Source organism: Candidatus Poriferisodalis multihospitum (assembly GCF_028283155.1).
Taxonomy (GTDB): Bacteria; Actinomycetota; Acidimicrobiia; order Acidimicrobiales; family Poriferisodalaceae; genus Poriferisodalis; species Poriferisodalis multihospitum.
In genome coordinates, this window is record NZ_JAPYOK010000030.1 from 1 (window position 1) to 56,638 (window position 56,638).

The 56,638-nt window shown below is 67.5% G+C and carries 55 protein-coding genes, 2 tRNA genes and 1 pseudogene (1 of these 58 cut by a window edge); 44 read left to right on the forward strand and 14 right to left on the reverse strand.

Going from position 1 to position 56,638, the window contains the following annotated elements:
• Nucleotides 1–227 precede the first annotated feature (227 nt).
• The 3 genes from VI480_RS01765 to VI480_RS01775 all read left to right on the forward strand — a co-directional run bounded on the left by VI480_RS01765 (nt 228) and on the right by VI480_RS01775 (nt 2,061).
• A tRNA-Ala gene (locus VI480_RS01765) sits at nt 228–300 on the forward strand.
• A 337-nt stretch (nt 301–637) separates the two neighbouring features.
• The gene (locus tag VI480_RS01770) at nt 638–1,207 is read left to right on the forward strand and encodes an SCO family protein (protein ID WP_323671093.1); all 570 of its coding nucleotides are present in this window, start codon (nt 638–640) and stop codon (nt 1,205–1,207) included.
• A gap of 2 nt (nt 1,208–1,209) precedes the next feature.
• Nucleotides 1,210–2,061, forward strand: a complete 852-nt coding sequence (locus VI480_RS01775; RefSeq protein ID WP_323671094.1) for a cytochrome c oxidase assembly protein — start codon at nt 1,210–1,212, stop codon at nt 2,059–2,061.
• Between the two features lie 149 nt (nt 2,062–2,210).
• On the opposite strand, the gene VI480_RS01780 is transcribed toward VI480_RS01775, so the two are convergent.
• On the reverse strand, nt 2,211–4,841 hold the full coding sequence (locus tag VI480_RS01780; RefSeq protein WP_323671095.1) for a M1 family metallopeptidase: 2,631 nt from the start codon (nt 4,839–4,841) through the stop codon (nt 2,211–2,213).
• 189 nt (nt 4,842–5,030) lie between these two features.
• Here VI480_RS01780 and VI480_RS01785 point away from each other — a divergent pair, with 189 nt between their 5' ends.
• Nucleotides 5,031–6,041, forward strand: coding sequence for an adenosine kinase (locus VI480_RS01785; RefSeq protein WP_323671096.1), 1,011 nt, complete (start codon nt 5,031–5,033; stop codon nt 6,039–6,041).
• Here VI480_RS01785 and VI480_RS01790 read toward each other — a convergent pair.
• Complete coding sequence (locus tag VI480_RS01790; RefSeq protein ID WP_323671097.1) at nt 6,038–7,807, reverse strand: phospho-sugar mutase; 1,770 nt, start codon at nt 7,805–7,807, stop codon at nt 6,038–6,040. The genes VI480_RS01785 and VI480_RS01790 overlap by 4 nt on opposite strands.
• A gap of 77 nt (nt 7,808–7,884) precedes the next feature.
• On the opposite strand from VI480_RS01790, the gene VI480_RS01795 reads away from it, so the two are divergent.
• Complete coding sequence (locus tag VI480_RS01795) at nt 7,885–9,270, forward strand: MBOAT family protein (RefSeq protein WP_323671098.1); 1,386 nt, start codon at nt 7,885–7,887, stop codon at nt 9,268–9,270.
• Nucleotides 9,271–9,273: 3 nt separating this feature from the next.
• Nucleotides 9,274–10,395 carry a DUF459 domain-containing protein gene (locus tag VI480_RS01800; protein WP_323671099.1) on the forward strand — a complete coding sequence of 374 codons (1,122 nt, stop codon included), beginning with the start codon at nt 9,274–9,276 and terminating at the stop codon, nt 10,393–10,395.
• A gap of 55 nt (nt 10,396–10,450) precedes the next feature.
• On the opposite strand, the gene VI480_RS01805 is transcribed toward VI480_RS01800, so the two are convergent.
• The 3 genes from VI480_RS01805 to VI480_RS01810 all read right to left on the reverse strand — a co-directional run bounded on the left by VI480_RS01805 (nt 10,451) and on the right by VI480_RS01810 (nt 13,608).
• Entirely contained in the window at nt 10,451–12,049 is a 1,599-nt protein-coding gene (locus tag VI480_RS01805) for a polysaccharide deacetylase family protein (RefSeq protein ID WP_323671100.1), read from the reverse strand.
• A gap of 220 nt (nt 12,050–12,269) precedes the next feature.
• Nucleotides 12,270–12,356, reverse strand: a complete 87-nt coding sequence (locus tag VI480_RS15505) for a 50S ribosomal protein bL37 (protein WP_416246623.1) — start codon at nt 12,354–12,356, stop codon at nt 12,270–12,272.
• Between the two features lie 112 nt (nt 12,357–12,468).
• Nucleotides 12,469–13,608, reverse strand: a complete 1,140-nt coding sequence (locus VI480_RS01810; protein ID WP_323671101.1) for a CaiB/BaiF CoA-transferase family protein — start codon at nt 13,606–13,608, stop codon at nt 12,469–12,471.
• A 126-nt stretch (nt 13,609–13,734) separates the two neighbouring features.
• Between VI480_RS01810 and VI480_RS15510 the strand changes: the two are divergent.
• The 8 genes and pseudogenes from VI480_RS15510 to VI480_RS01855 all read left to right on the forward strand — a co-directional run bounded on the left by VI480_RS15510 (nt 13,735) and on the right by VI480_RS01855 (nt 21,533).
• Nucleotides 13,735–14,756, forward strand: a pseudogene (locus tag VI480_RS15510) (redox-regulated ATPase YchF).
• Between the two features lie 32 nt (nt 14,757–14,788).
• Entirely contained in the window at nt 14,789–15,094 is a 306-nt protein-coding gene (locus tag VI480_RS01825) for a DUF192 domain-containing protein (RefSeq protein WP_323671104.1), read from the forward strand.
• Nucleotides 15,091–15,948: a 16S rRNA (cytidine(1402)-2'-O)-methyltransferase gene (gene rsmI, locus VI480_RS01830; RefSeq protein ID WP_323671105.1), complete on the forward strand. Its 858-nt coding sequence runs from the start codon at nt 15,091–15,093 to the stop codon at nt 15,946–15,948. Before VI480_RS01825 ends, rsmI begins: the two co-directional genes overlap by 4 nt.
• A gap of 59 nt (nt 15,949–16,007) precedes the next feature.
• Nucleotides 16,008–17,507, forward strand: a complete 1,500-nt coding sequence (gene metG, locus VI480_RS01835; RefSeq protein WP_323671106.1) for a methionine--tRNA ligase — start codon at nt 16,008–16,010, stop codon at nt 17,505–17,507.
• 24 nt (nt 17,508–17,531) lie between these two features.
• Entirely contained in the window at nt 17,532–18,470 is a 939-nt protein-coding gene (locus VI480_RS01840; protein ID WP_323671107.1) for a TatD family hydrolase, read from the forward strand.
• Nucleotides 18,467–19,429, forward strand: coding sequence for an rRNA adenine dimethyltransferase family protein (locus VI480_RS01845; RefSeq protein WP_323671108.1), 963 nt, complete (start codon nt 18,467–18,469; stop codon nt 19,427–19,429). The genes VI480_RS01840 and VI480_RS01845 overlap by 4 nt, the downstream gene beginning before the upstream one ends.
• A gap of 137 nt (nt 19,430–19,566) precedes the next feature.
• On the forward strand, nt 19,567–20,292 hold the full coding sequence (locus VI480_RS01850) for a hypothetical protein (protein ID WP_323671109.1): 726 nt from the start codon (nt 19,567–19,569) through the stop codon (nt 20,290–20,292).
• Nucleotides 20,293–20,375: 83 nt separating this feature from the next.
• Entirely contained in the window at nt 20,376–21,533 is a 1,158-nt protein-coding gene (locus VI480_RS01855; RefSeq protein WP_323671110.1) for an ATP-binding protein, read from the forward strand.
• Here the strand turns inward: VI480_RS01855 and VI480_RS01860 are convergent.
• Entirely contained in the window at nt 21,461–21,982 is a 522-nt protein-coding gene (locus VI480_RS01860; RefSeq protein ID WP_323671111.1) for a hypothetical protein, read from the reverse strand. The two genes, VI480_RS01855 and VI480_RS01860, sit on opposite strands and share 73 nt — an antisense overlap.
• 49 nt (nt 21,983–22,031) lie before the next feature.
• Nucleotides 22,032–22,127, reverse strand: coding sequence for a 30S ribosomal protein bS22 (locus VI480_RS01865; RefSeq protein WP_323671112.1), 96 nt, complete (start codon nt 22,125–22,127; stop codon nt 22,032–22,034).
• 118 nt (nt 22,128–22,245) lie between these two features.
• On the opposite strand from VI480_RS01865, the gene VI480_RS01870 reads away from it, so the two are divergent.
• From VI480_RS01870 to VI480_RS01920, 11 genes are all read left to right on the forward strand, one after another.
• Nucleotides 22,246–22,317 (forward strand) — tRNA-Gln (locus tag VI480_RS01870).
• A 29-nt stretch (nt 22,318–22,346) separates the two neighbouring features.
• A complete protein-coding gene (locus tag VI480_RS01875; RefSeq protein ID WP_323671113.1) occupies nt 22,347–23,138 on the forward strand; it encodes an NTP transferase domain-containing protein in 792 nt (263 codons plus the stop codon).
• Nucleotides 23,139–23,336: 198 nt separating this feature from the next.
• Entirely contained in the window at nt 23,337–24,320 is a 984-nt protein-coding gene (locus tag VI480_RS01880; protein WP_323671114.1) for a ribose-phosphate diphosphokinase, read from the forward strand.
• 87 nt (nt 24,321–24,407) lie between these two features.
• Complete coding sequence (locus VI480_RS01885) at nt 24,408–25,049, forward strand: 50S ribosomal protein L25 (RefSeq protein WP_323671115.1); 642 nt, start codon at nt 24,408–24,410, stop codon at nt 25,047–25,049.
• Between the two features lie 8 nt (nt 25,050–25,057).
• Complete coding sequence (pth, locus tag VI480_RS01890; protein ID WP_323671116.1) at nt 25,058–25,699, forward strand: aminoacyl-tRNA hydrolase; 642 nt, start codon at nt 25,058–25,060, stop codon at nt 25,697–25,699.
• Nucleotides 25,700–25,713: 14 nt separating this feature from the next.
• The gene (locus tag VI480_RS01895) at nt 25,714–26,199 is read left to right on the forward strand and encodes a hypothetical protein (protein WP_323671117.1); all 486 of its coding nucleotides are present in this window, start codon (nt 25,714–25,716) and stop codon (nt 26,197–26,199) included.
• Nucleotides 26,177–29,134: a transcription-repair coupling factor gene (gene mfd / locus VI480_RS01900; protein ID WP_323671118.1), complete on the forward strand. Its 2,958-nt coding sequence runs from the start codon at nt 26,177–26,179 to the stop codon at nt 29,132–29,134. Before VI480_RS01895 ends, mfd begins: the two co-directional genes overlap by 23 nt.
• Nucleotides 29,135–29,192: 58 nt before the next feature.
• Nucleotides 29,193–30,242 (forward strand): hypothetical protein, encoded by a 1,050-nt coding sequence (locus VI480_RS01905; RefSeq protein WP_323671119.1) that lies wholly within the window; start codon nt 29,193–29,195, stop codon nt 30,240–30,242.
• A 24-nt stretch (nt 30,243–30,266) separates the two neighbouring features.
• The gene (locus VI480_RS01910) at nt 30,267–30,761 is read left to right on the forward strand and encodes a MazG nucleotide pyrophosphohydrolase domain-containing protein (protein WP_323671120.1); all 495 of its coding nucleotides are present in this window, start codon (nt 30,267–30,269) and stop codon (nt 30,759–30,761) included.
• A gap of 52 nt (nt 30,762–30,813) precedes the next feature.
• Nucleotides 30,814–32,109, forward strand: a complete 1,296-nt coding sequence (eno, locus tag VI480_RS01915) for a phosphopyruvate hydratase (protein ID WP_416246621.1) — start codon at nt 30,814–30,816, stop codon at nt 32,107–32,109.
• Nucleotides 32,110–32,153: 44 nt separating this feature from the next.
• Nucleotides 32,154–32,555, forward strand: a complete 402-nt coding sequence (locus tag VI480_RS01920; protein ID WP_323671121.1) for a septum formation initiator family protein — start codon at nt 32,154–32,156, stop codon at nt 32,553–32,555.
• A gap of 67 nt (nt 32,556–32,622) precedes the next feature.
• On the opposite strand, the gene VI480_RS01925 is transcribed toward VI480_RS01920, so the two are convergent.
• The gene (locus VI480_RS01925) at nt 32,623–33,150 is read right to left on the reverse strand and encodes a helix-turn-helix domain-containing protein (RefSeq protein ID WP_323671122.1); all 528 of its coding nucleotides are present in this window, start codon (nt 33,148–33,150) and stop codon (nt 32,623–32,625) included.
• Nucleotides 33,151–33,375: 225 nt separating this feature from the next.
• Here VI480_RS01925 and VI480_RS01930 point away from each other — a divergent pair, with 225 nt between their 5' ends.
• Nucleotides 33,376–33,846, forward strand: a complete 471-nt coding sequence (locus VI480_RS01930) for a (2Fe-2S)-binding protein (protein ID WP_323671123.1) — start codon at nt 33,376–33,378, stop codon at nt 33,844–33,846.
• A gap of 13 nt (nt 33,847–33,859) precedes the next feature.
• Nucleotides 33,860–34,687: a xanthine dehydrogenase family protein subunit M gene (locus tag VI480_RS01935; protein WP_323671124.1), complete on the forward strand. Its 828-nt coding sequence runs from the start codon at nt 33,860–33,862 to the stop codon at nt 34,685–34,687.
• A gap of 59 nt (nt 34,688–34,746) precedes the next feature.
• On the opposite strand, the gene VI480_RS01940 is transcribed toward VI480_RS01935, so the two are convergent.
• Entirely contained in the window at nt 34,747–35,490 is a 744-nt protein-coding gene (locus VI480_RS01940; RefSeq protein ID WP_323671125.1) for an SDR family oxidoreductase, read from the reverse strand.
• 135 nt (nt 35,491–35,625) lie between these two features.
• Between VI480_RS01940 and VI480_RS01945 the strand changes: the two genes are divergently transcribed.
• The 14 genes from VI480_RS01945 to VI480_RS02010 all read left to right on the forward strand — a co-directional run bounded on the left by VI480_RS01945 (nt 35,626) and on the right by VI480_RS02010 (nt 48,561).
• Nucleotides 35,626–36,642 carry a fatty acid desaturase gene (locus tag VI480_RS01945; protein WP_323671126.1) on the forward strand — a complete coding sequence of 339 codons (1,017 nt, stop codon included), beginning with the start codon at nt 35,626–35,628 and terminating at the stop codon, nt 36,640–36,642.
• Nucleotides 36,643–36,699: 57 nt separating this feature from the next.
• Nucleotides 36,700–37,737, forward strand: coding sequence for an aldo/keto reductase (locus tag VI480_RS01950; protein WP_323671127.1), 1,038 nt, complete (start codon nt 36,700–36,702; stop codon nt 37,735–37,737).
• Nucleotides 37,738–37,812: 75 nt separating this feature from the next.
• Entirely contained in the window at nt 37,813–38,640 is an 828-nt protein-coding gene (locus VI480_RS01955) for an EamA family transporter (protein ID WP_323671128.1), read from the forward strand.
• A gap of 134 nt (nt 38,641–38,774) precedes the next feature.
• Nucleotides 38,775–40,442 (forward strand): tetratricopeptide repeat protein, encoded by a 1,668-nt coding sequence (locus VI480_RS01960; protein ID WP_323671129.1) that lies wholly within the window; start codon nt 38,775–38,777, stop codon nt 40,440–40,442.
• A gap of 31 nt (nt 40,443–40,473) precedes the next feature.
• Entirely contained in the window at nt 40,474–41,379 is a 906-nt protein-coding gene (locus VI480_RS01965; protein WP_323671130.1) for a MoxR family ATPase, read from the forward strand.
• A gap of 78 nt (nt 41,380–41,457) precedes the next feature.
• Nucleotides 41,458–42,630 carry a vWA domain-containing protein gene (locus VI480_RS01970; RefSeq protein WP_323671131.1) on the forward strand — a complete coding sequence of 391 codons (1,173 nt, stop codon included), beginning with the start codon at nt 41,458–41,460 and terminating at the stop codon, nt 42,628–42,630.
• Nucleotides 42,631–42,705: 75 nt separating this feature from the next.
• Nucleotides 42,706–43,023 carry an XdhC family protein gene (locus VI480_RS01975; protein WP_323671132.1) on the forward strand — a complete coding sequence of 106 codons (318 nt, stop codon included), beginning with the start codon at nt 42,706–42,708 and terminating at the stop codon, nt 43,021–43,023.
• Nucleotides 43,020–43,811 (forward strand): XdhC/CoxI family protein, encoded by a 792-nt coding sequence (locus VI480_RS01980; RefSeq protein WP_323671133.1) that lies wholly within the window; start codon nt 43,020–43,022, stop codon nt 43,809–43,811. Before VI480_RS01975 ends, VI480_RS01980 begins: the two co-directional genes overlap by 4 nt.
• Before the next feature lie 33 nt (nt 43,812–43,844).
• The gene (locus tag VI480_RS01985) at nt 43,845–45,011 is read left to right on the forward strand and encodes an acyl-CoA dehydrogenase family protein (protein ID WP_323671134.1); all 1,167 of its coding nucleotides are present in this window, start codon (nt 43,845–43,847) and stop codon (nt 45,009–45,011) included.
• A 22-nt stretch (nt 45,012–45,033) separates the two neighbouring features.
• Nucleotides 45,034–45,600 (forward strand): nucleotidyltransferase family protein, encoded by a 567-nt coding sequence (locus VI480_RS01990; RefSeq protein WP_323671135.1) that lies wholly within the window; start codon nt 45,034–45,036, stop codon nt 45,598–45,600.
• On the forward strand, nt 45,591–46,280 hold the full coding sequence (locus tag VI480_RS01995; RefSeq protein WP_323671136.1) for an SRPBCC family protein: 690 nt from the start codon (nt 45,591–45,593) through the stop codon (nt 46,278–46,280). Before VI480_RS01990 ends, VI480_RS01995 begins: the two co-directional genes overlap by 10 nt.
• Before the next feature lie 86 nt (nt 46,281–46,366).
• On the forward strand, nt 46,367–46,867 hold the full coding sequence (locus tag VI480_RS02000) for a DUF501 domain-containing protein (RefSeq protein WP_323671137.1): 501 nt from the start codon (nt 46,367–46,369) through the stop codon (nt 46,865–46,867).
• Nucleotides 46,857–47,903 (forward strand): Ppx/GppA phosphatase family protein, encoded by a 1,047-nt coding sequence (locus tag VI480_RS02005; protein ID WP_323671138.1) that lies wholly within the window; start codon nt 46,857–46,859, stop codon nt 47,901–47,903. Before VI480_RS02000 ends, VI480_RS02005 begins: the two co-directional genes overlap by 11 nt.
• A 31-nt stretch (nt 47,904–47,934) precedes the next feature.
• Complete coding sequence (locus VI480_RS02010) at nt 47,935–48,561, forward strand: GNAT family protein (protein ID WP_323671139.1); 627 nt, start codon at nt 47,935–47,937, stop codon at nt 48,559–48,561.
• Between the two features lie 47 nt (nt 48,562–48,608).
• Here VI480_RS02010 and VI480_RS02015 read toward each other — a convergent pair whose 3' ends face one another.
• Complete coding sequence (locus VI480_RS02015; protein ID WP_323671140.1) at nt 48,609–49,568, reverse strand: PD-(D/E)XK nuclease family protein; 960 nt, start codon at nt 49,566–49,568, stop codon at nt 48,609–48,611.
• Between the two features lie 69 nt (nt 49,569–49,637).
• Nucleotides 49,638–51,143 (reverse strand): AAA family ATPase, encoded by a 1,506-nt coding sequence (locus VI480_RS02020; RefSeq protein ID WP_323671141.1) that lies wholly within the window; start codon nt 51,141–51,143, stop codon nt 49,638–49,640.
• 148 nt (nt 51,144–51,291) lie between these two features.
• Here VI480_RS02020 and VI480_RS02025 point away from each other — a divergent pair, with 148 nt between their 5' ends.
• Both VI480_RS02025 and VI480_RS02030 read left to right on the forward strand, forming a co-directional pair.
• Nucleotides 51,292–51,606, forward strand: a complete 315-nt coding sequence (locus VI480_RS02025) for an AbrB/MazE/SpoVT family DNA-binding domain-containing protein (RefSeq protein ID WP_323671142.1) — start codon at nt 51,292–51,294, stop codon at nt 51,604–51,606.
• A gap of 38 nt (nt 51,607–51,644) precedes the next feature.
• Nucleotides 51,645–51,938 carry a hypothetical protein gene (locus VI480_RS02030; RefSeq protein WP_323671143.1) on the forward strand — a complete coding sequence of 98 codons (294 nt, stop codon included), beginning with the start codon at nt 51,645–51,647 and terminating at the stop codon, nt 51,936–51,938.
• A gap of 173 nt (nt 51,939–52,111) precedes the next feature.
• On the opposite strand, the gene VI480_RS02035 is transcribed toward VI480_RS02030, so the two are convergent.
• The 3 genes from VI480_RS02035 to VI480_RS02045 form a co-directional block, all read right to left on the reverse strand.
• Nucleotides 52,112–52,696: a DUF3226 domain-containing protein gene (locus VI480_RS02035; RefSeq protein WP_323671144.1), complete on the reverse strand. Its 585-nt coding sequence runs from the start codon at nt 52,694–52,696 to the stop codon at nt 52,112–52,114.
• Between the two features lie 47 nt (nt 52,697–52,743).
• Nucleotides 52,744–53,877 (reverse strand): AAA family ATPase, encoded by a 1,134-nt coding sequence (locus tag VI480_RS02040; RefSeq protein ID WP_323671145.1) that lies wholly within the window; start codon nt 53,875–53,877, stop codon nt 52,744–52,746.
• 95 nt (nt 53,878–53,972) lie between these two features.
• Nucleotides 53,973–56,081 (reverse strand): class I SAM-dependent DNA methyltransferase, encoded by a 2,109-nt coding sequence (locus tag VI480_RS02045; protein ID WP_323671146.1) that lies wholly within the window; start codon nt 56,079–56,081, stop codon nt 53,973–53,975.
• Nucleotides 56,082–56,409: 328 nt separating this feature from the next.
• On the opposite strand from VI480_RS02045, the gene VI480_RS02050 reads away from it, so the two are divergent.
• Nucleotides 56,410–56,638 carry the 5' portion of a type II toxin-antitoxin system HicA family toxin gene (locus VI480_RS02050; protein WP_323671147.1) on the forward strand. 35 nt of this gene lie beyond the right edge of the window, so the window shows 229 of its 264 coding nt (coding positions 1–229); it begins with the start codon at nt 56,410–56,412; its stop codon lies off the right edge, out of view.

The following is a 56,638-nucleotide window of genomic DNA, read 5'->3' on the forward strand; positions in this document are numbered from 1 at the left end:
GTGCGCCGCCGCCGTGCAGCGCCGACCGCCGAGGTGCACTACCTGCCGCTGCGAGATCCCGCCGCCGCTTCGACGGTCACGATGATTCGCCGTCAGGCGAACCAATAGGCACGGCGCCGTCAGGCGAACCAATAGGCACGGCGCCGTCAGGCGAACCAATAGGCACGCTGCGCTCAGGCCAACGGGTAAGCACAGCACCACAGGTATATTCGGCGTTCGCCCAGCTCGGGGGTGTAGCTCAGTTGGTAGAGCGCTTCGGTCGCATCGAAGAGGCCAGGGGTTCGATTCCCCTCACCTCCACTAGCTCAACGACACACGCGACATGAGGTTTCGCATGGATCTGATCGACGCTGGACTGAGGGCGTGCTGATCTATGCATCGCCGGCGCGCTGAGCCCGTAGCCCATCGCATGCACCACCGCTCGGGGGCGAACCGATCGACCGCTGCAGGTTGTCCACAGGCCTTGCACCAGCCTGTGGAAAAGCGGCGGCCGGCGAGGGCATCGTTCCTTCGTCGGCATGTCACGGCAGCAGCGGTTGTTGTGCTGGCGGCGGTCGCGTGCGGCAGCGGCGGTGAGGGTGAGTCGAGATACGAGGGTTTGGCTGTGCCGGCATCCCAGCTGCGACAGGTGCCCGACATGGCTTTTGCCGACACCAACGGCAACGAGGTCCATCTGGGGGCAGATACCCAAGGGCAGGTCCGACTCGTCTACCAGATGTTCACCAACTGCCCCGACATCTGCGGAGTGCAGCTTGCGCAGCTTGCGAGTGTGCTCAATCGTCCCGGTGCCCCGACGAACGTGGCTGTCCTGGCCGTGACCGTCGACCCGGATCGGGACTCGCCAGAGGTGCTGCGCGTCTACCTCGACCAGTTCAGCGAGGACTTCGTGGGCCTCATCCCCCACAGCGAGCAGCAGCTCACCGACCTGCAGAACGAGCTGGGTGCGCTGGCCTCGATCAAGATCTTCGACACCACCACCACCACCGGCACTCACGACATGACCAGCATGGATCACGATGACATGACCGCCATGGGTCATGGCGAGGTCGACTACGACATCGCTCACGATGCCCGGGTGTTCGCCTACGCCCCGAACGGATACGGCTACGCCCAGTACCCGCATCCCACACGCCAGACCCAGTTCAATCACGACCTGCCGATTCTCGCCGGTATCGAACCGAACGCTCCAGCTGAGGCAGGCTTGTAGCGATGCGTTTCTGGTGCTCGGCGATCGAAGAGCCGTGGAGTTGGTCGTGGCGGGCCTATCCGGGCGTCTGGGCGGCATCGCTCGCGATCGCAGTCCCGTACTTGGCAGCGCGGCGGCGGGCCCGCACTATGCGCCCCCAGGCGCTGGATGCTGCCGAGACAGCGGCGCACCGCCGGCAGATGTGGTTCTTCTTGGCCGGAGTGGTGGTGTTCTGGGTGGCATCGGATTGGCCGCTCGGCATCCTCGGCGCCGGCTACTTGGCGTCGGCCCACATGGCGCAGTTCATGCTGTACACGCTGGTTGCGGCGCCGCTGCTGGTGCTCGGCATTCCCGAGCCGATGGCTCGGCGGATCCTGGCGAGGCTGCGGCTCTACCGGTTCATGACCCGGCTCACCAAGCCAGTCGTCGCTGGGTTGGTGTTCAACGGCTGCCTGGTCGCAACGCACTCGCCGTGGGCGGTGGACACGCTGCGGGCGAACCAGCTCGGCTCGTTCGTGATGGACGCGGTGTGGTTGGCATCGGGTGTGCTCGTATGGCTGCCGATCTGCTCGCCGCTCAGCGAGCACCGGCTGCGCGCCTACCCCGGCAAGATGGTGTACCTGTTCCTGGCCCTGGGGGTCGTGCCGGCGGTGCCTGCGGGCTTCTTGACGTTCGCAGGTTTCCCCCTCTACGCCACCTACGAGCTGGCGCCGCGCTTCTATGGCCTCGATGCTGCAACCGACCAGCAGATGGCGGGGCTCATCATGAAACTGGGCGGCATACCCATCGTATGGGGAACCATCATCGCCATGATGATGCGATGGGCCGACGAGTCCAAAAGGGCCAGTCCGGCTCAGCCTCTCAGTCCACGATGACCAGCGCCCAGTAGACCACCACGGCGATCAGAGTCGCCGCTGCGGTGAGTGCGCGCAATGACAGCCACACCTCGTCGCCCGGCCGCATCGGCCGTCGAGGCGGGCGGCCGAACATCAGCCGCCGCCCGGACCTGCGGCGGGGGCGGGGCTCATGACGCCGGCGCTGCGGGGTCCTGGCCGATGCGGGCGCCCTCCCGCTCGCGCAGCCGCACGTTCACCCACATCTTCTCGATGTGCTGGGCCAACGTAAGCGCCCCCTGCGGCACCTCATGCTCGGCGAAGAAGGCGTCCACCTCGCCAGCCAGCTCGCGGGTGTGCAGCCCGCGTATCCCGCCCGCCATCCGGGAGATCGAGTTCTGGGGGAACCGGTCGGTCAGCTCGTCCCAACGGTCGCGGATGAAGGCCCACGCCGCGGGGCCGTGGTCGAGATGCGTCATCGCGGCGCCGAGCAGGTACGGAGCGTTCTGAGTGCGCACCTCGGCCGCGAACAACTCAAGCGTGCGCTTGAACAGAGCGGCGTCTTCGAACAGCAGCAGCGATTGCAGGTAGCGCAGCTCGCTCTGCGGTGTGTCAGCCGACCGGTACAGCTCGAGCATGCGCCCGTAGTCGGTTTCGTCGCCGGCCGCTGCCACCACCTGCACCGCCGCCGCGGCCAAGTTCGGCTCGACAGCGTCGCTGCTGTCGGTGGCGTTCTCGAAGATCGCCCGTGCGCGGGCTCGCACCAGCTCGTCGCGCCCGCGCCCGCCGGCGGCCTCGAATAGCACGCCGCGCAGCTCGCGGTCGAGATCGGGCTCGCCGGGCTGGGGCTCGAAGCCGAGCACGCCGAGCGCCGTGGTCGCCAGATCGCGGATAAGCACAGACAGGGCTTCTCGCCCGTCGGGTTCAGCGATCGCGTGCAGTCCCTTGAGTCCCCCGATCGTGCGCTGCCACACGTGCAGGTCGGTTTCTGACCCCAGATCAGTGACGAGCCCGATGAACTCCGCCGCGCTGGCGTCGCCGGCCACGACCGCCGCGTAGGTGTCGTCGACCAGTCCATACCGCTCGATGGGTTCAAGCACCTCGAGGGCTTGGCGCGCTACCGCAGCGAGCAGACCGGCGCTGTAGCGCACCCGGTAGTAGCCGTGCCCGCCTGCGTTCACCACCGCCCACTCCACGGTGCCGCCCAGGTCGACGTTCGCGGCGGCATCAGACAGGAGCAGCCGCTCCGTGACGGTGCGACCGTCCGCTAGCCGGGCACGCACCATCACGGGCACGCTCCACACGGCCGAACCCTGCCCGCCGGCACCCGGTCCACCCGGTCCTGCCGCGTCGGCACCACTCCGCGCGGTGCCGTACACGAAGCGGTGCTGCGACAGCGTGAGCCCAGACGGATGCGGCTCGACGGACACGATCGGGTAGCCGCCGGTGAAGATCCAGCCATCCATGACCGTCCGCACCGGTTCGCCGCTGGAGGTCTCCAGGGCGTCCCACAGGTCGGTCGTGGTGGTGTTGGCGTGGCTGTGGCGTTCGAGGTAGTTGTGCACACCCGCCGCGAACCGGTCAGGGCCGAGGTACTGCTCGAGCATGCGCACGACCGCCGCGCCCTTCTCGTAAGTCAGCACGTCGTACATGCCCTCGGCGTCGGCGGGGGAGACCACCTCGTACTCGACGGGCCGGGTAGTGCTCAGAGCGTCCACATCGAACGCCGCCCCCCGCTCGATCGAGAATTCGTCCCAGCGCTTCCACTCGGGCCGGAAGGCATCGGTAGTGGCTACCTGCATGAAGGTGGCGAAGGCTTCCTTCAGCCAGATGCCGTTCCACCAGTCCATCGTCACGAGATTGCCGAACCACATGTGCGCCAACTCGTGCGCCACAACGTCGACGATGCGCAGCAACTCCGCAGTGGTGGCCTTCTGCGGGTCGGCCAGCAGCAGCGTTTCCCGAAAGGTGATGGCACCCATGTTCTCCATCGCGCCGAACGCGAAGTCCGGAACGGCAATGAGATCCACCTTGGTGCCCGGGTAGCCAATGCCGTAGTAGTCCACCAGCCACGCCAGCGCGAATGCTCCGGCTTCCAGGCCGAACCCGGTCAGCGCCGATTTCCCGCGCACGTGAACGATCCGCAGCGGCACGCCGCCGACATCGATCGGCTCGGTGGCTTCGAGGTCGCCGACAATGAACGCCATCAGATAGGTCGACATTTGCATGGTGTCGGCAAATGTGTCGCGGCGGCGGCCGTCGGCCAGGATCTCCGACGACACCACCTCGCCGCAGCTGACGGCCATGAGGTCGGCGGGCACGATCATCGTGACGCCGAAGACGGCCTTGAAGTCGGGCTCGTCGAAGCACGGGAACGCCCGCCGGGCGTTCGTCGATTCGAACTGGGTTGTCGCAATGGTGTGCGCCTCGCCAGCCTCGTCGACGAACGTGGAACGGTAGAAGCCGCGGAGCTGATCGTTCAGCTCACCGGCGAACGTGCAGCTGATCCGGAGGTTGCCGGGTTCGAGCCGGCGGCCGTCGGCGGGCCGCAGCGTCATCCGCTCGGTCTCGGGGTCGAAGGAGATCTCGGCGCCTGACGTCGTGCCGCCCTGGCTGAGCATGACGTCCGAGCATTCGAGTTCGGCGGCGTTCAGGGTGACGCTGTCGATCGGGGCGTGCACGGTTGCTTCGATGTGGACCTCGCCCACGAATCGTGCAGCGTCGAGGTCGGGTTCAATGACGATGTCATACCGATCGGGCCGTACATCTCTCGGCAGCCGGTACGGGTTGGCGTTGGGCGAGCCGTCAGTCAGGAGCGTCACGGCGCGCACACTACCGACGGCCTGCGAAGTGCTGCAGACGGGTGCGCCCGCTGCGGAGGCGGCAGGGCCCTCCGCGACCAGCGATCCAGCAGGTCGCAACGTCGCAGAGTTCCCTGCCGCCTCCACAGCTGTGGCATCTGGCCTTTCCTGGCGTGCGAGCGGTCGAGCGCAGGTGCTAAGCCCGCGGGCGTGAGCTTGGGGGAGCCGCTTGATGTGGTGGGCATCGGGAATGCGATGGTGGATGTGCTGCTGCGCGCCGACGACGCCGTCGTGGATGGCTTGGGCATTGTCAAGGGGGCAATGACCCTGGTGGACACCCAGCGGGCGACTGAGCTTGCCGCAATGGTGGAACTGCTCGGCGGCGCCGATGAGATGACTCCCGGCGGCTCGGTCGCCAACACCATGCTCGGCATCGCTGCGCTCGGCGCTCGTGCCGGCTACATGGGGCGTGTCTGCGCTGACGGGCTCGGCGATCTGTTCGTCGCCGACATGGCGGCGCATGGGGTCACTCAGGCAACTGCGAGGGCCTCGCGTGACGACCCGACCGGGCGCTGCACGGTAGTGATCACGCCTGACGGCGAGCGAACCATGAGCACCTACTTGGGCGCGTCCGCCGGCTTCGCCCCTGCAGATGTCGACTGGGACATGGTGGGCCGGGCCCGCACCGTGCTGCTGGAGGGTTACCTGTGGGATCCCACGGCTGCCCGGGCTGCACTGCGCGAGGTGGCGGAGCACTGCGCTCTGCCCGGCAACGAATGCCGGGTCGCGCTCAGCCTCTCGGACTCGTTCTGCGTGGAGCGCCACCGGCGCGAGTTCATCGACATGGTCGAGAGGTGCACCGACGTGCTGTTCGCGAATGCCGCCGAGCTGAAGGCGCTGTACCAGACCGAGGATCTCGATGAGGCGCTTGCGGCGGTGCAGGGCCAGGTGGACATTGCATCGGTGACGCTCTCGGCCTCGGGCGCGGTACTGGTGACGCCAGACGAGATGGTAGAGGTCCCCGTCGAGCCGGTGGACGAAGTGGTCGACCGCACCGGTGCCGGCGACCTCTATGCCGCCGGGGTGCTCTACGGACTTGCGCGGGGCTACGACCTCGAACTGTGCGGCCGGCTGGGCTCGGTGGCTGCGGCCGAGGTCATCTCCCACGTGGGCACCCGGCCTCTCGTGCCTCTCGATGAGCTAGCCGCAGAACTGCTCTAGGCGGGCTCGAACCACACGCTGACCGCTCCGGCGATGGCGTCCAGCAATGCCTGCAGGCGGCGGCGTTCGGCGCGGACGTCATCGGGGTTCGGACTGACGGTTTCGAGGTAGATCTTCGCCTTGGGCTCGGTGCCGCTCGGGCGGATACAGATGCGCACCTGCGTTTCGGGGTCGTCGTCGGGGCTGCCCGCCGAGGTGGGAGCCAGCTCAAGTTCCACGAGGTCTGCGAGATGCGGAGCATCGGGACCGAGCCAGTCGGTGATCTTCGTGACCGGATATTCGGCGATGGTGCGGGGCGGATCGGCCCGCAGTGAGGCCATGGCGGCCGCGATCACTGCTGTATTGGCGCGCACCGAAGCTGCACCCGTGACATGCAATCCGACCTCCGCGGCCAGTTCATCGAGCCGTTCCAGCGGCCCGATGCCGCGAGCCGCCAAGGCCCCCGCCAACCGCGCGAATTCCACTGCTGCCGAGATGCCGTCTTTGTCCAGCACGGCGTCGGTGACCGAGTAGCCGAGCGCTTCTTCGTAGCCGAACACCCACCGGGCGCCGGGATGCGCCAACCGGGGTTCCATGATCCACTTGAAGCCGGTAAGGGTGCGGTGGTGGGCCACACCGCGGGCGGCGCACAGGGCTTCGACCATCCGGCCTGACACGACCGACGATGCCGAGACGAGCGGCTGCGCGGCTCGACCGTCGTCGTGCAGGCCGATCAGCCAATCGCACAGCAGCACACCCAGTTCGTCGCCGTTCAGCCGGTGCCACGCGCCGTCCCGGTCAGGCACGGCCACCGCCAGGCGATCGGCGTCGGGGTCATTGGCCAGGACGAGATTGACATCGTGATCCTCGGCGAGGGCCATCGCATCGCCGAGGGTGCCCGGCTCCTCGGGATTGGGGAACGGCAGACCCGGAAACGTGCCGTCGGGATGCCGCTGGTGCGCCACATAGATCGGCGGCGGCAGACCAGCCGTGGCAAACGCATGGCTCAAGGTCTGCGAGCCGACCCCGCACAGGGCGGTGTAGACGATCGGCGGCACATCGTTCGGATCGACCGGTTGACCATCCGCGCCAAAGACCGGACGGCGGACGGCTGCGCCGACGTACTCGGCGATCACCGACCGCACGTCGAGGCTCTCGACGTCGTGCCGGGCTGCCAGTTCACGGCCGGTCGGAAGCGACGACAGGTCCATGCGCGCTTCGATGCGCCGGTCGAGCGGCGGCCGGATCTGCGTCCCGTCGGCCCAGTACACCTTCAGGCCGTTGTCGTCGCGGGGGTTGTGGCTTGCCGTGACCATCAGACCGGCTCCCGCTGAACGAGCCAGCAGTTGGCGAGCGAGCAAGGGTGTCGGCGCAGGGCCGTCGATGATGGCGGTGGGGATGCCCATCGCGGCGAGCAGCCGAGCGGCGTCGAAGGCCATGTCTGCCGAGCCGGGCCGTGCATCGAACCCCACCACAGCGCCGCGGCTGCCGAATCCGGCTGCGATCAGCTCGGCGCCGACGGCCCGCGCAGCGATACGGACCATGACGCGATTCATCCGCGCCGGTCCCGGTCCGGCAGGGGCGCGCATGCCCGCAGTGCCGAAGCGAAGCAGGCTGCCAAACTGCGCCTGCACCCATTCGGAGCGATGGCGCTCGGCCTCGATTGCCCGGCGCGTCACTGGATCGGGGTCGATCTCCAACCAGGAATCGAGCAGCTCTGCGGGAGTCATCGTGTACTTGCCTGCTGGCTCGGCATTCTGCTTTCCGCTCTGGCTTCCGTGCTCCATTCGATACAGGCTTGCGGGCCGCTCGGGTCCGAAGGCTCAGCCTGTGGCAATGCGCGCGCAAGTATGTTCGGCCCGGCATGTTGTTCCCGACGTTCGTCTTCGGAGCATTCTTCTTCGTCGTCTTCGTCGTCAACTGGCTCACGCGGCCGCATCCGGCCGTGTGGAGGCCCCTCATGCTGGCGGCCAGCATCGTCTTCTACGGCTGGTGGAGCTGGCGGTTCGTCTTCCTGCTGCTTGTCACCATCGTCATCAACTGGGTCGTCGGGCACTACGCGGTCATGAGCTCCGATCAAGGGCGACGCTGGTGGGTGGGGCTCGGCGTGGCCGCCAATCTCACCATCCTCGGCATCTTCAAGTACTGGGACTTCTTCGCTGTCGAGATGTCCAACCTGCTGGAGCGCTTTGGGATCTCGAACGCCTTGCCGGTGCTCGAGTACACGCTGCCGGTCGGCATCTCCTTCTACACGTTCCAGGCGATGAGCTACATCATCGATATCGGCCGTGGGAACGTCCGCGAGATGGCGCCGCTGGACTTCGCGGTGTACCTGTCGTTCTTCCCCCAGCTCGTGGCCGGACCGATCGTGCGGGCATCGGAGATGGCACCGCAGCTCGCTGCCCGGCCCGACCCCCGGCACGTGCCGGCCGCCGAGGCGTTCGGGTTGATCCTGAACGGTCTGTTCAAGAAGGTGGTCATTTCCAGCTTCCTGGCCAGCGAGATCGTCGACGGCGTGTTCGCCGACCCGGGGGCGCACAGCGGGCCTGAAGTCGTGCTGGCCGTGTACGCCTACGCGGTCCAGATCTACGCGGACTTCTCCGGTTACACCGACATCGCCATCGGCGTGGCACTCCTGCTCGGGTTCCGCTTCCCGCAGAACTTTGACAATCCTTACCGGGCGCTCACCCTGCAGGACTTCTGGCGTCGCTGGCACATGACCCTGTCGCGCTGGCTGCGCGACTACCTGTACGTGCCGTTGGGCGGCAACAGAAAGGGCCGCGCCAACACCTACCGCAACCTCATGATCGTCATGCTGCTGGGCGGGCTGTGGCACGGCAGCACCTGGAACTTCGTCATCTGGGGCGGGATCCACGGTGTCGTCCTGGCGGTGGAGCGGCTGGTGCGTGAGCAGCGGGAACGCAGCGGTGCACCGGCGATCCTGCCAGGGGGTTGGGGCGAGGTCGTGCGCTGGCTCGTCACCTTCCATGTGGTGTGCCTGGCATGGGTGTTCTTCCGTTCCGAATCGCTGTCAGCCGCGGTCGAGATGCTGGGTGCATTGGCCAACTTCGACAACTACGCCGGCACTGCAACGCCGCTGGTGATTGCGGTGACGTTCGGCGCTCTCGCATTCCAGTTCATGCCGGCCGACTGGTTCGAGGTGCTGCGCGACGGCTTCGCCAGCCTCGGGGTGGCAATCGACGTTCTCGGTCCCACGGGCGTCGCCCCGTTCATCTACTTCCAGTTCTGAACAATGCAGATACCGCACCCTCCACTCGATGCCGCCGACCGCCGCATCGGCGCGCCGGCCGGCAAGGTGCTGCTGGCAGGCGCGCTCGGGTTGGCGCTGGCGATCGTGCTCAACTCGCAGCAGCTGCTGCGCGAGGCCCAGCAGAAGCCATTCGGCTGGGAGCGCGATGTCTCGGTGGCAGTGTGGGAACCGGTCGAGGGCGCGGCCAGCGCAGCCGGCGCGCACCTGCCGCGTCTGTGGGCCGACGAGGCGTTCGGCCGCGACGTGTCCGACCCCGGCACGATGACCGATCCCCTTAGTTCCGTCGCTGCCGACGAGGCGGTCGACGAAGTCGGCGGCGCCGTGGCTGACGATCCGACACGTGCTGGTGTCGTGGTTGCCGATCCGGCGACTCCGGCGATCGCGGGTGCCGGAAGTTCCGATGGCGACGTGGCAACAGGAGCGCCCGCCACCACGATGCCGTGGTTCCCGACTTCGGCCGACCCGCTGCGGCTGCACATCATGGGCGATTCGATGGTGCAGTTCTTCGGCCACGTCATGGTGGGCCTGGCCAACGACACGGGCGTCATCGAGGCCTCCACAGAGCATCAGCTTTCCAGCGGCCTGAGCCGACCCGATTTCTACGACTGGCCGACCCGCATCGTGGAAGTCCTGGCAGCCGAGGACCCCGACGCGGTCGTGCTGATGTTCGGCGGCAACGACGCACAGGCGATTGTCGTGGACGGCCAGATCGCGCGCCGCTTCTCGGATGCCTGGGTGCAGGAATACTCGGCGCGAGTCGGCCATGTCATGGACCTGGTGACAACCGACCCCGACAGGGTGCTGCTCTGGGTCGGCCAGCCGATCATGGAGGATCCCGAATACGACGCCCGCATGCAAGGTGTCAACGAGGTCTTCGAGGCCGAAGCTGCCAAGCGCAACCGTGTGCACTACGTGGACACGAGGAATTTGTTCCGGGGACCCAATGGCGGCTTCAGCCGCTACGTGGCCGACGCCGATGGGCAGCTCGCCGATGTGCGGCTCACCGACGGCATCCACCTGAGCACCATCGGCGGCCGCTGGCTGTCGCAGGTGCTGCTGGACGAACTCGAACTCCTCGTCGACCTGTCGTCTGGTGCTCAGTAGCGAGGCGCCGCCCGGCACGGCGACAGCTCCGCGCACGCAACCGTGGCGGAGCGCACTAGCGGCACAGCGGCTTGAATTCGAATCCGCGGTCTGATAGCCGTTCGAGCGCCATGTCCAGTCCGCGAACCGTCGCCGAACGAGGGCCGCCGCCGTCATGCAGCAAGAGGACGGCACCGGGTGACGCTCTCGCGACGAGGCCGTTGGCAATGGTCCGGGCCGGTGGCTGCTCCCAATCGCGCGGCGAGTAGCTCCAGCCGACCAGTCTTAGGCCTAGTTCGTTGGACCATTCCTCGGTGAATCTGCCGACGGCAAAGTACGGCGGCCTCAGGCATGGGGTGGCGAGCGGCCCCAGGATCTCTTGGGTGCGCCCGACGGAGCGGTCGAAAGCCGATTTGGAGACCCGGGCGAGCGACTCATGGCTCCAGGAGTGGTTGGCGAGGGTGTGCCCTTCGTGTGCGATGCGCTGGATCAAGAGCGGGTAGCGCTCGGCGAGCCAGCCCACCACAAAGAACGTCGCCCGCACCCCGTGACGGGCCAGCACATCGAGCACCTGCGGCGTGTAGGTGGGATGCGGCCCGTCGTCGAACGTCAGGTAGACGACTGGGCCGTCGTCGAGCACGGCCGGTGGTGAGATGCCGACGCTGGACCAGAAGCCGCCGGGGTCGCGGACTGCTATGCCCTCGCCGAGTGCAGTTGGGAATACGTCGACTGACAGCCGGTAGTCCACTGGCTCGGGGAGCGACGATGCGACGGTGACAGTCCAGGCTCCGCTCGCCGGCATGTGGGTTGCGAATCTCTGGGTCTGCTCGGCGACCCGCACGAGCGCTGCGCCGTCACCGAGACCGGCCTCCAGCCAGACTCCGGCTGGCGCAGTGAGCGTCACCACCATGACGTCTTGCTCAGCGGCATGAACGACATACCTGTGCCGCTCGCGCAGCTCGATCCGATCCGACATGACGGTGCCTATGCCGTCGAGCTCGAACGTCACCGGTGTTGCTGGCCTGGTGATCTGGAGCGCCTGCACATTGGCGATCGGCTCGACGCGGATGGCAGTGGCGAGCCACGCTGCCGCCGGATCTGATGCGCCCGCGCTGTCGGGGCTGATGGACAGGGTGGTGCGCCGTGTGATCACGGTCAGCGGCTCGCCAGGCGAGCGATCGAAGAAGGACACCTCGACGGCGCCATCCCGGATGTCGATGGTGTCGATGATGATGTGACGGCCCAGTTCCACGGGTGGCCGCACGTCAAATGCCTCGCCGGTGTCGATGACAGGCGCCAGCAGACTGCCCTCCGGCAAGTCAGCGAACCGGGCCTCGACGTATACGGCGAAGTCCTCGACGCCATCGCCGTTCAGATCACCCCGGGCCACCTCGGGATGAAGCACATACGCAGCATCCGGGAATGATGTGCGCAGGGCGGCCTCGAGATCCGCAGGAAGCGGCTCGGACTCGACCGGAGCGGCCTTCACGACGTCCGGCTCGTGCGCCTGCTGAGCGGTGGGTTGGTCGTCGATGCCGTCGCCAACTGCTTCTGGATCATCCGGCAGCCCGGGATCGCCGGATGGATCGCTGGATGTCGGTTCGTCGGGAGCGCTGGGTGCGGGCGGGGGCAGAGTCGGCGAGGGAGCTGCCGCCGATGTCGCGCCGGTCGACACCTCAGTCTGCCTGGCAACGCTTGACTCACTCGCGACCGACGCCGCGTCAGGACTCTGCTGAACCTGGCATGCACCGCTCAGCACGGCAGTCAGGATCAGCAGCCTGACCAAGCCTGGGGCGCCGCGTTCGCGCACCCCTTGATGATGGCCGGTTGAGAGAGGCGCGCAGCGGCAGCCGGTCTCAGTCACACTGGCCGCGGGCGCGGCCGATGCTGGCCGCCTAGCCGCGGCCGCAGTTGGGACGCTTGCCGTGATTGGCTTTGCTTCGCCGCGCCCGGAGCTTTCGCTTGTTGGTGCGCTTCGACATAGGCGTCTCAGGCTACCGACGCAGTGCCGGCATCCGGTCGTATCGCCATTGTTTACCGCTCTTGTTCCCCATGCTCATGCGACTGGGCTCACGGGCCGCTCGGGCCCCGGGCTCAGCCGACGGCACCGACTTCGTGGAGTTTCTCGATGTCGTCAGCGTCGAAGCCCCAGTCGGCCAGTACCTCATCGGTGTTCTCGCCTGGCGACGCCGGCGGTCGGGCGACGGCGCCCGGGGTACGGCTGAAACGGGGTGCCGGTGCCGGCTGCATCACGCCTTCGACCTCCACAAAGCTCTCGCGGGCCACGTTGTGCGGATGGTGCGGAGCTTCCGACAGGTCGAGTACCGGCGCATAGCAAACATCGGAGCCCGCCATGATCTCGTCCCACTCGTCGCGGGTCTTGGTTTTGATCACATCGGCCAGGCGAGCCCGCTTGTCGGCCCACCCTTCGCGATCGTTGCGGTCCACCGTCGGAGCGTCGGCCAGACCGGTTTTCTCGAGCAACTCGTCATGGAACTTGCCCTCGATCGAACCGACCGAGACGAACTTGCCGTCAGAGGTCTCGTACACGCCGTAGTAGTAGGCGCCGCCGTCGAGGAAGTTGGACTCCCGCTCGTCGGCCCAGCCGCCCGAGCCGTAGATGCCGTAGATGGCGGCCATCAGCGAAGCGGCACCCTCGGTCATGGCAGCGTCCACGACTTGTCCTTGCCCGGAGTCACGCGCCTCGAGCAACGCGGCGCACACGCCGAAGGCCAGGTACATGCCGCCGCCTCCGAAGTCGCCCACCAGGTTGAGCGGCGGGCTCGGTGCCTCAGCCGGTCCGATGGCATGCAGTGCGCCGGTCAGGGCGATGTAGTTGATGTCGTGGCCGGCGGCATGCGACATCGGCCCTTCCTGGCCCCACCCGGTCATGCGTCCGTAGACCAGTCTCGGGTTGCGGGCGAAGCACTCGTCTGGTCCGAGGCCCAGTCGCTCGGTCACGCCGGGGCGGAAGCCTTCGATGAGCGCGTCGGCCTGCTCCACCAGTTTGAGGATGGTCTCGACGCCGTCAGGCGACTTGAGGTCGACCGCCACCGAACGCCGACCCCTGTTGAGCACGTTGAACCTGCGTCCCCGGTCGATGCCGAGGTCTTCAGGCGTCATCCGGTCGATGCGGATCACGTCCGCGCCCAGATCAGCGAGCAGCATGGCGCAGAACGGTCCAGGGCCGATGCCGGCCAGCTCGATCACCTTGAGTCCTTGCAACGGTCCCATGGATTCCTCCCCGTCAATGGATGTCTCGGGCGCGCACCCGACCCGGCGAAGTCTTGCACGCAGCGCGCCGCACCGCCTGGGAGGGCCATGAGCACCCGGCGGCGCACTCACTAGCCTCGCCCGGCGATGGAGCGCTTTGGGTTCGTGGGCCTGCCCAACGCTGGGAAGTCGTCGTTGTTCAATTCGCTTGCCGGCGGCGGGGCACTGGCGGCGCCGTACGCCTTTGCCACCACTGATCCGAATGTCGGCGTGGCCCGGGTGCCAGACCCCCGGCTCGATGCGCTCGCCGAAATGAGCGGCAGCAGAAGAGTGGTGCCCACCACGACAGAGTTCATCGATATCGGCGGGCTCGTCGAGGGCGCCAGCAAGGGCGAGGGCCTCGGCAACCGCTTTCTGGCGGGGATCCGCGAGGTGGACGCGATCGTCTTCGTCCTGCGCGCCTTTTCCGATGCCGATGTGCCGGGTCCCGCCGACCCCCTCGAACACCTTCGCATCGTCGAGACCGAGCTCACGCTGGCGGATCTGGAGTCGGTGGACTCGCGGATCGGCCGCCGGCGCAAGGCTTCGCGTAGCCAGCCGTCCGACACCGCGCTGGCCGAGGAAGTTGCAGCGCTCGACGCCGCGCTTGAACACGAAGCCATTTCCTGCTGACCGACAAGCCGGTCATGGCAGTGCTGAATCTGGGCGAGGACCAGCTCGATGCAGCGTCGGAGCTGGCAGCACCCATTGAGGCCGAGCTGCCGGGTGCGACTGTGCTGCCGCTGTGTGTGCAACTCGAAGCGGAAGCTGCGCAGCTCGCCGGAGCCGAGCGAACCGAGCTACTCGAAGGACTCGGTCTGGGCGAGGGCGCGCTGGAGAGGTTCGTCGCGGCTGCGCACGGCCTGCTGGGCCTGCGCACGTTCCTCACCACCGGCGAGAAGGAATCGCGGGCGTGGACCTTCCGGGCCGGATGGCGTGCACCCCAGTGCGCTGGACGGATCCACACCGACTTCGAACGCGGCTTCATCCGGGCCGAGGTGATCGACTGGGCTGAACTGCTGGATTTAGGCTCGTGGTCTGCTGCGCGGGACGCGGGCCGCCTGCGAGTCGAGGGGAAGGAATATCCGATGCGCGATGGCGACGTCGTGGAGTTCCGCTTCAACGTGTAGCTATGCCTTGGCTGGCATCCGGGGACCGAGTGGTGGCAAGCCTCGAGGTTGCTCGCACCCGTTCTGAGCGCCGACGGGGCCTGCTGGGGCGCGACGATCTGACCGGAGCGCTGCTGATCGAGCGGTGCCGGTGTGTGCACACCTTCGGGATGAGCTTCGGCATCGACGTGTTGTACCTGGACCGTCAGCGGCGGGTGGTGGACTTGGTGCGGATGCCGCCTGGACGGATCGGGCGGCCGAGGCTGAGCGCTCGATCGGTCATCGAGGCCCGGGCGGGCGCCAGCGAACGCTGGGGCCTGGCCGTGGGAGATACGCTCGACGTCCGGCTCGACGCATGAGCGAGAACGAGCCCCGGCTGTGGCTGGTTGCCACACCCATCGGCAACCTTGATGACATCGCCCCGCGGGCAGTCGAGGTGTTGTCGTCGGTGTCATTCGTGGCCTGCGAGGACACCCGCCGCAGTGGCCTGCTGCTGCAGCGCCTGGGCATCGCCGGACGGCGGCTGGTGGCAATGCATGAGCACAATGAAGCCACCGTCGCCGCAGAGATCGTGCAGCGCCTGAAGGCTGGGGAGACTGCCGCCTACATCACGGACGCGGGCATGCCCGCCATCTCCGATCCCGGGCAGCGATTGGTCGCGGTGACGGCCTCAGCAGGCATCGGTGTCAGCGCAATTCCGGGGCCGTCGGCGCCAGTGACGGCGTTGGCCGTCTCGGGCCTGCCGACAGATCGCTGGGTCATGGAAGGGTTCCTGCCCCGCAAGGGAAGAGCCCGCAGTCAACGACTCGATGGCATCGCCGCCGAGCAGCGAACAGTCATCCTGCTGGAATCGCCCAAGCGGCTCGGCGCCACGCTCGACGACCTGGCCGAGGTCTGCGGCGCCGACCGTCCGGCAGTTGTCGTTCGCGAAATGACCAAGCTCCACGAAGAAGTGGCGCGCGGCACCGTCGCCGAGCTGGCGGCACGATTCGCGGAGCCGCCACGAGGCGAGATCGTCGTAGTCCTAGGCCCAGCGATCTCGCAACCCCCGTCCGACGCGCAGATAACCGCCGAACTGCACCGCGAACTGGACGCCGGCGCTACCCCTCGCGATGCAGCGACGGCCGTTGCACAGCGTCTAGGTGTGGCCCGCAATCGCACCTACCGCATGTCCACGGAGTTGGCTCGCTCCCTCGATCCCCGGATGCCATAGCGACGGGCGGGCCGTGAATTCCTGCGAGCGGCATTGGTGCTCGTCAGTACCCTGAACCGGTGACCTCCTACTACGTCACGACGCCGATCTACTACGTCAACGACGCCCCCCACATCGGGCACGCGTACACGACGATCACCGCTGACGCGATCGCTCGCTGGAAGCGGCTGTGCGGCGACGACGTCATGTTCCTGACCGGCACCGACGAGCACGGTCTCAAGGTGCAGCGGGCGGCCGAGCAAAACGGCTGCACGCCCATCGAGTGGGCCGATCGCACCGTCGTGCGCTTCCAAGAGGCTTGGCAGCAGCTCGACATCGCCAACGACGATTTCATCCGCACCAGCGAACCTCGCCATCACCATGCAGTCCAGCAACTGCTGCAGGCCTGCTACGACAACGGCGACATCACGCTGCAGACCTACGAGGGCCTGTACTGCGTGAGCTGCGAGGCCTACTTCACCGAGGACGACCTCGACGACGGCAACTGCCCCATCCACCGACGCCCGGCCGAGCACGTCACTGAGGAGAACTACTTCTTCTCGCTCAGCCGCTACGAGCAGCCCCTGCTGGACTGGTACGACGCCCATCCCGACTTCGTCGTGCCGGCAACCAAGCGCAATGAGGCATTGGGGTTCATCCGCAGCGGGCTGCAGGACTTCTCCATCAGCCGCACGTCGCTGGACTGGGGCATCAGGATTCCCTGGGATCCGAGCCATGTCACCTACGTCTGGTTCGACGCGCTCACCAACTACATCACCGCCGCCGGGTACGCCAGCGACGATGCCCAGTTCGCTCACCGTTGGCCGGGTGTGCACCTGATCGGCAAGGACATCCTCCGCTTCCATTGCGTGTACTGGCCGGCGATGCTGATGAGCGGCGGCGTGCTGCCGCCCCGCCGTGTTCATGTGCACGGTTTCCTGCTCGTCGGCGGCGAGAAGATGGCGAAGTCAGCGCTCAACCAGATAGCCCCGGGCGACCTGGTGGACGATTTCGGCAGCGACGGCGTGCGGCACCACTTCCTGCACGATCAGCCATTCGGCCCCGACGGAGATTTCTCCTATGAGGGGATGGTTGCCCGCTACAACGCCGACCTGGCGAACAACTTGGGCAACCTCATGAGCCGCGTCGCCACCGTGGTCAGCCGCAAGTGCGACGGCATCGGGCCGGCACCCCGCGTGGACAGCCCGCTGGCCGACGCGGTCGCCGAGTGCGTTGCCGAAACCGCTGACGCCTGGGAGCGCTTGGCGCCGTCGGAAGCCCTCGACGCCACTTGGCGCATCATCCGTGAGACCAATGCAATGCTCGAGACTGCCGAGCCGTGGAAGGTCGATCCTGGTCCCGAAGTGGACGCCGTGCTGGGCGACGCGCTCGAGGCGCTGCGCATCGTGGCGATCCTGGCGTCGGTGGCGACGCCGCGGGGCTGCGACGAAGTGTGGCAGCGCATCGGCATGGAGGGATCGGTTGCGGATCAGCGCCTGCCGGAAGCCGCAGCCTGGGGCGGTTACCCCGGCGGCCTGCCGGTGTCGACCGGCGAGCCGCTGTACCCGCGCTTGCGATGAACCCGGCACCGTGAACCCAAGTCCGTGAGCACAGCGTCCCAAGCCGACGTCTGGATCGACAGTCACTGTCATCTGTGGGAAGACGGTGCTGAACTGGTGGCCGAGGCGCATCGGGACGGCGTGGCTTGGGTGGTCGACATCGGCACCGATGTCGAGCGCAGCCTCGCGGCGCTGGATCGCTCCCGCACGCTGCCGGGCGTCGCAGCCACCGTCGGCCTGCACCCCCACGACGCCGACGACGGCCCCGCAGCGCTCGACGTGCTCGAACAGCTCATCGCCGACGCAGGAGCGGCTGGCGCGGGCGGCACGGGGCTCGTCGCCGTCGGCGAGTGCGGACTCGACTACTACTACGAGCACTCGGATCGGGCCAGCCAGCGCGAGGCATTCGCCGCCCAGATCGCGATGGCGCACCGCTACGGGTTGGCGCTGGTCATTCACAGCCGAGATGCGTGGGAGGACACCTTCGATGTGCTCGATGCCGAGGGAGTGCCTCACGGTGCGGTGTTCCATTGCTTCACCGGCGGTCCCGACGAGGCTCGTGCAGCGCTCGATCGAGGTGCTTCGGTGTCGTTCAGCGGGATCGTGTCATTCCGCAACGCGGCCGAGATCCGCGACGCCGCAGCGCTCGTTCCCGCGGACAGCTATCTCATCGAGACCGACGCGCCGTACCTCGCACCGGTGCCCAAGCGCGGCAAGAAGAACCGGCCGAGCTGGGTGCGCTACGTGGGCGAGGCAGTGGCGGCAGCACGGGGTGTTCCCGCCAGCCAAGTCGCCGCGGAAACCACCGCCAACGCCGCGCGCATCTTCGATCTGGACGAGGCTGGGTCTCAAGAGGCTGAGCCGGAAGGCGAAGCCGTGGCCCGAGTGCCCCGTGAGCCCGCATCTGACGAAGACGGGGCACAAGAACGGGAAGCAGCAGGACCCTCGCCACGACAGTCCGCCAGTCCGCGCGCGTCCCTATGACCGGTCGGCTGCTGACCCTGCCCGCCGTCAAGGAGATGCTCGAGCGGGCGGGCACAGCGCCACGTCGAAGTCTCGGTCAGAACTTCGTGGTCGATCCGAATACGGTCCGCCGCATTGCCCGCTTGGCGGGCATCGGTCCCGGCGACCGTGTCGTCGAGATCGGCGCCGGGCTGGGCTCGCTGACTTTGGCATTGGCCTCGACTGGCGCCGAGGTAGTGGCGGTCGAGACCGACGGGCGCCTCGTGCCGCTGCTATTCCACGCGGTCGGCGATGCTGCGGTTGACAGAGCGTCGGAGTCGGCAGACGACGGCACGCCACAGCGTGCCACGGCCGTCGATGCGGCACCGGGCTCGGTCGTCGCGAATCCGCCGAAGTTCGAGCGTGCAGGCGCGCACCCGGTGAGGGTGGTTCATGCCGACGCACGCCGTTTGGATTGGAACGCGCTCCTGGAGGGGACCGACTGGCACTTGGTAGCGAACCTGCCGTACAACATCGCGACGTCACTGGTGCTGACCGTGCTGGATGGCGTGCCGGCCGTCACCCGGCTGCTCGTGATGTGCCAGCGGGAAGCTGCCGAGCGATTGGCTGCTGCGCCGGGCAGCGGCGCCTACGGTGCCGTCTCGGTGCGGGTCGCGCTCCACGCTGATGCAGAGCTGGTCGGGGCGGTGCCAGCGTCGGTCTTCTTTCCCCGACCGGAGGTGGAATCGGCGCTGGTGCGCATCGTCCGCCGTTCCCCGCCCATCCAGCCCGAATTGCGCGCAGAGGTCAATCGACTCGTGACAGCCGCGTTCGCCCACCGTCGCCAGATGCTGCGCCGCACCCTGCGGGGCGCCCTCGACGACGCCGACCGGACGCTCGCGAGGGCAGGCGTGAATCCGACCGATCGCCCCGAACGCCTCGGGCTCGCCGAATGGGTGCGTCTCGCCGAGTTCTCGCTGGCAACCCCGGCGCAGAGCTGAGCGGGCCATGGCAACCGACACCCAGGCGGCCCGGCTGCTGGCGCCGGCAAAGCTGACGGTCCGGCTGCGGATCACCGGCATCCGGTCCGACGGCTATCACCTCATCGATGCCGAGATGGTGACGCTCGATGTATGTGATGAGATCATCCACGGGCGCAGTGCCAGACTGGGATGTTCCCACCGATCGTTCGAACTTGGTGATCCGGGCGCTGGAGCTCGCCGGCCGCACCGCCCATGTCGAGGTCCGCAAGCGCATCCCGCCCGGCGCGGGACTCGGCGGGGGGTCAGCCGACGCAGCCGCCGTGCTCCGCTGGGCGAACCGGGTGACTGCCGCGCAGACCGCCGGTGCCGCCACAACCGGCGCAGGGCCTCGCCCGCACCCGCTCGCCATCGTCACCCCGCAGCAGGCGGCGGTGCTTGGCGCAGATGTGCCGTTCTGCCTCGTCGGCGGCCGTGCCCGCGTGACGGGAGTCGGCGAGATCGTCGAGCCGCTCGGTTTCCGGCATCAGTCCTTCGTGCTGTGGACACCGCCGATCGAAGCCGACACTGCGACCGTGTACCGCAAGTGGGATGAGCTGGGCGGCCCGAGCGGCGACACCAATGACCTCGAGCCCGCCGCGCTCGCCGCCTATCCCGAGCTTGCCGCTTGGCGCGATGAGCTCGCTGCCCGTACCGGGCGAGTGCCGCAACTGGCCGGCAGCGGTGCCACCTGGTTCATCCCCGAACCAGTCAACGCCAACGCCGTATTGCCGACGATTCACGGCATCCCTGCGGTCAGGGCATGCGCCATCACCACAGCCGAAATCGAACCGGCAACCAACACCGAGGCTCAACCCCAAAACCCACCACTCCGCGGGACATAGCGGGCTCAAGTTTGCGTACCACGGTCCAACAAGTGCGCCGTTGCTCATTGCAAAAGTAATAGTTGAGTGTGTAATTTCAAGGTGTGAGTTCGACGCTGCTTCCTCGCGCCATGGCGCCTGTCCTTGAGGACGCCCTTCGACGGAGCCCGGTGGTGGCGCTCATCGGGGCCCGGCAATGCGGCAAGACGACTCTCGCGCGCCAGTTCGTTGCGGCCGACTCGCCGAACTACTTCGATCTCGAGGATCCGCTCAGCCTCGCCCGGCTGGACCAGCCCATGACAGCGCTCGGGCCGCTGCGAGGCTTTGTCGTGATAGACGAAGTGCAGCGTCGCCCCGATTTGTTTCCCGTCCTGCGGGTTCTGGCCGATCGTGACGACAATCCGGCGCGGTTCTTGGTGCTGGGCAGCGCCGGCCCGGACCTGCTGCGCCAGAGCGCGGAGTCACTGGCCGGGCGCATCGAGTACCACGAACTCACCGGATTGCTGGCAGCCGAAGTCGGCGCCGAGCGCATGGAGACGCTGTGGCTGCGCGGCGGGTTCCCCCGATCAATGCTCGCCGGCAGCGACCAGGAAAGCCTGACTTGGCGCAAGTCGTACACCCAGACGTTCGTCGAACGCGACCTTCCGCAGTTCGGCGCCGGGCTCGCAGCGCCCACGGTCCATCGCCTGGTGCTCATGCTGGCCCACTACCACGGCCAGATCGTCAACGTCCGGGCGCTCGCGACAGCGCTCGGCATCAGCGAGACCACCGTCCGGCGCTACCTGGACCTGCTGGAACAGCTCTTCTTGATCCGTCAGCTTCGCCCGTGGCACGAGAACCTGCGCAAACGGCAAATCAAGCGCCCGAAGCTCTACTTTCGGGACTCGGGGCTGTTCCACCATCTGATCGGCGTCGGCGCGATGGACGATCTGCTTACCGACCCCAGGATCGGCGCCTCCTGGGAAGGCTTCGTCTTGGAGGAGACGCTCGCTGAGGCGCGCCCTGAGGGGGCGTACTTCTGGGGAACCCACGCCGGCGCAGAGCTCGACCTGCTGCTGTTCGTGAAGGGCCGCAGGATCGGCGTGGAAATCAAGCGAGCAGACGCCCCACGCCGCACTCCATCGATGACCACAGCAGTGCGCGATCTCTCGCTCGACGCGCTCTGCGTCCTCTACCCCGGCAGCCTCCGCTACGAGATCGGCGAGCGCATCACAGCAGTCCCCGCAACAGGCTTCTTCACTGCATCGATGTCGAGATGGTGACGCTCGACCTGTGTGACGAGATCATCGTGCACCACAGTTCGGCATCGTCGGTCGAAATCGCGCCTGCGTATCCGGGCGGGCGCGGGACTCAGCCTTGACAACTCGACGATCTCGTCGGGAATGTCTGTCTCAGGCTGAAAGATCTCGACAGCCATCCGATGGAGAGGCGTCCAAGTGAAGCTGAACTCTAGGAATTGGGGCAAGACACGTCCGAAACAGAGGTTCTGCCAGCCTCCGACCGAGGCCAACGCGCCAGCGCCGTCGTCACCGAGGTCGAGCACCTTGCTGGTGTCTGGCGACTGAACGGTTTGCTTGAGCAACAGGAACAACTGCAGCAGGCTGGTCTTGCCGGAGCTGTTGGCACCGAAGAATCCGGTGATTGGAGCCAAGGCGACGTCGCCTGTCGCGCGCCAAGCCTTGTAATTGCTCGCGCTGAAGCCCGTGAACATGGACAGGTCTCTCGTCGAATGGTACCGGCGACTGTCCGCGGCACCGGGGTCAGCGGTTGCGACGTTGGTAGCGCGTGCGCCGCAGCATCTTGCGGTGCTTCTTCTTGCGCATCCGCTTGCGGCGCTTTTTGACCAGCGATCCCATCGAGTGCCGAACGCTACCGCCTCAGAGGGTCCCTGCGACGAGTCAAATCCATGACGGCGGCATCGAAGCCGGTCGCTACCCTCGATCCACGGACAACCGCCTGCGGCGACAGGCGCAATCGGGGATCGTTCAATTGGCAGGACATCGGGTTTTGGTCCCGGCAATGGAGGTTCGAGTCCTCCTCCCCGAACTCAGCAATCCGCATGTCGAAGCAGCACGATGAGCCCAGACTCGATGAAGCCGGGCGTGACGACGCCACCGTGCGCGGCCATCGTGCTGGCGGCTGGGGCCGGCACCCGCATGGACTCGGACCTGCCCAAGCCGCTTCACCCCGTCGGGGGGCGGGCCATGGTGCTGCGGGTGCTCGACGCCCTCGCAGGAGTCGATGCAGCATCGGTGGTTGTGGTGGTGGGTCACGGTGCGGACCGCGTCCGCGACGAGGTGCTCGCGGGGGCACCCCAGCCGAAACGACTGACCTTCGCCGACCAGCCCCGTCAGCTCGGCACCGGCGACGCTGCCCGGGTCGGGCTCGACGCGCTCGGCGAGGCAGCGGGGGCGAGCGATGTGCTGGTGCTGGCAGGCGACACGCCGCTGCTGCGGTCCGAGAGCCTCATCGAGCTTGTTGCCGTCCGGCGCCGTGACGGCTCGGCGGCGAGCCTGCTGACGGCTCGCCTCGACGATCCGACCGGCTACGGGCGCGTCGTGCGCAGCGATGACGGCATCGCCATCGTCGAGCAGCGCGACGCCTCGCAGGCAGAGGCGCAGATCAACGAGATCAACGCAGGCGTGTACTGCTTCGACCTCGCCCAGCTCCGCCGCGTGCTGCCGCAGGTTCGCCGCGCCAATGCAGCAGGGGAGTACTACCTCACCGACGCCATCGGTCTGCTGGGTCGCAGCGGCCAGGACATCTCTGTGGTTGCCCTGAACGATCCCGCCGAAGCCATGGGCGTGAACGATGCGGCTCAGCTCGCCGCATGCGAGGAAGCACTGGCGGAACGACAGCTTCGCTGAGGCCTGCAGGGCTGCGGCGCAGCGGGAAACTCCGGGGTTCCGCTCGCGCGGTCGGGTAGCCTCAAAAACGTCGCCGGACTGCTGAACATGCCGCCACAACCCATTGCCGAGCGTTCCGCCCAGCCTTCAGGTGCTGCTGCTACGAGCGCGTCTGCGTCGAGCACGGCGCCCAGGGGACTGCTGCGAAAGGAACACGCAATGGAGCTGGTCACCAAGAAGCGCCTGCACCTGTTCAGCGGGCGGGCGAATCCGGAGTTGGCCACCGAGATTGCAGAGCAGTTGGGCGTGGAGCTTGGCGACCCCGGGCTCATCGACTTCGCCAACGGCGAGATCAAGTGCAAGTTCGCCGAGTCGATCCGCGGCGGCGACGTGTTCATCATCCAGAGCCATGCCGCCTGCGAGGCCATGAGCCCCAACGACGCGATCATGGAGCAGCTCATCATGGTCGACGCCGCCCGCCGCGCTTCGGCCAAGCGCATCACCGCTGTGGCACCCCTGTACGGGTACGCCCGCCAGGATCGCAAGGCAGCTGGCCGCGAGCCGATCACCGCACGCCTGCTGGCCGACCTGTTCACCGTCGCCGGGGCTGAGCGTCTCGTGTCGATCGACCTGCACAGCGGCCAGATCCAGGGATTCTTCGACGGTCCGGTGGATCATCTGACAGCCGCGCCGGTGCTCATCGACTACCTGTCCGGCGTCATGGGGCCCGACTCGGTGATCGTGTCGCCTGACACCGGCCGTGTGAAGGTGGCCGAGCGCTACGCAACCCGGCTGGGCTGTGACGTCGCGTCGATCTACAAGCGCCGTGCCACCGACAACGCCAATGAGTCGGAGGCGCTCGGCATCATGGGCGAGGTGGCGGGCCGCACCTGCGTGATCATCGACGACATGATCGACACCGCGGGCACCATCTGCTCGGCCACCGAGACGCTGGTCGCCAACGGTGCCGCCGACGTGATGTGCGCCAGCACACACGGCCTGTTCTCCGAGCCGGCGGTAGACCGCCTGAAGAACTCTTCGCTGAGCCAGGTCATCGTCACCAACACGGTGCCGATCCCCAGCTCCAAGCAGTTCGACAAGCTGGTGGTGCTCAGCGTCGCCGGCGTGTTCGCCGATGCCCTCGAGTCGGTGTTCGAAGACGCATCGGTGTCGGAGATCTTCGACGGCCAGAACCTGTTCTGAAGCTGTTCTCCCGGGGGCGCCCGCAGTCTGATCTCGTAGGCTGTCTCGTCGCTATCGACTAGGCGCCCAATGCTCGAAAGGGCCAGCATGGAACAGCTGAAGCTCATCGCCGAGACCCGTCAAGCCACCGGCTCGGGTCCATCGCGGCGTCTGCGCGCCGAAGACAAGATCCCGGCAGTGATGTACGGCCACGGCAGCGAACCCGTGTCGATCACGCTGGACCGGCTGCGGTTTCGGGCTGCGCTGAACGCAGCGGGCCCGAACGCGATCATCACGCTCGAGGTGGAGGGCAAGAACCACCTCACCATCGTCAAGGACATGCAACGCGACACGATCGCCAACCGCGTTACGCATGTCGATTTCCTGCTGATCTCGCTCGACGAGCGCCTGGTGGTGGATGTGCCAATCCGGCTGATCGGCGAGGCGGTGCGGGCGGGCCGTGAAGGCGCAGTGGTGCAGCAGCAGCTCATGTCGCTGCACGTCGAATCGCCCGCGGGGGTGATACCCCCGGCCTTCGATGTCGACGTGGAGTCGCTCTCGCTGGACAACCCGATCCGTGTCGGCGATCTCACCTTGCCGGAGGGCATGGAGAGCTTGCTCGACGACGAAACGCTGGTGGCGATCGCACAGCGGACGCGCGCTGCCGTCGCCGCCGAGCAGGTCGACGAGGAAGGCGAGCCGGCCGACGCTGACGCCCTCGACGACGCTGACGAAGCCGACGAGGACTGAACGCCCCGGTGTCCGTGTTCCGCCGGGCGGCCGCGCGGCGGGGAACAGCCGCAGACTGGCTGGTGGTGGGTCTCGGCAATCCTGGCGAGCGCCATGCCGGAAGTCGTCACAACGTGGGCGCCGAGGCCACCGAACGCTGGGCCTCGAAGCTCCGGTGCGACTTCGCGGTGCAGCGGCGCGAGCACGCTCGAGTGGCACAGGCCACGGTGGGCGAGCGTCGCATCACCCTCGCATGCCCGACCACATTCATGAACGAGAGCGGCCGCAGTGTGGGCGTGCTGGTGAAGCGCCACGGCATCGTCGAGCCGTCACGCCTCGTCGTCGTCCATGATGAGCTCGACCTCGAGCCCGGCCAGGTGCGGTTCAAGTCGGGCGGCGGGACCGCCGGTCACAACGGCTTGGCGTCGATCGCCAACCAACTCGGCACCCGGGACTTCGCACGGCTGCGCATCGGCATCGGCAAGCCCCCCCGGCCCGAAGCCGGCAAGAAGTGGGTGCTGCAGCGACCGAGGGGTCACGAAGAGCCAGTGATCGACACAGCCGTGGACCTTGCGGTAGCGGGGCTTGAGGTGCTGGTGCGCGAGGGCATGGAGGCGGCGATGACCGTCACGAATGCCCGCCGGCGGCGACAGGATCCTCAAGCTCAGTGAGCGCGGCAAATCCAGTGAGCGACGCACCGCTGCGGGGGCTGGCCGAGCGTCTCGGCCGCGACCACGGCTTCGTGTCGATGCTGGGTCGGGCGTCCGGCTCGATTGCCGTTGCCGAGGGAGCTCGCCCGTTCGTCGTCGCCGGCTTGGCGACATTGGGATCGCGCATCCCGATCCTTGTCGTCACCGCTACCGCCAACGAAGCCGAGCGCTATGCCGCCGATCTCCGCACTTGGTTGGGGGAGGGACAGGTAGCGCTGTTTGCGGCGTGGGAGACGCTGCCCTTCGAGCGCGTGAGCCCCGCAACCGAGACGATGGGTCGGCGGCTGGCGGTGCTGGAGGCGCTGAAGCCGCGCAGCGGCCCTAGTGGTAGGTCGCCGGTTTGTTCGCGGGGTTGCCACGATTGTTTGTGCAGGTCAGAGGGCCGCGATGCCACGCAGACAAACCCGCGACACACCACTCCCCACGGCCGACGCGCCCGTGCGCATCGATCTGTGGGGTGATGAGGTAGACCGTCTCACCCAGTTCTCGGTCGCCGATCAGCGTTCGGTGGCGGAGCTTGCGCAGACCCAGATCTACCCGGCACGAGAGATGCGGCCCGACGCCGCCATGCGCGAACGGGCCGCAGCGCTGGCCGTCAGCGAACCGTGGTGCAGAGAGCACATGGAGCGTCTCAGCAGGGGCGAGCTCTTCGACGGGATGGAATCGTGGCTGCCGTGGCTCGCCGCAGATGAGATCGTGCTGCCAGACCTGCTGGGACCCGACTCGCTGGTGTTGCTCTGCGAGCCGCGGCGGCTCGCTGACCGTGCCGCCGACATCAAGGCGGAGACCGATGACCTCACCCAGTCGCTGGCAGTGACGTGGGGTTTGCGGAGCCCTGACGGCGCCGATGATGGCAGTGACACTGCTTCTCGCGATGCTCCGGCTCCTTTCCCGCCGTTGCATATTGCATTCGATCGGTTGCTCGCGCACTGCCCGGCGGCGGTGTGGTCGGTGGACTCCACGGCGGCGCCGACGGCGGACGGCCATCCTGGGCCTCACGTCACGACCGAGCCATGGTTGCCCGTTGCGGGTGATCCCGAGCGCTTGGTGGCCCAACTGCGCCGCTTGGTACTGGGCGCGGAGCGCCCAGGTGTGTCAGCCGCGGAGCGCCCCGTCGTTGTCGTGGCCGCCGAAGGAGACGGCTCGGCTGCTCGGCTCGCGGACACGCTGCGTGCCCATGAAGTACCGCTGCGCCTGCATAACGAACCCAGCAGCTTCGACCCGGCGGCCGGCGGTCACGTCGTGGTGGCACCGCTCGAAGGAGGCTTCATCGCGCCCGCAGCCGGAGTGGCGGTGCTGCCGGAGGCGGAGTTCACCGGACGTCGCCGGGTCCACCGCGCAGTCCGGCGGCGGACGGGCGTGGCGCCGACGTTCGAAGATCTGAGCGTCGGCGATTTCGTCGTCCATCACCATCACGGCATCGCACGTTATGCAGGGCTCGTCCGGCGAGCCTTCGGAGACGACGAGCGCGACTACCTCGAGCTGGAGTTCCGGGGGACCGATCGGCTCTACCTGCCCACCGAGCAGATCGACTTCATCCGCCCGTACATCGGGGGGGAGACGCCCCGGCTCAGCCGCATGGGCGGCAGCGATTTCCAGCGCCAGAAGGCCAAGGTGCGAGCGGCCGTGGCCGAGGTCGCCCAGGAGCTGGTGGTGCTGTACCAGCGACGCATCACCACATCGGGCAACGCGTTCGATCCGCACGGCTTGGGCATGGCAGAGCTGGCCGACAGCTTCGTCTACACGCCCACGCCTGATCAGCGCCGCACGATCGACGACGTGCTGGCGGACATGGCAGAGCCAGTGCCTATGGATCGACTGGTGTGCGGCGATGTCGGCTTCGGCAAGACGGAGGTGGCGGTACGGGCCGCGTTCTGCGCGGTGAGCGCCGGGAAGCAGGCGGCGGTGCTGGTGCCGACCACTCTGCTGGCCCAGCAGCACCACCAGACATTCGCCGAGCGATATGCCGACCATCCCGTTCGGGTCGAGGTGCTCAGCCGCTTTCTCACGCCCGTCGAACAGCGGGCAGTGGTCGCCGGGGTCGCGGACGGAACCGTCGATGTGGTGATCGGCACGCACCGGCTGCTGTCCGATGACGTGAAGTTCAAGAACCTGGGTCTGCTGGTGGTCGACGAGGAGCAGCGCTTCGGCGTGAGCCACAAGGAGTCCATCAAGCACCTGCGAGCCGAAGTGGATGTGCTGACGCTGACGGCCACGCCCATCCCGCGCACGCTCGAGATGGCACTCACCGGCATCCGGGACCTGTCGCTGCTGCAGACGCCGCCAGCCGAGCGCCAGCCCATCCTCACCCACGTCGGCGCGTACGACGAGCGCGCCGTCAGCGAGGCCATCCGCCGTGAGCTGCTGCGCGAGGGCCAAGTGTTCTTCGTGCACAACCGGGTTGCCGACATCGGTGTGGTGGCGGCGGGCTTGGCAGAGCTGGTGCCCGAGGCTCGCATCGCCGTGGCGCACGGCCAGATGGATGAAGGCACGCTGGAGCAGATCGTCATCGACTTCTGGGCCGGCGCATACGACGTGCTGGTCTGTACGACCATCATCGAATCGGGCATCGACATGCCGAGCGTCAATACGCTGGTCGTGGATCGAGCGGACCTGCTGGGGCTCGGGCAGCTGCACCAGATCCGCGGGCGTGTGGGCCGGTCTGGCCAGCGTGCGTATGCCTACCTGTTCCACCCGGAGGGCCGTTCGCTGTCCGAAGAGGCCTATGAGCGCCTCCGCACGATCGGCGAGTCCACCGAGTTGGGCTCGGGATACCGGATCGCGATGCGCGACCTCCAGCTGCGCGGCGCGGGCAACCTGCTCAGCGGTGTGCAGTCGGGGCACATCGCAGCCGTGGGCTACGACCTGTACTGCGAGCTGGTCAGCGAGGCGGTCGCCTCTTTGAACGGCGAGACACCTGCCCAGCCTGCGGAGATGGTGATCGACTTGCCCCTTGCGGCACACCTGCCCGACGGTTACGTGGCTGACGCTACGGGCCGACTCGAGGCGTATCGTCGTCTCGGGGCCGTGACCGAACTGGTCGAGGTAGCCGACATAGAAGCCGAATGGATCGACCGCTACGGACCTGTCCCGGATGCTGCGCAGACGCTGCTGCACATCGCGCTGCTGCGCACCGAGTGTCACAGGCTCGGCATGCGAACCGTGGCGTTCGCTCCTGGCCACGACGGCGGCAGGGTGCGTTTCGGTCCGCTCGAGCTCACGGCAAGTGAGGAGCTGCGCATGCGGCGCATCTGTGCCGGCACGCCGTTCAGCGCGGCCCGGTACAAGGCTGACGACCGGGAGGTGCAGCTGTCGGTCCGTGCGCTGAAGCCGGCCACGGTCGGGCACCTGTTCGCCTTCTGCCAGCAGTTGCGGCCCCCACCCGCCTCGGGGTGAAGCCCCGCCGACGCGGCGAGCACCTAGCCTGCCCGCAGTGCGTGCCAGGGGGAGTTCCATGTCTCGACGAGCTGCGCTGCTGGCTCCGCTGGTGCTGGTGGCACTGCTGACGTTCGCATGTGCGGACGATGGCAACGTCGTCACCATCCACACTGGGCTCGATCCTGAGTCCGATGCCGAGCTCATTGCCGAGCTCGACACTGACGGCGACGGCGTCGTGTCACGAGCCGCTGCGGAGGCCGCTGCGGACGAAGCCGAGTTGGAAGCCGAGCTCGATGCCGAGCGCGCTGAACGTGACGCGGCTCGGGCCGCCCAGGAGGCCGCATACCTAGAGCTGCTCGCCGACGATGCTGCTGTGGCGGCGAGCTACCCGGGCGGGCAACTGCTCATCGGCGATGTGAGCGCCAACATCGTGGACTCGCCGATCACGCTCATGGACGACCCCGAGAACCCGACGCACGAGGAATTCGTGTCCCGGCTCACGTCGATGATGCAGCTGCGCCTTGCCGGTATCGCACTGGACGAATTGGGCTTCCCAGTCGACATCGGCCTCCCTGACGCAGAGATCAATGCACAGGTGCAGGCTCACCTTGAGGGCCCCTTCGAGGAGTTCGCTCAGCAGCGCGCCATCGAAGACGATCCCAGCATCGAGCGGCTGGCGACACCTCACTGCGTGAGCGCGTTGGCGGCGACGTCCGAAGCCGACGCCGCGGCGGCCTCCGAGCGCGTGCAGGCCGGCGATGCCTTCGGCGATGTTGCTGCTTCGGTCAACCTGCCCGGCCTGACCGACACTGACGGCACCATCGGCTGCGGCTTACCCTTCGAACTGCGTCTGCCCAGCGAGCTGACGCTGGCGCTGCTCGAGCTGGAGCCTGGCGAGCTGACCGCGCCGCTCCTGCTGCCGTCCACAGCAAGCCCGACCGGCGAGCTCTGGGTGGTGCTGCACTTGGACTCGCTGAACACCGATGCAATCGATCTCTCGTCGATCGGGCCGTTTGCGGGACGTCTGTTGACGGAGGTCATGTCGACCTACGAGGTGAGCGTTGCCCCGGCGCTCGGCACATGGATCGCCGACAACCTGCGGGTGTCGCTGCCGCTCCTGCCGTGAGCTGGGGCTGGCGCGGAGGCTGTCGTGGCCGGTGAGCTCCCCACCGGCAAGCAAGCCGACCTCGGGCAACGACTCGTCTCGCTTCACGAGGTGGTCGCCAGGCTGCGTCGGGAATGCCCGTGGGACCGGGTGCAGACGCACGCAACGCTCGCTCCGTACGCGCTCGATGAGGCCTCGGAACTGGCCGAGGCGTTGCAGGCGGCATCCGAAGCGCTGGCCGGTGACGCGCACGAAGCGGCGACGGCCATCGAGGATCTGGTTTCCGAGCTCGGCGATGTGCTGCTGCAGGTCTTGATGAATGCCGCGATCGGCGAGCAGGCGGGAACGTTCACGCTGGTTGAGGTGCTCGAAACCGTCGAGGCCAAGATGCTGCGCCGCCATCCCCATGTGTTCCAGCGCGATCCGAACGCGCCCGAGCCCAGTGATGACGAGCTCTCGGTGCAGTGGGAGGCGATCAAGGCCGCCGAGCGTGAGGCTCGGGCACAGCGCATCGCTGCGCGGGAAGCGCGCAAGAGCTAGCGCAGCGCCAAGCGCGGAAGAACTGGCCGGCGCACCGGTACCCTCGCATTGCGTGACAGCGCACGCGTCCACGCAGATCACCGGGGTGATCGGCCGCGAAGTCCTCGATTCCCGTGGCAATCCCACCACCGAAGCCGAGGTGCGGACTGCAGGCGGCGCCTTGGGCCGCGCCATTGTGCCCTCAGGTGCCTCGACGGGACAATTCGAGGCCGTCGAGTTGCGGGACGGCGGCGAGCGATATGGCGGCAAGGGGGTCGCCGTCGCCGTAGGGCATGTGAACGGCGAGATCGCAGAAGCGCTGGTAGGTCTCGATGCCGTCGATCAGCGGTCGGTCGACCACACGCTCATCGTGCTCGACGCGACGATGAACAAAGCTCGATTGGGTGCGAACGCCGTGCTGGCCGCTTCCCTGGCCTCAGCACACGCGGCCGCAGCGACGCTGGGGCTGCCGCTCTACCGCCACATCGGCGGTGCCAATGCACATGTGCTGCCCACGCCGATGATGAATGTCATCAACGGCGGTGAGCATGCCGACAACAACGTGGATCTGCAGGAGTTCATGATCGCACCCGTAGGGGCGGCGTCATATTCCGAGGCACTGCGGTGGGGCACCGAGACGTATCACGTGCTGCGCGGCGTCCTGCGCTCGCGCGGGCTGTCGACGGCGGTCGGCGACGAAGGCGGGTTCGCACCCGATCTGGAATCCAACGAGGCAGCCCTGGCGCTGCTGATCGAAGCGATCAGCGAAGCCGGCTTCGAGCCGGGCGTCGACATGGCGCTGGCGCTCGACGTGGCGTCCACCGAGTTCTACGCAGACGGCGTCTACACCCTCGCCGGCGAGGGACGCCAGCTCGACGCCGCCGGCTTTGCCGGCTATCTGGCCGACCTGTGCGAGCGCTACCCGATCTGCTCAGTCGAGGACGGTATGGCCGAGGACGACTGGGACGGCTGGTCGACGCTCGGCGACTTGGTCGGCGAGCGAGTCCAGCTCGTCGGCGATGACCTCTTCGTCACGAATATCGAGCGGCTGGGGCGCGGCATTGCTGCCGGCGTCGCCAACAGCGTGCTGGTGAAGGTCAACCAGATCGGCACGCTTACCGAGACGCTCGACGCTGTCGAGTTGGCAGGGCGGTCCGGCTACACCGCGGTCATGTCGCACCGCTCGGGCGAGACCGAGGACACCACCATTGCCGACTTGGCGGTAGCCACCAACTGCGGACAGATCAAGACCGGCGCGCCGGCACGGTCCGATCGGGTCGCCAAGTACAACCGGCTGCTGCGCATCGAGGAAGAGCTCGGCGAAGATGCCGCGTACCGGGGCGGCAGCTCGCTTGCCCGTGACCCATAGACCCCGTTTCCCAGAGGCACAGCACCCATGAAGCCCCCGAGCCCATGAGTACGGCGCCGGCGGACCTGCCGACGCAAGCTCGCCGTCGGGACGGTCGACCTCGACCTCTGGCGGTGCTCATCAGCTTGGTGATCGTGGTGAGCGCCGTCGGCCTGCTGGCGGTGCTGCTGTTCCCTTGGCAGTCGCTGACGTCTCAGCGGCGCAGCATTGACCACGCCGCCGACACGCTCGAGCGGCTGCAGGCGGAGACATCCCACCTGGCTGTCCAAGTGGCCGAGGCCAAGGATCCGGTGGTGGTGGAGCGGATCGCGCGTGAGCAGCTCTCGCTGGTGCGCGAGGGTGACACCCTGTATCGCCTCAATGTGGATCCTGCCGACGTGATCACGCTGCCGTCGTCGTGGCCGCTGCCGGGCGTGGCCCACCTGCTCGGCGACGGCGAGGGTTGACGCGTCGCTTTCCGCCCATGTTCGCTCCGCTCACGGGCCGCTCAGGCCCCGGGGCTCAGCCTCTGAGCTAGTCGGTCATGATCTGCAGGGCCCGCCCGATGATCGCATCGCGGTGGGTGTCGGCGTCCACGCCGCTCTGCTCGATCGACAGGCGGATAGTGCCCACCGCGGCTGCAGCCCGGATCCGATCGGTGACGTCCGATGAGGACCCGGTGAGCCACGCGAAGAGATCTCTGGCCTGGCCTCGCAACCGCTGACCCACGGCGCTCCGCTGAACATCGAGATCATTGGCAACGAACTGGAATATCGCGATGTCGCGGGCCAGCAGGTCGAAGTAGCGATCGAACACCTCGCGTATGGCGTCCGGCGTTCGCTCGAGTTCGGCCATCCGGGCAATGATCGTCTCGCCGTCGCGCTCCATCGGGGCTAGGACGCTGGCAAGCACATCCTCCTTGCCGGTGAAGTGGTAGTAGAGCGCAGCCGGCGTCAGGCCGAGCCCCAAGGTGAGCTGCCGGATCGACGTGCCGCGGTAGCCCTGCCGGGCGAACAGGTCACGGGCGCGTCGCAGGATCGAGCCGCGCGTGTTCGCTGGCATCGGTTCGCTCGCGCGCGCCGACGTGCCGCCAGTACCTGCCGGGGCTGCATCGCGGACCACATCGTCAACCTACTGCTGTGCCCGCAGACCACTTGGCCCCGTGTCTGCGCGCTCCCGCCGGATGATGCATGATGGTGCGCGCTCGGCCCTGTGGGCCGTGTAGACAGACACCCGGCTTGGGCCAGCGATTGCTCGGCCTCGCGGCCGACGAGAAGAGGGGTCATTGTGGAGATCAGCGTCACTGTGAACGGTGAGACTCGTACCGGCGATGTCGAACCGCGCACGCTGCTCGTGTACTGGCTGCGGGACGACCTGCGGCTGACAGGCACGAACATCGGCTGCGATACGTCCTCGTGCGGCGCCTGCACAGTGCATGTGAACGGCGAATCGGTGAAATCGTGCACGATGCTGGCGGCGCAGGCTGACGGCGAGGACATCCTGACCATCGAGGGCTTGGCGCCGTCCGAAGACGAACTGCATCCGATGCAGGAAGCCTTCCGCCAGAACCACGGCCTGCAGTGCGGCTACTGCACTCCCGGCATGGTCATGGCGGCGGTATCGCTGCTTGAGGAGAATCCCGACCCGTCCGAGCGAGAAGTCCGCTTGGGACTGGAAGGGAACCTGTGCCGCTGCACGGGGTACCACAACATCGTCAAGTCGGTGCTGGCCTGCGCGGCCGGCGAGACAGCGGCCTGAGGGGAGCGCAGCAATGATTCCTGCAGCATTCGACTATGTACGGGCCGGCTCTGCGGAGGAGGCCATAGCGCTGCTCGGCGAGCATGGCGACGAGGCCAAGCTGCTGGCCGGCGGCCATTCGCTGCTGCCGATGATGAAGCTGCGCTTGGCGGTGCCGAGCGTGCTCGTGGACATCGGCCGTGTCAGCGGTCTCAGCTACATCAACGATGGCGGTGATCACATCGCTGTCGGCGCGCTCACCCGCCACCGCGCACTCGAGACCAGCGAGCTGCTGGCGGCGGAGTGCCCGCTGCTCGGCCATGTGGCCGGCGAAGTCGGCGACCCGCAGGTCCGCCACCGCGGCACCATCGGCGGCTCGCTGGCTCACTCGGATCCGGCGTCCGACTTGCCGGCGGCCGTGCTCGCACTGGGCGGCACGCTCGTCGCCCAAGGTCCGAACGGCAGCCGCGAGATCTCTGCCGACGACTTCTTCACGGGCTATTTCGAATCGGCACTCGCAGATGACGAGATGCTGACCGAGATCCGGGTCCCGAAGGCCCCCGGCAGCGGCTGGAACTACCAGAAGTTCAACCGACGGGCTCAGGACTGGGCGATCGTCGGTGCCGCTGCGGTGACCGTCAACGGCGGGACCAACGTGGCGCTGGTGAACATGGGCTCAGTGCCGTTGCGTGCCAGCGCAGTCGAGGCAGCGCTGGCAGGCGGGGCCTCTGCTGCTGATGCTGCCGAGCAGGCCGCCGAGGGCACGGATGCCCCCACGGATCTGAACGCCACGCCGGACTACCGCAACCACCTCGCTCGGGTGCTCACCCGCCGAGCACTCGAAGCAGCCGGCGTCTCCTAGGTCGGCTCTCAGGCGGGAGCCCGTCGGGCAGCTGCCCGAACGCGGCTCGGCAAAAGCGATCAGTCCAGCAGGCCGGTGGCTTGGCCGCCGTCGATGAGCAGGCCAGTGCCGGTGATGAACTTGGCTTGCTCGCTGCACAGGAACGCGACTGCGCTGCCGAAGTCGTCAGACTCGCCGCAGATGCCCATCGGGTTGCTCTGGCCTGCCTGATCTCGGTCCATCATCTTGGAGACACGATCGGTCCAATGCGAGCCGGGCTGAGCCGAGTTCACCGTCACCCCGTCGGCCGCCACTTCCCTGGCCGTGATCTTGAGGAAACTGGTCAACCCGGCTCGTGCGACCGAGCTGGCGAGCAGGAACGGGATGGGCTGCTTGACGCCGACACTGGTGATGGCGCACACCCGACCCCAGCCGCGCTCGCGCATCGGCGGGATGGCAACCCGGCACATTTCGATCATGGCCTTGCAGTTCATGTCGAAGGCCATCTGGTAGGCGTCGATCTCGGTGCTCTCGAACATGCCGGGAGGCGGGCCGCCGGCATTGGTGACCAGGATGTCCACTGAGCCGAGCCCGGCAATGGCCTGCTCGACGAAGCTGCGTCCTTCGGCGGGGTTGCTCAGGTCGGCTGTGATGGCCAGCACCTCGCCCTCGATCTCTGCGGCTGCCGCCGCTAGACGGTCAGGGTCGCGGCCGCAGATGGCCACCCGCACGCCGTCGGCGGCGAGCGCCTTCGCCGAGCCGAGTCCCAACCCGGCCGATCCTGCGGCCACCGCTGCAGTGCGTCCCGCAATTCCCAAGTCCATCGTCGCTTCCCCTGTCTCGACCCGCTGTGGCTATACCAAGCTGGTGTGTAGTCGCCCGGAACCGTAGCCAACCCCCGCACGGCAATGCGTGCCTGCGAGCCCCACCGTAGGACTCGTGCGCCGTAGCATCGAAGCGTGAGCGCGACTGCGGCACCGCCGACGCACGACGAGCTCGTGGCGAAGATGACCGGCGGCATGATGCGCTCGGACCTGCCTCGGTTCGAGGGCTCGGACCGCCTGCGTCCAGATGGACGGCCGCGGCCGGAGTTTCGGGCTGAGCTGCGTCGCATTCCCAATGCGATCAATGCACTGGAGGCGCTGCTCACGATGGCGGCGCCGGCGGCCGTCATCGCCGCGGTGGTTGCTATCGGGCACTGGCTCGCTGTCGTTGCTGCTGTGCCTGTCATCGGCACGCTGCAGCTGCGGATGTTCGTGCTGCACCACGAGGCGGCGCACCGGCTGCTGTTCTCGAACCGCTGGCTGAATGACCGGATCGGGATCAACCTGGTGGGTTGGTTCCCGTTCGGCACCGGCGCTCACCACTACCGCAGGGGCCACGCCAACCACCACCGCGACGAGTTCGGCCCCCGGGAGCCCGACTTCCTGCTGTACTCGTTCTACCCGATCGCCTGGCGGTCGCTCCGTCGAAAGTTCGTGCGGGATGCGGTGGGCGTGTCGGCATGGCGCATCGTCAAGCCCCGGTTCACCGGCTTGGTCAAGCTCAAGTTCCTGCCGCTCAGCCTGCGGTTCTTCGCCGGTCAGGCGATCGTGTTCACAGCGTTCTGGCTCGCAGGGCACCCATGGCTGTACCTGTTCTTGTGGGCGGTTCCCTTCTTCACTTGGTATCAGATCATCAACCGGCTGCGGGCCATCGCCGAGCATGGCGGCATGACCCGTACCCCCGACCGTCGCAATACCACGCATCACATCCGCCAGAGCTGGCTGGCCCGGGTGCTGTTCGTGCCGTACCACGTCGGTTACCACCTGGCACACCATGTTGACTCCGGCGTGCCGGCCCGCAACCTGCGCCGGTTGAACAGTGCACTGATCGAAGACGGTTACCTGCCAGCCGACGCCTCGTGGCCGACCTACCGCTCGCTCTGGCGGGCGCTCGCCGCTGGGTCACCCGAGCCCGCTTCGCAGCAGTCCTAGGGCGCCGGCGGGGACGGGCCGACGGGTCAGGGCCGTCGTCGAATACGTTTCGTGGCCATGTCGCGACTGAAATCCACCCAGCTCGGTTCGAACTGCGGTCTCCAGGTGTCGGAGCTCTGCTTGGGAACCATGAACTTCGGCGTGCCCGGACGGGGCCACCAGGGCGACTGGACCCTGGGCGTCGAGCAGGCCCGCCCCATCTTCGAGGCTGCCATCGAGCGCGGCCTGTACTACTTCGACTGCGCCGATGTCTACGGGGTGGGTGCGTCGGAAGAGGTGGTGGGCCAGATCCTGCGCGAGCTGCTGCCGCGCGAGCAGTACGTGCTCACCACCAAGGTGTCGATTCCGATGGGGCGCAATCCCAACGAGGGCGGCCTGAGCCGCAAGCACATCATGGAGGGGGTTGACAATTCGCTGCGCCGCCTCGGCGTCGACTATGTGGACCAGCTGATCATCCACCGCCACCCCCACGGCATCCCCGGAAGCGCCGACACGCCGATCGCTGAGTCTTTGGAGGCATTACACGATGTGGTCAAGGCGGGCAAGGCGCTGTACCTCGGCGGCTCGTCGATGTTCGCGTGGCAGTTCGCGGAGCTGCAGCTCACCGCCGAGATGCACGGCTGGACCAAGTTCGTGTCGATGCAGAACCACTACAACCTCATCTATCGCGAGGAGGAGCGGGAGATGAACCCGTACTGCGTCAGCACGGGAGTCGCACTGACGCCCTGGTCGCCGCTGGCGCGGGGCATTCTCACCGGGTCCTACCAAGGCAGCCTCGACGCCGGCACAACCGACCGCTCCAAGGGCCAGGACCGTGCTCGCACCGAAAGCCTCTACCTGGGCGAGCGCGACTTCGACATCGCTGCGCGGGTGTCTGAGGTGGCCGAGCGACTCGATGTGCGCCCCGCCCAGATCGCCTTGGCGTGGCTCGCCAACAAGCCCGAGATCACCGCCCCCGTGGTCGGCGTGTCCAAGATCAGCCAGCTCGACCAGCTCGTCGAAGCCACGACCATCGAGCTCAGCGCGGACGACACGGCCTACCTCGAGGAGCTCTACCAGCCCGTCGAGAACCTGCTCTCGCTCGGCACCAGCTGACACCGAAGAACGGTCCGCCGATGCGCGACGGCGGCCGCCAAGCGCAACTGGGCACACCACTAGCGTGCGATTCGCATGCCGGTGCTGCTGGGCGCTGCGGCGTCGGTCTTGATCGGCGTATCCGACTACTTCGGTCGTTACTGCAGCCGACGCGCGCGGGCCATGACCGCAGTCGGCACCGCGTTCATGGGCGGGCTGGTCGTGACGGTGGTGCTGCTGTTGCTGGTGCCGGGCTCGCCCGGCGGCGCGGCCCTCGCGCTCGGGGCCGTATCGGGAGTCTTGATGGCGCTAGCGCTCTCGGCGATGTGGCACAGCATGGCCGTGTCCTCCGCAGCGATCGCCTCGCCGGTGGTCGCCGCCTCCACCGCGCTGGGGCCGCTGGCATACGGGCTCGCGGCTGGCGAGCGGCCCTCGTCGGTGGTGGCCGCAGGCATCGCCGTGACCATTGCCGGGTTGCTGGCCGCGGTCATCGTGCCGGACTTGCGCGGAGACATCGGGCGCGGCATCGCCTTCGCACTGCTGGCGGGAGTCTCGTTCGCGACAGCCACGGTGCTGTTGGGCGAGACCAGTCTCGACAGCGGCATGTGGCCGGCGGTCACCCAGCGGACGGCGGCGCTGGCGTGCATGCTGGCGGTGACCAGGGTCCGGCGGATACCGCAGATACTGCCTCCCTCGCTCCGCCTCGCCGGCTTCGCAGGGGGAGTGGCCGGCGGGGCCGGCATGGGCGCCTTCATCGCCGGGCTGCAACGCGGTCCGCTCAGCGAAGTCGCCGTCGCAGCGTCGCTGTATCCGGTGGTGACGATCGCTCTGGCGGTGCTCTTCGATGACGACACGCTGCGCTGGTGGCAGGGCATCGGCATCGCTGCGGCACTGGCCGGCACGTCGATGATCGCCGTGGGCTGAGCACGACAGGCGGTCGAGTCGTGAACTTGCCCGCATCTGCGAGTTGAACAATCTTCATGACTCTTGCCGAATTCGTGAGAGATACTGGGCTATTGGGGAACAGCCCGACGGCCAGGAGGATTCGGAACACCGCGATGGCGTACTTCGATCTGGGCTCGTATCGCTGGCCGGTCACGACGTCTGACGCCGAAGCCCAGCTCTGGTTCGACCGCGGCATGGCGTGGTGCTACGGCTTCCATCATGAAGAGGCGATCGCCTGCTTCGAGCGCGCACTGTTGCACGACGTCAACTTCGCCATGGCGCACTGGGGCATCGCGTACGCCGTCGGCCCGAACTACAACAAGCCGTGGGAAGATTTCGATGAGGACGATCTGCGCTCTTCGCTCGACCGGGCACGGACCGAGGCAGCGGCGGCCGCGTCTGCCTCAGCCGGCACCGGTGATCTCGAACGCGCGCTGATCGGCGCGCTGGCGTACCGCTACCCGTCGCAGCCCGAAGCGCCCGACGAAGACGACTTCCGGCGATGGAACAACGCCTACGCGGACGCAATGCGCGAGGTCCACCGGTCGCACCGCGGCGACCTGGATGTCTGCACACTGTTCGCCGAGGCGATCATGAACCGCACCCCTTGGGAGCTGTGGGACCTGGTCACCGGAGAGCCGGCGGAGGGCGCGGGCACGCTTGAGGCGGTCGATGTGCTGGAGACTGCCTTCGAGACGCTCGACGCCGAAGGCGCCAACCGTCACCTGGGCTTGCTGCACATGTACATCCATCTCATGGAGATGTCGCCGCATCCCGAGCGGGCGCTGTCTGCCGGCGATCGGCTCGTCGATCTGGCGCCGGACGCCGGGCACCTCGTTCACATGCCGACCCATATCGATGTGCTGTGCGGCCATTACCACAACGTCGTGACGCGCAACTCGGCCGCGATCGTCGCGGATCGGAAGTACCTGGACCTCAAGGGTCCCATGAACTTCTATTCCGCCTACCGCTGCCATGACTACCACTTCAAGGTGTATGGGGCGATGCTGGCCGGCCAGTACACCCCAGCCCTTGAGGCGGCCGAGGAGATGAACCGCACGCTGCCGGAGGAACTGCTGCGAACCGGCTCGCCGCCCATGGCCGACTGGCTGGAAGGGTTCGTGGCGATCAAGCAGCACGTGTTCGTGCGCTTCGGCAAGTGGCACGAGATCCTCGACCAGCACCTGCCCTTCGACCAACAGTTCTATTGCGTCACCACCGCCATGATGCGCTACGCCCGCACGGTTGCCTACGCCTCGCTGAGCCAGGTTGACGATGCGCTGGCCGAACGTGAGGAATTCCTCGCCGCCAAGGCCCAGGTGCTGCCCAGCCGCACGCTGTTCAACAACACCGGTCTGGACATCCTCACCGTGGCAGAGGCCATGCTGAACGGCGAGGTGGAGTACCGGTGCGGCAACTTCGACGTCGCGTTCAATCATCTTCGCCACGCGGTGGAGCTCGACGACAACCTGCCCTACGACGAGCCGTGGGGCTGGATGCAGCCGACACGCCATGCGCTGGCCGCGTTGCTGTCGGAACAAGGCCAGTACGACGAGGCCGAGGCGCTGTACAGAGCCGACTTGGGCTTGGACGATCAGCTGCGCCGGCCCTGCCAGCACCCCGACAACGTCTGGAGCCTGCACGGTCTGCACGAGTGCCTCGTGCGGCGAGGGGAGACGGTGGAGGAACCGCTGATTCGCCAGCGCCTCGATCTCGCCATCGCACGGGCAGACGTGCCCATCACAGCGTCCTGCTTCTGCCGGTTGGAAACGATCTCATAGCGCGGCATGCGAAGCCGTAGCCTTGGCCGCTGTGTTCACGGCGCCCGGTACTACTGCTGATGTCTCGGCGGCGCTGACCGAGCATGGCTACCTGCCCGACGAGGGGCTGTCGACGGTGGTGTACCTGTCGGTCACGATGGGTCGGCCACTCTTCCTGGAGGGCGATGCCGGCGTGGGCAAGACCGAGTTGGCAAAGGTGCTCGCGGCCTGGATCGGCGGGGAGTTCATCCGCCTGCAGTGCTACGAGGGCATCGACGCCGCTCAGGCGCTCTACGAATGGGACTACACGCGCCAGCTCCTCCACCTGCGCACCGCAGAGGCTGCGGGACGCGCTGCGGCCGACGCCGAGGCCATCGAGGACGAGCTGTATTCGGAACGCTTTCTGATCCGCCGGCCGCTGCTGCGGGCTATCGATCACGACGACGTCACGCCCGCAGTGCTGCTGATCGACGAAGTGGATCGGGCCGACGACGAGTTCGAGGCCTTCCTGCTCGAGGTGCTGTCGGACTTCACGGTCACCGTGCCCGAGCTGGGCACCATCACAGCGGCCCGGCCACCGCTTGTGGTGGTCACCTCCAACCGGACCCGCGACGTGCACGATGCGCTCAAGCGCCGCTGCCTGTACCACTGGGTCTCGCACCCGTCGGTCGACCGTGAGGTCGAGATCGTCAAGCTCAAGCTGCCCGACGTGGACGGCGCGCTCGCACGGCAGGTGGCCTCCGCCGTGTCGGTGATGCGCGAGATGCGGCTGTACAAGCCCCCGGGTGTGGCCGAGACCATCGACTGGGCCACGGCCTTGGGGCGTCTCGGTGCCGCCGAATTGGACACTCCCATGCTTGAAGCCACGCTGGGGACGGTGCTGAAGTACCGCGAGGACCAGCAACGGGTCACATCGGTCGGGATGGAGATGATCATGGCCGCCGTCGCCGAGGCCTGAGGGCCGCGTGGCTGAGCCCCGGGCCCGAGCGGCCCGTGAGCCCAATCGCATCAGCACGGGGAACAAGAGCGGGACGCCATGAGTGGCGCCACCGGCACGGATCTCGGTGCCGCCGCGCCGGCACCCGACGGCCACGTCAACGAGCCCGAGCGCCTGGCCTCAGCCTTCTCGTCGATCCTGCGTGGCGCGGGGCTGACCGTCACCATCCGCCGTGTCATGGCATTCACCGAAGCGCTGCGACTGCTGGGAGTTGCCAGCCGTGAAGACGTGTACTGGGCAGGCCGCGCAACGCTCGTGGGTAGTCCGGCTGACATCGGTGTGTACGACCGGGCCTTCGCCGTGTTCTGGGAAGGCCGTGCGCCTAGCGGGATCATCGTGGAGCTGCCGCCGATCTCGGTGACCCTGGCCACCGACACCGACGACGACAGCGCTGCATCGCCGCCAAGCGACGGCGATGAGCCCGATGCCGGCCCGACACTGCGGGTCCGCTACAGCGATGTCGAGACGCTGCGCCACAAAGACTTCGCCGATTGCAGCGATGGCGAGCTGTCCGAGCTGCATGCCCTGATGGGCGAGCTGCGCTTCCAGGCAGTCACCCGTCGCTCGCGGCGGGCCGTTCGGGCCAAGCGCATCTCCCGGCGGCCGGACCTGCGTCGCACCATCCGCCGTGCGCTGAGGACGGGCGGCGAGGCCATCCGGCGCGAGTTCCTGGTCGGCGACCGCAAGCCGCGCCGTTTGGTGCTGCTGCTCGACGTGTCGGGCTCCATGGAGCCCTACGCCCGGGCGCTGGTGCGGTTCGCCCACGCCGCGGTGATCGGCCGGACCCGGGTGGAGGCGTTCACGATCGGCACCCGGCTCACCCGGGTCACCCGCGAGCTGTCATCCCGTGACCCCGACGCCGGCTTGGCGGCCGCTGCCGACTCGGTGCAGGACTGGTCGGGCGGCACTCGGCTGGGCGCGACGCTGCATGAATTCAACGATCGCTGGGGAGTGCGGGGCCATGCGCGCGGGGCCATCGTGGTGATCTGCTCGGACGGCTGGGACCGCGGTGCACCTGACGAGCTGGCCGAGCAGATGGCCCGCCTGCACCTGGTGACCCACCGGCTGGTCTGGGTCAACCCGCTGAAGCACACCCCTGGCTACGCGCCGTTGGCTCGTGGCATGGCTGCGGCGTTGCCGCACGTCGACGAGTTCATCGAAGGCCATTCCTTCGATTCGCTCGAACACCTGGCTGCTGCCATCGCGGCCTGAGACCGGCCGAACCGCACGATCACCCGACGCACGACCCTCCGATGCCGCAACAATGTCAATAGGGAGACTGGGGACATGGACGAGATCTTGGATGACATCGACCGGTGGCGGGCTGCAGGCCAGCGAGTGGCCGTGGCCCGGGTGGTGGACATCGAAGGCTCGGGGCCACGCGACCCAGGCGCTGCGATGGCCGTGAACCAAGAGGGGGAAGTCGCCGGCTCGGTCTCGGGCGGCTGCGTCGAGGGCGCTGTGGTCGGCGAGGCACTCGAACTGCTGGGCGGACGGCGGGGTCCAGGGATCACCACCTTCGGCTACAGCGACGACGAGGCATTCGCCGTCGGGCTGACCTGCGGCGGCACGATCCACCTGTTCGTGGAGGAACTCGACTGGTGAGTGAGGCTGCGGGCATCTACGAGGCATTCCGGGACGCCATCCGCGCCGAAGAGCCCGTCGCGCTCGCCACGATCATCGACGGCCCAGACGCCGGCGAGAAACTGCTCGTCCAGCCTGGCGAGGCGGCACTCGGCACCCTCGGCGACCCCGATCTCGACAGGGTGGTGGAGCGCGACGCCTTGGGGATGCTGGACGCTGGCATCAGCGAGGTGCGCCACTACGGCCAGCACGGCGAAGCTCGCCAGATGGACCTCAGCGTGTTCGTCGAGTGCCACGCCCGGCGCCCGCACATGGTCATCTTCGGCGCCGTCGACTTCACCCGGGCGCTCGCCTCCCAGGCCAAGCTGCTCGGCTACCGCGTCACGGTGTGCGACGCAAGAGAGGTCTTCGCGACGAAGCGCCGCTTCCCGATGGCCGACGAGGTCGTCGTCGACTGGCCCAATCGCCTGCTCGACCGCATCGGCGACGAGCTGGGTCCCCGCGATGCGGTGTGCGTGCTCACTCACGACCACAAGTTCGACGTGCCCGCCATCGTCGGCGCCTTGCCCACTCGGGTCGGCTACCTCGGGGCGATGGGTTCGCGCACAACCCACGAGAAGCGAACCGAGCGCCTCCGCGAGGCTGGCGTCGCCGACGAAGATCTAGAACGGGTCATGGCCCCGATCGGCCTCGACATCGGCGGCCGCACGCCCGAAGAAACGGCCGTGTCGATCGTGGCCGAGATCATCGCCTCGCACACCGGCCGCCAAGCCCCCCGTCTCAAGGACGGCGAAGGCCGCATCCACTGAATCCGGCAGCGGTCGCCCGGTAGCGTCGGCGCGATGGACTTCACCCAAAACGAGGACCACGAGGCGATCCGCGAGGGCGTGCGGCGCGTCTGTGCAGACTTCCCCGACGAGTACTGGCGCGAGCGCGACGAGCAGCACGAGTTCCCCTGGGACTTCTACAACGCAATGGCGGAAGGCGGCTGGGTCGGCATCGCCATTCCGGAGGAGTACGGCGGCGGAGGTCAAGGCATCACCGAGGCGTCGATCGTGCTGGAGGAGGTAGCTGCCAGCGGTGCGGCCATGAACGGCTGCTCGGCCCTGCACCTGTCGATCTTCGGCATGGAACCGGTGCGCAAGTACGGCTCGGAAGCGCTGGCCTCCGAGATCCTGCCGGGCGTTGCCGACGGCTCCATCCACGCCGCCTTCGGCGTCACCGAACCCGACGCCGGCACCGACACCACCTCGATCCGCACCCGAGCCGAGCGCGACGGCGACGAGTACGTGATCACCGGAGCCAAGGTGTGGACCACCAAGGCCCCGTACTGCGACGTGTGCCTGTTGCTGGTGCGCACGACGCCCAAGGAGCTGTGCGACGGCCCGACCCAGGGCATGACCCTGCTGCTGGTCGACCTGCAGGACCCGGCGGTCGACATCACCCCGATCCCCAAGGTGGGCCGCAACGCCGTGGTGTCGTGCGAGGTCCGCTACGACGGGCTGCGCGTGCCGGTCGACCGTCGCGTCGGTGAGGAGGGCGAGGGTTTCCGCTACATCCTCGACGGCCTCAACCCCGAGCGGATCCTGATCTCTGCTGAGGCACTGGGCATCGGCCGAGTCGCGCTGCGTCGTGCCGCCGAGTACGCGAAGAGCCGGGTGATCTTCGGCCGCCCGATCGGCCAGAACCAGGGCATCGCCTTCCCGCTGGCCGACAGCCATGCCCGCCTGCACGCGGCCGAATTGGTGGTGCGCGACGCATCATGGCGCTACGACAACGATCTGCCCTGCGGCGAGCAAGCCAATCTGGCCAAGTATCTGGCGTCGGAGGCAGCATTCGAGTGTGCCGACCGGGCCATGCAGACCCACGGCGGCTTCGGCTACGCCAAGGAATACGACGTGGAGCGTTACTGGCGCGAGGCCCGGCTGATGAAGATTGCGCCGGTCAGCCAGGAGATGGTCATGAACTTCGTGTCGTCCAAGGTGCTCGGCCTGCCTCGCTCGTACTAGCCAGGCTCAGGGTCGTCTGCCAGTGTCCACGGCGGGAGTGCTGCTGGCAGCGGGGGCTGGCACCCGGTTCGCAGGCCCGCAGCACAAGCTGCTGGCGGAACTCGACGGCGAGAGCGTGGTGAGTCGTGCCTTGGGGTCGCTGCTCGGGGCGTCGCTCGATGCCGTCGCGGTGGTCACGGGAGCGGTGGATGTCTCCGGGGTGCTTGCAGCGATCGGCGGCGACATTGCCGTGATCGACAATGATCGCTGGGAATCGGGCATTGCGTCATCGGTTCGCTGCGCCGCGTCGTGGGCGGCCCGGCAGGGCCACGACGCGATCGTGGTGGGCCTCGCCGACCAGCCTTTCGTGACGGCGGCGGCGTGGCAGGCCGTCGCCGACTGCGCGGCGCCCATCGCCGTTGGCACCTACGGCGGCCGGCGGCGCAACCCGGTCCGGCTGGCACGCGAGGTCTGGCCGCTGTTGCCGTACGGCGGCGACGACGGCGGCCGGACGGTGATGCGGCGATTTCCGGAAATCGTGGTGCCGATAGCCTGCGAAGGGCTACCCGACGACATCGACACCGTGGAGGATCTGCGCAGATGGAGCTGAAGAGCGAATTCCGTGTCGGCATACCCCTCGAGCAGGCGTGGAGCACGCTGACCGATGTCGAGTTCATCGCGCCGTGCATGCCGGGCGCGCAGCTCACCGAGGTCGACGGCGATGAATTCAAGGGTGGCGTGAAGATCAAGGTGGGCCCGATCACGGCGCAATACAAGGGCTCAGCGAAGTTCGTCGAGCTCGACGAAGCCAACCGCCGGATCGTGCTCGAGGCGTCCGGCCGTGACTCTCGCGGCGCGGGCAACGCAGCCGCAGAGGTGACCGCCGAGATGACGCCCGACGGCGATGGCACGGTCGTGTCGATCGCCACCGACCTGAAGGTCACCGGCAAGGTGGCGCAGTTCGGACGTGGCGTGATGGCCGATGTCACCGAGAAGCTCATCGGTCAGTTCGTGGATTCGCTCGAACAGAAGCTGTCCGAGCTCGGCGACCAGGATGATGCTGGCGCCGCTGCGGACGATGCTCCGGCGGATGACGCCGAGGCGTCCGACGAGACAGGCGAGGCGCCAGCTTCGTCGGGCCCACGCCAGATCGAGATGGCCGAGCCTGAACCGGTCGACCTGCTCGAGACAGCGGGCCGGCCCATGCTCAAGCGCATCTTGGCACCGCTCGCGGTGGTGGTGTTCTTCCTGTTCAACCGTCGCCGCAGGCGCAAGCGCCGCCAAGGCTGAGGGCTTGCCTGCCGGCTCAGCCTCGTAGGGCGTTGCTCGTTCGTTGCGCCCCGGGCGCACCCCTGACGCCCGCTCACATTGACGAGGTGGCCGCCCTGCTCGGCCGCCCGCCCCAGTGCGCTTTCGATGTGGCCGTCGCGCATGACGACGGGCGGCCGGCGGTGATCGCCAATGCTCCGCTGCTCGATGACGGGCGCCCGATGCCCACCCGCTACTGGCTGGTCGACGTCGACCTGCGGCGGCGGGTGTCCCAGCTCGAGGGCGATGGCGGCGTCCGGGCGGCTGAGGCGGCTGTCGCTCCCGAGGCACTCGCCGCGGCGCATGATCGCTACGCCTCAGAACGAGACGCGCTGGTGCCCCAGGATCACAGCGGACCGCGCCCGACGGGCGGCATCGGGGGGACGGCGCGAGGCGTGAAGTGCCTGCACGCCCACCTGGCCTACAGACTGGCGGGCGGCGATGATCCCGTCGGCGATTGGGTGCTGGCACGGCTCGGCGACATTGGCGTGTCATCGGCCGCCGAAGGCGCTGCGACCGTATCTGCACCCACTCAATCGGTATCCGTGGCGGGCTCTGATGGCCGTTGAGCCGTCGCCAGCTCCGGTTGCGGTCGTGGACTGCGGGACGAACTCCACGCGCCTGCTCATCGACGACGGCACGGGGCTGGGGCAGCGGCTGCTGCGCATCACCGGGCTCGGGCGGGGTGTCGATGCCGGAGGTCGGCTCCGCGACGACGCCATCGGCCGCGTCGTCGACGTGCTGCGGGAATACCGCCAGATCATCGAAGACCGCCAGGCGACCGCGGTGCGGGCCGTCGCGACCAGTGCTGCGCGCGATGCCGCGAACGGAGCTGAGTTCCTGCAGCGGGCGAGCGAAGCGCTCGGCACCGACGTCGAGCGGCTGGATGGCGACGCCGAGGCCGCGTACGGATTTGCCGGGGCTACCACCGGCCTCGCCGGCCGCGGCACGTCATCCGATCCCGACGCGCCCACAGACTCAGCTCTCGCGGAGAGAAGCGCTGCACTGGTGCTCGACATCGGCGGCGGCTCTACGGAGTTCGCCTACGGCATGCCGTCGACAGACGCCCGTCCGGATGCCGCGACCTCCGTGGACATGGGCTCAGTGCGGTGGACGGAGAGGTTTCTGGCGTCGGATCCTCCCCGGCCTGAGGAGTTGAGTTCGGCGATCTCGGTGGCGCGTCTGCACCTGGACGACATCGAACGTGATCATCCGGTGATCGCGCAGGGTGCCGCGGCGGCACGGCTCGTGGGTATCGCCGGGACAGTCACAACGGTGGCCGCGGTCGAGATCGGCCTCGATCCCTACGATCCTGAAGTCATCGACGGGTTCGTGCTGAGTCGGGCCGCGGCAGAGGATGTCTTCCGCACGCTGGCCACCGAGCGGCTGGCTGACCGCGTCCACAATCCGGGACTGCACATCGATCGGGCGCCTGTGATCGTGGGCGGCTGCTGCATCCTCGTTGCGGTCATGCGTCATTGGGACATCGACGAGTGCATCGTGCGCGAGCGCGATCTCCTCGACGGCATAGCGGCTGAGCTCCGCGAAGCGCAGGCCAGTCCAGCGGCTGAGCTCCGCGAAGCAGGCACCGATGCCGCTCGGTGAGCGCCGGCGGCGCGCCAGTACTGTGCGCAGGGTGAGTCGACTGCGCACTGAGCGGCTTGAGCTTCGCCCGCTCGTGCCGTCAGACTTCGCCCAGTGGAACGAAGTCCGCGAACGGTGCCGCGACTGGCTGGCAAAGTGGGAGCCTCGCCCGCCCGCCAGCGCGCCCGATCCGTCGCGCGACCCCCAAGCGTTCGCCAATCGCTGCCGCGTCCGTGAACGTGAGCGCTCGCTGGGCACGGCGTTCGACTTCGGCCTCTGGCACGACGGCTGGTTCTGCGGCGAGATCAATGTCTCACATGTGGCGCGTGGGGCATTCCAGAGCGCCCATGTGGGCTACTGGATCGACGAACGGCGGGCCGGCAAGGGACTGGTCGCCGAAGGACTGCTGGCGGTGTTCGGGTTCGCCTTCGATCAGGTCGGCTTGCACCGCGTGCAGGTGTCGATCATGCCGCGCAACGCTGCCAGCCTGCGGGTGGTGGAGAAGCTGGGATTGCGCTCGGAGGGAATCGCGCAGGGATACATCCAGATCGCCGGCGTGTGGGAAGACCACGAGCGCTTTGGCCTGACGCTGGAGGAATGGCGGACCCGCCGAGAAGAGATGGCGGCGCGACTACGGGCTGCGCGGCTGGGTCGTGCTTCGATGCCAACGGACGGGTAGGCGGTAACCGCGATACAGCCTGTCGGCAGCGGCCCGAGCAGTCCGGCTCAGTCGTCGGGGTCTGACAGCCAGACCTGACCCGGCTCGCAATCGGCCGAGATCGGGCACCAACGGCACGGCGGGCCGGGCACGCGCCGCGGCTCACGTCTGTCCGTGCGCAAGGTGATGAGTCGGCCGATGCCGTCCACGGTGCGACGCAGCGCGCTGTCGAGCACCCCGGCAGTCACTGCCTCGTGCTCGATGCGGCCCTCGGCGACGTAGAACGAGCCGATGCCCAGCGGCGGAACACCCACGGAGAGCGTCTCGACGAGGGCGTAGAACCGCAGGTCTTCCGGGTCGGTCGGTGTGCGTGATCCGGTCTTGAGGTCGATGATGACCTTGCCGGCGCGCTGGAGATGGTCGGGTCCACCCAGCGGCGCGGGCGATCCGAGCGTGAGGTCGTACTTGCCGCTGAGCACGAAGGCACCGCCGCACAGCCGTGCGCGGGCACGGACTTCGGCGGCGGGCCGCCAGGCACGCTGCATCGGCGGGAAGGTCTCGCCGAAGCGGGTGAGCAGCGCAACGCAGTTGGCTGTCAGATCGGCGCGCTCGCCGTCCGATGCCTCGGCCAGGAAGCTGCCGAGGTTGTCGTCGTCGGCGACGAGACGCTCGAGCGCAGCATCGACCGCTTCTTCAGGTTCGAAGCGCCGATGGGTGGACAGTTCGACGGCCTTGTGCAGCACCGTGCCGCGCGCAGTCGGCACTGTCCATTCGAAGGGAGCATCGCTGTCGGCGAGGTGGCGGGCTTCGCAGCCGAAGACCCCGGCCAGATCACGCTTGGACACCCACAGCCCTCGGCTGTCGATGTCGCCCGCTGCGCCGATCAGCCCGGCGAGCGCTGCTTCAGCCTCGGCACGCAGGTCGGCGGCGAAGCTCGTGGGGTAGGTGGGGCGCCGCTCGGCGGGCACGCGAATGACATCGAGCGTCGCTTGTTGTGCAGGCAGCAACCCCGGAGCTGTCTCGGTCATGCCTGCTCATTGTTGCCCGAACTGCCAGCCATTCGTGTCACGTCCTTCGATCCAACCGGCACCGGGAGTTCAATCGCTCTCGTACAGGCGGGCGAGGTCGACGAGCTCGACATCGGGACGCGCAGCGGCGGCAGCGGTGAGTCTGGGCGTGAATCCTCGGGCAGCGAACAGCAATCGCTTGGCTGTCGGTGCCAGGGTGACGCCGGAGCGACCGTCCAGCAGACCGCCGATGCGGTCGAGGCGTTCTAGAGCATCGACGTCGAGCTGATGAACCTTCGCCTCGCCGATGAGCTGGATGATCCGCAGAGTGCCCTCCGCCGGGCCGCGCCTCAGCGCCACCACGTCCAGCTCGAACGACTGACGTGCACGGCGGTCGTTCGCTTGCAACGAGGCCGACGGGCCTGCAGGGCCGCCGAGGGCTGCCTCGGAGGCGTAGCGGTCGGTCCACAGACGGCACATCGACTCGAAGTGCGGACCGGCGATCCCTGAGCGGTACGTGGCTTCTGACTCGGTCCATACCTCGAGTGCCTGACGGTCTTCGAGTCGGCCGCGGTGACGCCGGTTGATCAGGTGGTGGAATCGCACGATCGGATCGGCCACCCGATAGAGCGGTCGCCGGTCGGCCAGGAGATCCTCGTGGCGCACGACGAAACCGGCCGTGGTCATGACCCCCAGGTGATGGCTGATGTCGTTCGAGGTGCGAGCGAGCGCCTCGGCAATCTTGGTCGGCGTGCCGCGTCCATTGGCTACGGCCTGCAGCACGGAGTAGTAGACGGCTTCATCGGTGATGCGGGGGTCCTCTCGCAACAGGTATTCGTCTTCTCGGAAGAGGACATGAGACGGGTTCAGCACCGTCGCCGCCAGCCACGCAGGCAGGTCGTGACGGGTGGCTGGGATGCCGGCATCGGCAGTGAGGTCCTTGTAGCCGGCAGCCCCGCCCACCACTGTGTCGACCGCGAATGCCGTATTCAGATCGTCTATGCCCCAATAGCCGCGGGCTTGCCGGTAGTCGAACGCAGCCAGCGGCATGTCCAGCGTTGCTCGGCCTCGCAGGGGCGAGGTACCGCTGAGGATTCGTGCCATCACCGACACAGCCGAGCCGCACAGCACAACGCTTACCGGTGCCGTCCACCGCTCCGCCAGGCGCCCGGCTGAGGCTTCGTCCATCAGCGCCTGAATCGCCGAGTCCAGATCAGGACTGTTCTGGCAGAGATAGGGATACTCGTCGATCACCAGCACTTGCGGCTGCGTCCCGCGTCTTCCCAGCACGCCGACCGCCTGTTCCATGGCATCGATCCAGTCCCGGAACGGCTGCGGCGGCGCCCACTGAAGCTGCTGACTGAGGCTGCTGGCGAAGCGGTCCAATGCGGGTCTGCGCTCCTCTCGCAGCGCCAGGTGATACACGCCGTCCATGGTCTCGGCAAGGCGGCGCAGCAAGAAGCTCTTGCCGAAGCGGCGCCGGCCGTACACGATGCCCAGCCGCAGTCCCGGAAGCGCCGGAGAAGCAAAGCGTGACAGGTCGTCCCACTCAGCCTCTCGGTCGAAGAGTGTGCTCGGCTTGACCGGCGTGTTCATCCGCGCTCCACTTGCCAGTTAAGTCCAGTTATCACAAATACAATTATCATAAATGAACTTACTACAGTCGTCTACGAGGAGATCAGCTGCGAGGTCTTCGGCGAGGGGCTCTGGCAGGCGGGGTCAGCGGCACCGGTATGGTGATGAGATGGTGTTGACGCGGCTCACCGTCGATGGACGGGTGACACTGCCGAAGGAACTTCGGCTTGCCGCGGGCCTGCACGACGGCACCGAGCTTGAGGCTGAAGTCGTCAACGATGGCATTCTGCTTCGACCCTGCGCAAAGCGTGATCCCGATCAAGCTTGGTACTGGACACCGGAGTGGCAAGAAGGCGAGAAACAGATCGAAGTTGATCGAGCGGCCGGCCGGCTGGGCCCGGTGTTCGACTCTGCCGATGAGTTTCTCGACGCGCTGCGGGCTCAGGCCGACCGGCCCAGCGAACCATCAGTCATCGAAGACTGAGCCGACCGCGACCTGATTGGTGCCGACGCTGTAGCGCCATGCCGACGTTCGAGTGGGAAGTCGTGTTCGGGCGGGAATTCGCCAGACTGGACCGCGGCAACCAGGCCGCCTTCCTCGCCGCAGTTGCACAGTTCGTGGAGGACTTGGCCGCCGGCAGCTCTCCGCGGCCCGGCTTACGGGTCAAGGGCGTCAAGGGAAGTTCGGGCGTGTTCGAGATGAGCTGGGCCGAGGATGGTCGGGCAACGTTCGCCTACGGCGAGGAGCGGGCCCAAGGGCAACCGCACATCATCTGGCGGCGAGTGGGAACCCATGCAATCTTCCGTCGCCCGTAGCCGCTGTTCACCTCGGCCACAGTCCCTGCTCCGGGATTCTCCACACCGAGTCTGCCGCAGATTCCCGGTAGGCGTCGTAAGGCCGCGTCATGCGGTGACCTCGGCGAGCAGTTGGCCGATCTCGGCTTCGAGGACTCGGACTTCGCTTGCGATGCAGTCGGGGTATGTCTGCCTCATGTCGGGAAGACGCGACGCAGCCAGGTCAGGAACGACTGAGCGGCCCCCTGTTGGAGGTCGAAGGCGCCCGCCCGGATGGAGGTGCCCAACCGGCCGCCTTCGGTGCGTACGGCCAGCCAAGCGTGGATTCTGGACTTCGCCGGCTTGCTCAAGGCCTCGATGGACTCGACTTGCTGAACATAATCCTGAGCCAACGGCCACACCGGATCACCTGCGGGAATGATCCGGGCAAGGAAGTCCTCCAGTTCGCCCGAATTCGTGTTGTCAGGCATCAGCCAGACGCCCACACGCGGCACACCGGCAAGCCTCGACTGCACGACGGTGCCCTGGCCGTCGGGCCCCGAGGGAAGTTCGATCTGGGCTCGGCCGAAGGCATCCCTGATGCTCTGCCAGCGTGAGGCGATGTCTGCATTCGCGTCGACAACCACCCCCAGAGCCGAGCGGCCGACGACCTTCGCGTGAGCTTCGATTTCCGCACTGAGGTTGGCGATGCCGCCGATCTGCGCGACATCGAATTCCAGCTCGCTCAGTGACTGCTCGCACACGTGCCTGATGACGTGCTCATCGTCAACGCCTTCCACCACAAGCATGCGCGCCCCAGCGGAGCGAGACGGAATCACTGCGTGGGCTACCTGATCTCGATGCCGCGTTCCGCAGCCACGCTGAGCGTCTCCTCGCCATAATCGACCGCTCGCAGTGCATTGCCGTGGCGTTCGAGACGTACCGCTACGCCCTCGGCCTGCTCGTCTTCGCCTGCGGCCATGGCGAATCCCTCGACACAGTCCCAACTGTGGGTGGTCGCAAGCACCTGAACGTTGTGGTCCCGAGCGGCCCGGAACACCAGACGCCAGTAGTCAGCCTGCAGCGAGTGGTGGATGCCGTTCTCGGCCTCGTCGATGAGCAGGAAACCGTCGGCGGCGCTGGAGAACGCCGTTGCCAAGCCGAACAGTCGAGTTGCGCCATCTCCGAGACTGCGAAGCGGGACTCGTTCGCTGTTGGCGAGACCCACCACGATTCGACGGTCGCGGTACTCCTTCGGTCCTGCGACCGCGGCGACACGATCGATATCGCTCGCGCATGCAAGCTGGAGCGCGCCGAGCACCAGCTTCTCGCCCGGCCTCGCTGCGAGTTCATCCCAGTAGGCCGCCACCTGCCGATTGCTCGGCAGTCCTGGGCCCAACGCGACGTATGCAGCGCTGTCGGGCCATTCGGCATCACGGGTGGGGTGCCTCATCCAGCGCCCGTACAGCGATCTGGGGTCATAGGCGCTGTCGTTCACGTCGAGTACAGGCCAGTACTCGCGATGCGCTCCGAAGGCGACCTCGAGAACGTGACTGTCGAACTGCCCGCCGCGGCGCATGAACAACTCGAGCTGTTCCTCGACCATTGCCGATGGAGGGACGATCGTGGCACAAAGCTGCGATCCGTCGTCGAGCGGCCCAATCACGAACTGGCTGTTCACATCCAAACGGCGACCGCTGAACAGTGCGTCGAATGCGGGACGTTCGTCCCAGCCGTCGTCGTCGTCAGGACGAGCTTCGACTTCCTCATGGCGGATCAGGACCTCGCGTAGCGCCGGGAGCCGACCCCGCTCCGCATAGAGGCGAACCGCGTCGAGAACCGTCGTCTTGCCCACGCCGTTGCGACCAGCGAGCAAGGTGACCTGGCCGAGGCGCTTGATGTCCAAGCTCGGCACGCCGCGGAAGCCTCGGATCGAGAGCGAGGGCAGATGCACGCCATGGGTCCTCGTGTTGTCGGCCATCCCGCACCCGCCGAAATAACTGCGAGGCTGAGCGTACCGCGTCGGTCACCTAGCCCGATTGGACGAAGCGCCCAGCATCGGCTTGGCTCGGAGAATCAGGCGGTGACCTCTGCGAGCAGTTGCCCGATCTCGGCTTCGAGCGTCCGCAGATCGGCTTCGATGGCTTCGAGGGGCCGGGGCGGTTCGTAGACGTAGAAGTGGCGGTTGAGGGGGATCTCGTAGCCGGTCTTGGTCTTGGCTTCGTCTACCCAGGCGTCGGGGACGTGGGGGCGGACTTCGCGTGCCATGTAGTCCTCGATGCCCTCGCCGAGCGGCACGGTCTCGGTGTCGCGCAGTGCGGTGTCGGGCTCGGGGGTGCCGTTGCGGTCCTCGCAGACGTCGGCCTGGGGGTCCCGTTCGCCCAGCGCTGCGAGGATGGCGTTGCGTTCGGGTGCGGACAGCTTGGCGCCGTGGGCTTCGGCGGCGGCTCGCAGCCGTGCGGTGAACTCGTCGCGGTTGCTGACGGTCTCCCCGCCGATCGTGTCGGCGAGGGTTTCGAGGGTGTCGCGTATGGCTTGCTGGCGCGCTTTCCCGTCGGCGACTTCGGCTTCGTGGGCCGGTCCTGGGGATTTCCTGCTGGTGGCGAGCTTGGCGAACGCGGTCTGGTCGTCGATGCGGGCGATGCGTTCGGGAGTGGCGGCGAAGCTGAGCCGCGGGGGACGTTCGACGGTGATCTTGCGGTAGCCGAAATCGTCGTTGTCGAAGACCTTGCTGACCACGCGGTCCCGAGTGCGCGGCTCATGCGTGATGGGGTCCTCGTCGGTGATGGGGCGTGTCTCGCCGTGGGTGAAGCTGCCGTGGATGCGGGTGAGGTCGGCGATCTGGTCGGGCGAGATTTCGTTGCGCTTGTTGCCGAGGCTGCGGCGCATCTTGACGCAGAACTCGCGGGCGTCGATCAACTGCACCTTGCCGCGGCGGTGCGGTTCCTTGCGGTTCGTGAGTATCCAGATGTAGGTGGAGATGCCGGTGTTGTAGAAGAGCTGGTCGGGCAGGGCGATGACCGCCTCAAGCCAGTCGTTGGTGATGATCCATTTGCGGATGTCGCTCTCGCCGCTGCCTGTGTCGCCGGTGAACAGCGGCGACCCGTTGAACACGATGGCGATGCGGCTGCCGCCGGTGCCGTCGGCGGCGAGGGGCTGCATCTTCGAGAGCATGTGCTGGAGGAACAGCAGCGAGCCGTCGTTGATGCGCGGCAGGCCCGCCCCGAAGCGGCCTTGGTAGCCGAGGGTGTCGCGTTCGCGCTTGACGGCGTGCTGCTGCTGTTTCCACTCGACCCCGAACGGCGGGTTGGCCAGCATGTAGTCGAACGTCCACGGCGTGTCGTCAGTGCGGCTTTGGAACCCGTCGTCGGTGAACGAGTCGCCCAGCACGATGTTCTCGGCATTGTCGCCCTTGATGAGCATGTCCGAGCGGCACACCGCCCACGACTCGTTGTTGATGTCCTGGCCGAACAGGTGCGGGCGAGCCTCGGCGTTGTGGCTGCGCAGGAAGTCCTCCGCGACGCTGAGCATGCCGCCGGTGCCGCAGGCGGGGTCATAGATGGTCTTGACGATGTGCGCCTTGCCCAGGTCAGGCTCCGGCGACAGCAGCAGGCTCACCATCAGCCGGATCACCTCACGGGGCGTGAAGTGCTCACCGGCCTCCTCGTTGGACTGCTCGGCGCCGATGCGGATCAGTTCCTCGAACACATAGCCCATCTGCATGTTGTCGACATGCTGCGGCGACAGGTCGAGGCTTGCGAACCGCTGGATCACCTGGAACAGGCGCTGGCGCTCATCGAGGCGGGCGATCTGGGACCCGAAGTCGAACCGCTCCATCACGTCGCGCACGTTCGACGAGTACGCGGCGATGTACGCGTCGAGATTCGCCGCAATCTGGTCGGGATCGTCGAGCAAGCGAGCAAAGTCGAACGGAGAGGTGTTGTAGAACGGCCGCTGCGCCGCCGCTGCCAGCAACTGACGGCGCACGCTCTCGGACTGGCTGGCATGCACCCTGTCGGCCGCGAGCACGTCGTCTTTGGTGCCCGCCAGCACACAGTCGAACCGGCGCAGCACCGTCAGCGGCAGGATCACCTTGCGGTACTCGCTGCGCTTGTACGGACCCCGCAGCAGATTGCAGATGTCCCAGATGAAGTTCGCCAGCTCACTGTGCGTCTGTGCGTTCAACGAATCCTCCAGCCGTGCGACCGCGGCCCGCAAGCCGTTGCGGGACCGTGGGCGACTGTAGCGACGGCGATTTCGCGGCGTCGCCCAAAGCCCACGTGCCGATCGGCGGACTGTGCCGCAGTGGCGATCGCCTCCGCCGACATGTCCGCGAGCTCATCGGCCCGCTCGACGCCGAGCTGGCATCCGCCTCCCAGTGCCGCGATGCTCGCCGACCGGTCGGGCAGGCTCGGCCGGCCACCCAGCCGCCGATCGGCATCGTCGCAGAGAGGTGCCGACTGCCGAACTGGTATCGTCGCCGCTTGCTCTCCACCGACGGTTCGGAGGAAGGGTGAACGTCAGCGATTACCCCACTCTGAAACCGCGGCAGGTCTTGGCAATGCTGAAGCGCGTCGGGTACCAGCAAGTGCGCCAGAAGGGGTCGCATCGACGGTTGGAGGCCGACGACCGGCCACCGATCACGCTCGCGTACCATGACGGAAGCGACGTGCCGCGCATAGCGTTGCGCAAGCTGCTCGAGAAGCAGATCGGGTTGAGCGAGGCCGAGATCCGTGATCTGC

Bases quoted from the DNA above. Each gene is read 5' to 3' on its own strand.
- VI480_RS01770 (WP_323671093.1), top strand. From the start codon at position 638: ATGGCTTTTGCCGACACCAACGGCAACGAGGTCCATCTGGGGGCAGAT.
- VI480_RS02015 (WP_323671140.1), bottom strand. From the start codon at position 49,568: ATGACCGAGACAGCTCCGGGGTTGCTGCCTGCACAACAAGCGACGCTC.
- VI480_RS01960 (WP_323671129.1), top strand. From the start codon at position 38,775: ATGGCGTACTTCGATCTGGGCTCGTATCGCTGGCCGGTCACGACGTCT.
- VI480_RS01875 (WP_323671113.1), top strand. From the start codon at position 22,347: ATGAGCCCAGACTCGATGAAGCCGGGCGTGACGACGCCACCGTGCGCG.
- VI480_RS02005 (WP_323671138.1), top strand. From the start codon at position 46,857: ATGGCCGTTGAGCCGTCGCCAGCTCCGGTTGCGGTCGTGGACTGCGGG.
- rsmI (WP_323671105.1), top strand. From the start codon at position 15,091: ATGAGCGAGAACGAGCCCCGGCTGTGGCTGGTTGCCACACCCATCGGC.
- VI480_RS01955 (WP_323671128.1), top strand. From the start codon at position 37,813: ATGCCGGTGCTGCTGGGCGCTGCGGCGTCGGTCTTGATCGGCGTATCC.
- VI480_RS01975 (WP_323671132.1), top strand. From the start codon at position 42,706: ATGGACGAGATCTTGGATGACATCGACCGGTGGCGGGCTGCAGGCCAG.
- VI480_RS01775 (WP_323671094.1), top strand. From the start codon at position 1,210: ATGCGTTTCTGGTGCTCGGCGATCGAAGAGCCGTGGAGTTGGTCGTGG.
- VI480_RS01865 (WP_323671112.1), bottom strand. From the start codon at position 22,127: ATGGGATCGCTGGTCAAAAAGCGCCGCAAGCGGATGCGCAAGAAGAAG.
- VI480_RS02020 (WP_323671141.1), bottom strand. From the start codon at position 51,143: ATGAACACGCCGGTCAAGCCGAGCACACTCTTCGACCGAGAGGCTGAG.
- VI480_RS01810 (WP_323671101.1), bottom strand. From the start codon at position 13,608: ATGGGACCGTTGCAAGGACTCAAGGTGATCGAGCTGGCCGGCATCGGC.
- VI480_RS02040 (WP_323671145.1), bottom strand. From the start codon at position 53,877: ATGGCCGACAACACGAGGACCCATGGCGTGCATCTGCCCTCGCTCTCG.
- VI480_RS01905 (WP_323671119.1), top strand. From the start codon at position 29,193: ATGTCTCGACGAGCTGCGCTGCTGGCTCCGCTGGTGCTGGTGGCACTG.
- VI480_RS02025 (WP_323671142.1), top strand. From the start codon at position 51,292: ATGGTGTTGACGCGGCTCACCGTCGATGGACGGGTGACACTGCCGAAG.
- VI480_RS01845 (WP_323671108.1), top strand. From the start codon at position 18,467: ATGACCGGTCGGCTGCTGACCCTGCCCGCCGTCAAGGAGATGCTCGAG.
- VI480_RS01885 (WP_323671115.1), top strand. From the start codon at position 24,408: ATGGAACAGCTGAAGCTCATCGCCGAGACCCGTCAAGCCACCGGCTCG.
- VI480_RS15505 (WP_416246623.1), bottom strand. From the start codon at position 12,356: ATGTCGAAGCGCACCAACAAGCGAAAGCTCCGGGCGCGGCGAAGCAAA.
- VI480_RS01925 (WP_323671122.1), bottom strand. From the start codon at position 33,150: ATGCCAGCGAACACGCGCGGCTCGATCCTGCGACGCGCCCGTGACCTG.
- VI480_RS01860 (WP_323671111.1), bottom strand. From the start codon at position 21,982: ATGTTCACGGGCTTCAGCGCGAGCAATTACAAGGCTTGGCGCGCGACA.
- VI480_RS01880 (WP_323671114.1), top strand. From the start codon at position 23,337: ATGGAGCTGGTCACCAAGAAGCGCCTGCACCTGTTCAGCGGGCGGGCG.
- VI480_RS01800 (WP_323671099.1), top strand. From the start codon at position 9,274: ATGCAGATACCGCACCCTCCACTCGATGCCGCCGACCGCCGCATCGGC.
- VI480_RS01950 (WP_323671127.1), top strand. From the start codon at position 36,700: ATGTCGCGACTGAAATCCACCCAGCTCGGTTCGAACTGCGGTCTCCAG.
- VI480_RS01970 (WP_323671131.1), top strand. From the start codon at position 41,458: ATGAGTGGCGCCACCGGCACGGATCTCGGTGCCGCCGCGCCGGCACCC.
- VI480_RS01850 (WP_323671109.1), top strand. From the start codon at position 19,567: ATGAGATCATCCACGGGCGCAGTGCCAGACTGGGATGTTCCCACCGAT.
- VI480_RS01995 (WP_323671136.1), top strand. From the start codon at position 45,591: ATGGAGCTGAAGAGCGAATTCCGTGTCGGCATACCCCTCGAGCAGGCG.
- VI480_RS01920 (WP_323671121.1), top strand. From the start codon at position 32,154: ATGAGTACGGCGCCGGCGGACCTGCCGACGCAAGCTCGCCGTCGGGAC.
- VI480_RS01935 (WP_323671124.1), top strand. From the start codon at position 33,860: ATGATTCCTGCAGCATTCGACTATGTACGGGCCGGCTCTGCGGAGGAG.
- VI480_RS01985 (WP_323671134.1), top strand. From the start codon at position 43,845: ATGGACTTCACCCAAAACGAGGACCACGAGGCGATCCGCGAGGGCGTG.
- VI480_RS01790 (WP_323671097.1), bottom strand. From the start codon at position 7,807: ATGGAGCACGGAAGCCAGAGCGGAAAGCAGAATGCCGAGCCAGCAGGC.
- VI480_RS02030 (WP_323671143.1), top strand. From the start codon at position 51,645: ATGCCGACGTTCGAGTGGGAAGTCGTGTTCGGGCGGGAATTCGCCAGA.
- VI480_RS01940 (WP_323671125.1), bottom strand. From the start codon at position 35,490: ATGGACTTGGGAATTGCGGGACGCACTGCAGCGGTGGCCGCAGGATCG.
- VI480_RS01795 (WP_323671098.1), top strand. From the start codon at position 7,885: ATGTTGTTCCCGACGTTCGTCTTCGGAGCATTCTTCTTCGTCGTCTTC.